This window comes from Bacillus sp. AR8-1 (assembly GCF_008042345.1).
Classification (GTDB): domain Bacteria; phylum Bacillota; class Bacilli; order Bacillales; family Bacillaceae_G; genus Bacillus_A; species Bacillus_A cereus.
Genome location: NZ_QNUB01000016.1, coordinates 1 through 57671 on the forward strand (window position 1 = coordinate 1; position 57671 = coordinate 57671).

Genomic DNA, 57671 nt, shown 5'->3' on the forward strand with positions numbered 1-57671 from the left:
TCCTGTCTTCCCGATATTCCAAAAAACATGGGGCCTTAGCTCAGCTGGGAGAGCGCCTGCCTTGCACGCAGGAGGTCAGCGGTTCGATCCCGCTAGGCTCCACTTTATTTAATATATGTCTCGGAGGTATACCCAAGTTCGGCTGAAGGGATCGGTCTTGAAAACCGACAGGCGGTGAGAATCGCGCGGGGGTTCGAATCCCTCTACCTCCTCCATTTTTAAAAATGGTTTAGACATATAATAATAAATATTTATTTTTTTCCTTCATGGAGGTATACCCAAGTTCGGCTGAAGGGATCGGTCTTGAAAACCGACAGGCGGCGAGAGTCGCGCGGGGGTTCGAATCCCTCTACCTCCTCCATTTTTTAATTTAATATTGTCGCGGGGTGGAGCAGCACGGTAGCTCGTCGGGCTCATAACCCGAAGGTCGCAGGTTCAAATCCTGTCCCCGCAACCAAATGGTCCCGTGGTGTAGTGGTTAACATGCCTGCCTGTCACGCAGGAGATCGCCGGTTCGACCCCGGTCGGGACCGCCATTTATGTTGGCTCGGTAGCTCAGTCGGTAGAGCAGAGGACTGAAAATCCTCGTGTCGGCGGTTCGATTCCGTCCCGAGCCACCATTTTTTTATGCCGGCTTAGCTCAATTGGTAGAGCAACTGACTTGTAATCAGTAGGTTGGGGGTTCAAGTCCTCTAGCCGGCATCATTTAGGGGCATAGTTTAAAGGTAGAACTGAGGTCTCCAAAACCTCCAGTGTGGGTTCGATTCCTACTGCCCCTGTAAAGTATATGGGCCTATAGCTCAGCTGGTTAGAGCGCACGCCTGATAAGCGTGAGGTCGATGGTTCGAGTCCATTTAGGCCCACCATATATTATTCCGCAGTAGCTCAGTGGTAGAGCTATCGGCTGTTAACCGATCGGTCGTAGGTTCGAGTCCTACCTGCGGAGCCATGGCCCGTTGGTCAAGTGGTTAAGACACCGCCCTTTCACGGCGGTAACACGGGTTCGAATCCCGTACGGGTCATACAAAAAAGAGTCAGCATTATGCTGGCTCTTTTTTATTTTGTTGATCCTTTTTATCATGTTACTTTCCAGAAATAAATAAAGGAATTTTGGAAAAGCTATGGTATGTATAAAAAGGAGGAAATAAATAATGACACGAGTTAGAGACTTAATGAGTACCCATATTGTACATTGTACACCGCTAGACAATGTATATGAGGCAGCTGTAAAAATGAAGGAAGAATCGGTTGGGTTAATTCCTGTTGTTGAAAATGAGCAAGTTATTGGGCTTGTTACTGATCGAGATTTAGTTGTTCGAGGGATTGCTGAAAAACATCCTGGATCTAATAAAATTACAAATGTAATGACAACAAATATTATCTCAGTTTCTCCAAATGATTCTATTGAAAAAGCTACAGAGCTAATGGCACAGTATCAAATTAGACGGTTACCAGTAGTTGATAGTGGTCAGCTTATTGGCATGTTAGCACTAGGGGATTTAGCTATAAGGGAATCGGCAGATGATCAAGCTGGATTTGCCTTGAGCGAAATCTCAGAGCGTACAGAGTAAATTGAAACTTTAATTAACCGAGAGTTTAATGGTCAATCATAAAGAGCTAAATTATATATAAAGTTCAGATACATTATTCTAGTATATATGGATTAAACTAATATGTTAGCGTGATGTATCTGAGACATTATATAATAAGGATATGGTTAATAATTTCCACAGTTTTTTTAAATTTGTTATTCTTCATTTTTAATAAGAGAAAAGATGATATACTGATAGATATAAGTATTATGAGAGATTTTGAATATAACAATATTAATTTTTAGTGGTACGATAATAAATTAATATTTCCTACATAGATGAAAAGGGAAGGGGAATTATATGAAGGCTGTACAGGGCGATCCAAATTGGAATTTGGTTACAGATACATATATAGAACCAAATAATTTTGCTGAATTATTTTCTTTGCTTGTACCTTGTCACCCAAAAGGTGAGGGGAAAGAACGAACTATATTAGTATGGAAAGAGAAAGAATTTTATAAAGAAGAAAATTTAGCGGCATTTATCGTATATGGCATGAATAAAGTAAAGAATTTACCGCAGTTTCATAAAGATGAAATTCCAACTTTAGTGCGTATTCTTCGCTTATGCCAAGAGATTGGTTGGTATGAAGAGGCAAATGCTTTTATGATAGCACAAGGATTAGCTGAGTTTGTTCATACTTCATTGGAATATGAAACATGGGATCTTTTGACGCAATCAGTTGCTTTAAACTATTTAATTATTAAATATCGTATAGGTGAATTGACAGATAGGGATATTGAAATTTGGGATAGAGTTAAATTTAATGAGAAATGTATAACCGATTGTAAACATTTATTATCTCATAAAGAAGTATTGGAATTTACATTCTTTTATATGTGCAAGAGAGCGAAATCATTATCAAAAGAGCAATTAAATAGTGATATGATGAGTTTAGCAATGTATTGTAATACTTTCGTATATGATTTATATACACATGATTTATTACGGAAATATCGTAAGTGTACAGATTTCCTATCATATTATGGACCTAGTCAGGCAGTTTTAGCATGTCAAAGAGCTGTATTATCTCAAATTTCCGATCGCTTAGACCCATTAAAGACAACACATGTAGATGATTATTTATATGTAATGAAAGAAATGATGGAGCATATGACGATAGGAGTAATGGATCGATACGGTCATTTTATTGGAAAGCTACTATCTTATGTGCCATTTTTCGAGATGATACAAGTTCCACAGCATGCATATTATTGTGAAGAATTACTGTATATTTGTAAGGGCATTGAATATAAAGAAGAAACACTACGCAATTATATATTTATACAATTACATGATTGTTTACCATCATTCTTTAGGCTATTTCTTAAAAATAAGCGTTACGCAACGATTCATGATATTCTTTTCTATTGGTGCGATGACGAACAACGAATGAGCTTAGAGAAAAAATATAATCTGAGCTTTATTTATGAAAAATATGCTTGTGGATAAACAATATTTTCGATATGAAAAATTAATATAAATTAAAAAGGATCTCCAGTTTATGTGAGATCCTTTTTTGTTAGTAAAACAAGGAGAAAGTGATTAAAACAAGAAACAACATTCCATATAGAAGAAGTTGTGCAGTATAACTTCCTTGTATACCAAAAAAAGTATTGGCTTTCTTATACAAATGCAATATGTATTTTATTGGAGTATCTTTGAAAGATTGGTACACAGTGTCTCCTCTTTCTAAGCTTCTTGTTCTTGTTTTTGTTTTTGGTTATAAGGGACATTAATATATCTAGCTACAAATAATAAAACAGCCATAAAGAATACTGGAAATACAGTAGATAAATAAAAGCCATTACTAATTATATTTGTTATGAGAGCACTCAAAAGAAATATAGCGTTATAAATATGGGCAATTTTTTGTTTTAGTTGCACTTGAAATGATTCCATCATAATTTCTAATGCAACAAAAGCAATAATAATAGATAAAAATACAATGTTTGTATTGTAAATGATTAAACAACAGATTAAACCTAAAAAGGCTGCGTATTCAATTATAAGAGGTATATTGCGTGGCATACAATTTACCTAACTAAATATGGCAGTGGATTTACTGCATTTGTTTTTTCAAAATTCCATTCTCCATTATGTAATTCAAAATGAAGATGTTGCCCGTATGAATGACCTGTGTTGCCCATATGACCTACTAATTGTCCAGCTTGTACTTGATCACCAGTTTGTACAGTGCGATCCTTCATATGAGCATAAACAGTTGTATATAATTTCCCATTGATTTGATGCGCAATGAACACAACATTGCCATAGCTAGCTGAATAATAAGATTTCACAACTTTACCTGCAGCAGCAGCTTGGATAGAGACGTTCCCTGGAGCAGCAATATCTATACCATAATGCATTTGTTCCCAGCGTATATCAAAGGTTGAGCTAATTCTTCCTTGAGCAGGGAATTTGAAAGCAGCTGGAATAGATGAAGGCTGATCTGTTTTAGCCTGTGGTTGATTTTGTACTACATAGTGTTTTGCTACATATCCGTATCCTGTGCCAAAACGAATTTTATACCAAGTTCCTACAGTTTCTACTACTTGTACTTGTGTACCGTTTTGTAATGAACCGAGTAGAGCGCTACTTGTACTAGTGTTGCTACGTACATTCAGATTAGGTGTTGCAACAGTATATTTTGTATTATTTTGAACGGTGATTCCTTTTACTAAGGGTTGTGAACCATTAGAGATGAATGCTTTTTGTACGTAACCCGTTTGGCCATTATGTGATATTTTATACCATTCGCCTTGATCTTCTTGAACGGTAATAAACTTGCCATTTGGTAATACATCTAAAATGGAAGATTCTAAATTAGGTTCAGAGCGAACGTTTAATGCATTAGCATTGACGATGTATTGATCATTAGATTGAAGTTTGTTTTTTAGTAAAATAGCATCTTTTTGTACATAACCTACTTTATTATGAACAGATACTTTATACCAACCATTAGTTGTTTCAAGGATGTTCACTTTTGTATTAAAGCGAATTGTATCAATTGATGTGCTTTTTACGTTATCTTCTGTATGTAATGCTACTTGATCGACTTTGACATACCCAGTTTTAACATTAGATAATTGTTCAGCGTTTGCTTTTTGTACATTTGTTTCACCCATAGAAGGAAGTAAAGAAGCAATCGCTACAGTAGTTGCTGTTAAAGCCGTAGCTTTCATATTCATGGAATAGAGACCTCCTCTAGTTGTATAGTTGTAATTTTATTATAGTATAAAGATATAATATAGTGGGTGTATTCACATAAATGTAATATGAAATCAATATAAAAATAAATTTTTTGAGGATAATGATTCCTTTTTATACAATTAATTTGGGTTTTATTTTCTAAAATAGAATGTATGTATTGTATAACTTCAATATTTTGTTGATAATTAAGAAAATTAAAACAGTTGATGATGTCTTATTAGGGTGTTATACTGACAGTGATAATTTTATAGTTTGCTAGGAGAGCTGGTGTTGCCAGCTGAGAGTAGGCCGTAAGCCTTTGATCCTTTTTATTACCTGATCTAGATTATGCTAGCGTAGGGAAGCAATTCGGACACTAACAATGAGTCCCCGTTTCTTTGCGTATAGAAACGGGGCTTTTTTATTTGAAAATTTCATATTGAAACCACTAGGGGTGCTTGATTTGCTGAGAGAGGAATAATCCTTAACCCTTATAACACCTGATCTAGGTAATACTAGCGAAGGGAAGTGGAACATCGAATAAATGTATAATTTTATTTGCTGTAACCACTTCTTATATATAGAAGTGGTTTTTTATTTAGATACATATATTGAAAGGGGATAGAGAAATGAAATTTTGCGATAGATTATTAGAAACTGTGCAACCGGTTTGGGAGATGAGTCATAATCATCCGTTTGTAGTGGGTATGGGAGATGGCACGTTAGAAAAAGATAAATTCCAGTATTATATTATTCAAGATTATTTATATCTGCTAGATTATGCAAAGTTATATGCGATTGGTGTTGTAAAAGCAACGAATCCACAAGTAATGGGAAAGTTCGCTGAACAAATTGATGGGATATTAAATGGCGAAATGACAATCCATAAACAATATGCAAAAAGACTTGGAATTTCTATAGAGGATATAGAGTCTGCGAAACCATCTGCTAAAAATTTAGCTTATACAAATTACATGATGTCTGTATCTCAAAATGGCACACTTGCAGAATTAATAGCAGCGCTTCTTCCATGTATGTGGAGCTACTGGGAAATTGGAAAGCGTTTAAATGATATTCCTGGAGCAAGAGATCATGAGTTTTTTGGTGAGTGGATTCAAGGATATAGTTCGGAAGAATACGGTAATCTTTGTATTTGGTTAATAGATTTATTAAATGAAATGGCAGTTGGAAAGTCTGAGAAAGAACTAGATAGATTAGAGGAGATTTTCTTATATTCCAGTCGATTTGAATATTTATTCTGGGATATGTCCTATCGTAAGGAGATGTGGGGATTTGAGGAGCAAGAACATACTACAGTTTCATAATGTTTCTTTTCATTACGATGAGAAACCAATCATCCATGAATTAAATGCTTCTATACATGAGAAAGAGTTTGTCAGTATTATCGGACCGAGTGGATGTGGGAAAAGTACTTTATTTCGCCTTATTACAGGCCTAGAGAAGGTAAGTATTGGAAAGATAGAACTGACAGAAACAAAGCACCATCCTGTAGGATATATGCCGCAAAAAGATATGCTTTTGCCGTGGAGAACAATTATTGAGAATGCTGCTCTGCCGCTAGAGTGCCAAGGTGTACAGAAGAAAGAAGCACAAGTAAAGGCAAAGGAACTGTTATATAAATTTGGTTTACAAGGATATGAGACAAAACATCCGAAAGATTTATCTGGTGGTATGAGGCAACGCGTATCTTTTATCCGAACTTTGTTAACGGGCGGGGAGATATTGTTATTAGATGAACCGTTTAGCGCGTTAGATGCTTTAACGAAGGCCTCTTTGCAAGAATGGCTGTTTGAACAATGGCAAGAGTGGGAAAAAACAATTTTATTCATTACTCATGATGTTGAAGAAGCGTTATTTCTTTCGAACCGAGTTTTAGTAGTGGAACAGCAGCCGATAACGACTTTGACTGAGCGGATTGTACCACTTGATCATAACAGAACACGAAAAGATTTATATAAACCGGAAGTATTAGCGCTGAAAGATGAGCTTCTTAGTATGTTACAAAGGCAGGTACTTGTGTGATGAACCGATTGAAAGAATTAGTTCCTGCTATTACACTTTCTAGTATTTTACTAGCTGTGTGGGAAATAGGAGCAAGAATTGTAGATGAGATGTACATTTTACCGTCACCGTCTGCGATTGTAATGAAGATATGGAAACTAAAAGACATATTATTTACGGTTCATTTACCTGCAACGTTATACGTCGTTTTAATAGGTGTTGTTATTTCTATCGTATTAGGTGTAGGGCTAGCGATGTTAATGAATGCGAGTACATGGATGGAAAGAGCATTTTATCCATTATTAGTTGCTTCACAAACGATTCCGATTACTGCGCTTGCTCCGCTATTTGTTTTATGGTTTGGATACACAATTTGGAGTAAGGTTGTTGTCACAGTTTTAATTACGTTTTTCCCGATTGCGGTCAATACGTATGATGGACTGCGTAGTACAAAAAAAGAATGGGAGGAGCTCTTAGTTACATATGGAGCAACGAAAAGAGATATTTTTCTTAAATTAAAGTTGCCGTCTGCTCTTCCTTATTTTTTCTCAGCTTTAAAAATTGCAGTTCCGCTTAGTGTTATCGGAGCAGCAATTGGAGAATGGCTCGGTGCACAAGCTGGACTTGGATATTTCAGTAAGAGAATGATGACGCAGTTAGATGGAGCTGGCGTATTTGCACCCATTGTATTGTTATCATTATTAGCTATTTTCTTCGTCGTACTTATTTCCATATTAGAAAAGAAATTCATTAGTTGGAGGAAGCATTCATGAAATTTTTAAAGCGCATCTTTGTGTTTACATTATTAATTGCAATGATTACAGGATGTTCGAGTAATTCAGCATCAGAAAAAAGTAAAAAAGAGAAAGAAATAACAGTCATGTTAGATTGGTATCCAAATGCGGTACATAGCTTTATTTATGCAGCAATTGAAAAAGGATACTTTAAAGAAGAAGGTGTAAAGGTAAATATTAAATTCCCTTCTAATCCGACTGATCCATTAACATTGGCAGCAGCAGGGAAGGTGACAGTTGGCTTGTATTATCAGCCAGATGTTGTTATGGCAAGAGCAAATGAGCAAATTCCAGTGAAATCAATTGGGGCTGTCGTACGTTCACCATTAAATCATGTCGTATCGCTGAAATCAGCGGGTATTCAATCACCGAAAGATTTAGAAGGAAAAACAGTAGGATATTCTGGAACACCTTTAAGTGAGATGTATTTAAAAACGATGGTAAAAGAAGCTGGTGGTAATCCTGATACAGTGAAAGTAGTTGATGTTGGATTTGATTTAGTACCAGCCTTAATTACGAAAAAAGTGGATGCGGTAACAGGGGCATACATTAATCATGAAGTACCGGTTATGCGTCATGAAGGCCATGAACCAGCTTACTTTAATCCAGCTGATTACGGAGTACCGAACTATCATGAACTTGTGTTTGTAACAGGTGATAAAACGTTGAAAAAAGATAAAGAAGCGTTGCAAGCTTTCTTACGTGGTACGAAAAAAGGCTATGATTTCATGAAGAAAAACCCAGATGAAGCATTGAATATTTTATTAAATCATCAAGAAAAAGAAAACTTCCCACTTGTGCCAGAAGTTGAAAAGGAAAGTATGAAAATTTTATTAGAGAAGATGGAAACGAAAGATGAGCCATTTTTATCAGATTCAAAAGAATCTTGGGAGAAACAAAATAAATGGCTGAAGGACAAAGGAATGACGAAAGAAACCGTTCCAGCCGATGAACTATTCGAAAATATTTTAAAGTAGGCGAATGAATATGAAAAATGAGCTCCACGTAATCTCAAATGGCCATATGCCATTCGAAGAGTTAGTGAATGTAGCGATGCAAATTGAGAGTGAGATTGATTATTTGCATATTCGTGAGCGTGAGAAGAGTACGAAGGAGTTATATGAAGGTGTGGAAAGTCTTTTAATGGAAGGCTTTCCGGCTTCTAAAATTGTCATAAATGATCGAATTGATATTGCAATTTTATTAAATATTCCTCGTGTTCAACTAGGGTATCGAAGCACAGATGTAAAGTCAGTGAAAGAAAAGTTTTCGTATTTGCATGTCGGTTATTCTGTGCATTCGCTAGATGAAGCGATAGTAGCATTTAAAAATGGAGCAGATTCACTCGTTTATGGTCATGTATTTCCGACAGATTGTAAAAAAGGTGTGCCAGCGAGAGGGCTTGAAGAAATTTCTGACATTGCAAGGTGTTTATCTATACCGATTACAGCAATTGGAGGAATTACTCCAGAAAACGCAGTGGATGTCCTTACTAACGGTGTAAGCGGTATAGCAGTTATGTCCGGAATTGTAAGTAGTAGTGACCCGTATAGCAAAGCGAAATCTTATAAGGAATCAATAAGAAAGTGGGCGGAAAAACATGTGTGAGAAGTATGATGTAGCGATTATTGGTGGTGGTGTAATTGGTAGTTCAGTTGCACATTTTCTAGCAGAAAGAGGACATAAAGTAGCGATTGTAGAGAAGCAAAGAATTGCATCGGAAGCTTCAAAAGCAGCTGCTGGTCTACTTGGTGTTCAGGCAGAATGGGATGCGTATGATCCGCTATTTGAACTTGCTAGAGAAAGCCGAGCTATATTTCCACAACTTGCAGCAGTTTTACGTGAAAAGACGGGTATTGATATTGGATATGAAGAAAAAGGAATTTATCGTATTGCTCAAAATGAAGATGAGAAGGAAAGAATTCTTCACATTATGGATTGGCAGCAAAAAACAGGTGAAGATTCCTATTTTCTAACGGGAGACCATGTGCGGGAAAAAGAGCCGTATCTATCCGAATCTATTATAGGAGCAGTATATTATCCGAAAGACGGTCATGTTATTGCACCAGAGCTTACGAAAGCATTCGCACATTCTGCGGCAATGTCAGGTGCTGATATATATGAACAGACAGAAGTGTTTGATATTCGTATTGAAAATAATAAAGTGACCGGAATTTTTACGAGCGAAGGTATTGTCACATGTGAGAAAGTCGTTATTGCAGGAGGTTCATGGAGCACGAAGTTACTCAGTTATTTTCACCGCGATTGGGGTACATATCCAGTTAAAGGAGAAGTGGTTGCGGTAAGAAGTAGAAAACAACTTTTAAAAGCACCTATTTTTCAAGAAAGATTTTACATTGCTCCAAAGCGCGGTGGACGTTACGTAATTGGGGCAACAATGAAGCCACATACGTTCAATAAAACTGTGCAGCCAGAAAGTATAACTTCTATATTGGAGCGTGCCTATACAATATTGCCAGCTTTAAAAGAAGCAGAATGGGAAAGCGCATGGGCAGGATTAAGACCACAATCGAATCATGAAGCTCCTTATATGGGAGAGCATGAAGAAATAAAAGGTTTATATGCTTGCACGGGCCATTATCGGAACGGTATTTTATTAAGTCCTATTTCTGGCCAATATATGGCTGATTTAATAGAAGGAGAGCAAGAGAATCATTTGCTAGATTCATTGCTTTCTAGAAGAGTTTAGAGAGGGGATGGAAGTTTGAGATTAAAAATTAATGGTAACCAAATTGAAGTGCCAGCGAGTGTAAAAACAGTAGCTGAGTTACTTACACATTTAGAGTTAGATAACAGAATTGTTGTAGTAGAGCGTAATAAAGATATTTTACAAAAAGATGATCATACAGATACATCTGTTTTTGATGGAGATCAAATTGAGATTGTAACTTTCGTAGGAGGCGGTTGATTATGTTGAACATTGGACCATTTTCATTTCATTCTAGACTTTTATTAGGTACAGGTAAATTCCCTGATTTTGACGTACAGCAAAAGGCAATTGACGTTTCTGAAGCTGAAATTTTAACGTTTGCAGTACGTCGTATGGATATCTTTGATGCAAAGCAACCTAATTTATTAGAGAAACTTGATGTGAAAAAATATACGTTATTACCAAATACAGCAGGGGCAAAAAATGCTGAAGAGGCTGTTCGCATTGCAAAATTAGCAAAAGCGTCTGGGCTTTGTGACATGATAAAGGTAGAAGTTATTGGTGATGATAGAACGTTATTACCGGATCCGGTAGAAACGTTAAAGGCATCTGAAATGTTACTGGAAGAAGGATTTATCGTACTTCCATACACATCTGATGATGTTGTATTAGCACGTAAATTACAAGAGCTTGGCGTGCATGCGATTATGCCAGGAGCATCTCCAATCGGATCAGGACTTGGTATTGTAAATCCATTAAATTTGGGCTTCATTATTGAACAAGCGACAGTACCAGTTATCGTTGATGCTGGTATTGGTAGCCCAGCTGATGCGGCATTTGCAATGGAATTAGGAGCAGATGGCGTGTTATTAAATACAGCTGTATCAGGAGCAAAAGATCCTATTAAAATGGCGCAGGCAATGAAACTAAGTATTGAAGCAGGCCGTTTAGGATTTGAAGCAGGTCGTATTGCACGTAAGCGCTGTGCAACTGCAAGTAGTCCTTTAGAAGGAATGAGCGTAGTTGAATAATCGATATTCTCGCCAAGAACTATTTTCTCCAATTGGAGCAGAAGGGCAGCAAAAGATAAGAGAAAAGCATGTACTTATTATCGGTGCAGGTGCATTAGGTAGTGCAAATGCAGAGATGTTTGTAAGAGCGGGTGTTGGCAAGATAACAATTGTTGACCGTGATTATGTAGATTGGAGTAATTTACAAAGACAACAATTGTATGCAGAGAGCGACGTAAAGAATAATCTCCCAAAAGCTATAGCGGCTAAAAAACGTTTAGAAGAGATTAATAGCGATGTAACAATAAAAGCTCTCATTCAAGATGTAACAGCTGAAGAGCTAGAAGAACTTGTTACAAACGTTGATGTAATTATTGATGCGACTGATAATTTCGAAACACGCTTTATTGTGAATGATATAGCACAAAAATATTCTATTCCATGGATTTACGGTGCATGTGTAGGTAGTTACGGTCTTTCTTACACAATCATTCCTAGTAAAACACCATGTTTATCATGTTTATTGCAGTCGATTCCGCTTGGCGGGGCAACATGTGATACAGCGGGTATTATATCACCTGCTGTATCTCTTGTCGTTTCTCATCAAGTAACAGAAGCTCTTAAACTGTTAGTAGAAGATTACGAATCACTTCGAGATGGGCTTGTATCGTTTGATATGTGGAAGAATGAGTATTCATGTATGAATGTGCAAAAGCTTCGCCAGCATAATTGTTCTTCATGCGGAGAGAATGCATTATATCCGTATTTAAATAAAGAGAACACATCAAAAACAGCAGTTTTATGCGGGCGAAATACAGTTCAAATTAGACCACCTCATAAAGAGGAAATGAATTTTGAACAATATAAAGAGTTGCTGGAAGGTCGCGTGAATGATTTAAATGTAAATCCATATTTACTATCATTTTCTGTTGAAGACAAGAGGTTAGTCGCCTTTAAAGATGGCCGTGTGCTCGTACATGGAACGAAAGATATAAGCGAAGCAAAAACGATTTATCATCGCTATTTTGGATAGAAAAGGATGAGTGGGATGAAAGTGAATAAAGCTTTAACAATTGCAGGGTCTGATAGCGGCGGCGGTGCTGGAATTCAGGCAGATTTAAAAACATTCCAAGAGCTTGGTGTATACGGAATGACGGCTATTACGGCAATTACTGCTCAAAACACGCTTGGCGTTCAAGGGGTATATCCTGTTCCGTTAGAAGGTATTACAGAACAGCTGAATTCAATTGGTACGGATTTAACACCAGATGCAGTGAAACTAGGAATGTTATTTAGTAGTGAAATAATTCAAATTGTTGCAGAACAAATTAAAAAATTTGGCTGGAATAATATTGTGCTAGATCCCGTTATGATTGCAAAAGGCGGTGCATCATTATTACAGCAAGAAGCAGTTCAAGCATTAAAAGAATATTTATTACCAGTAGCAACTGTTATAACACCGAATGTCCCAGAAGCAGAAGTGTTAACTGGGATGGAGATTCATAATGTTGAAGATAGTAAGGAAGCTGCAAAAGTATTGCACGAATTAGGTGCTAAATATGTGCTTATGAAGGGCGGACATGCAGAATATCAAGGAAATGAAGTAATTGATTTCCTCTTTGATGGAGAAAAATTTATTGAGTTTAGAAGCGAGCGAATTCCTTCAAAGCAAACGCACGGAAGTGGGTGTACATTTGCTTCAGCGGTTACAGCAGGACTTGCGAAAGGATACTCAATTGAAGATGCTGTTCAAGAAGCAAAACGATTTATTAGTATAGCAATTGAAGAGCCATTGAATATTGGTAGTGGTCATGGACCGACGAATCATTTTGCGTATAAAGTGAATAGAACGCGTGTATAGATAAGTGAAAAGCCAGTTTTATAACTGGCTTTTTTTCTGTTTACTTTTTCAAAATACAGGAGTAATATATCAGCCAGAATATATTTTTTTGTAAACGCTGAGTCCAATTATATGGAGCGGAGGAACCAATTTGTGCAGTGTCACTAGGGGTGAATCTTTCAAATTTGAAAGTAGGGCTACTCTCAAAGCCCGAATCCGACAGCTAACTTCGTAAGCGTCTTGAGAGAGGACGGTGCCATGATGGATACATCACTTCATCGATCTGATTAGTATAGGGGAATATCAATCTATGTTTGATTTCTTTTATACTAAGGAGGATGAGGTACATGGAACTAACACTTATTTGTGTTGGAGAAGAAAGTAAGGTAAATAGTTTAAGAGATCTAGTTGCATTTCAACATGAGTTAGTTATTTTTACAGCAAATGAAGAGGTAGCGGCTGAAGTTAGGAATTGTGGGTTTGATTGGACTTATAGTTATAGTAAGGAGCAGGATTTTACTAGTATTTGTGAGTGTATTAAGAAGGTCATTTTACTAGGGGATGAGCTTCCAATCGTTAGTTTCTTCACAGAACACATTCGTTTTTCTTTTCAAGCACCTATTACTGTTGTTACAAGGAATAAACGATATCCAGCGAGGCTCTATGAAACAATTGGAGCTAAGTTTGTCGTGTTTACAAATTGTGATAATATTTCTTTTTTATTTTTTGAATAGGGCGGGGGAAGAAATGATGAAGGTACTATTACTTGGAGATATAGCAAATCGTTGGGCAGTATCGGTAGAGCGAGTTCAAGAATTGGTTCAGATTGATCCTCTTTTTCCCGGGCCATATATTATATTACCGTCAAAAGATGCTTTGTATTTAGAGATGGATATTACCGAGTATGAGCAGCTACATGCAGAATTGACACAAGTTTATATTCGTGGGAGAAATTTACGTGCATTTTTAAGAGGAGAATAAAGGTTGAATAAAAAAGAGCGAATGCTGAGTGCAACAGGCTATGCACTTCATGTCATTCGCTCTTTTTATTTCATATTTAAAAGGTCATTTTTAAGAAAAGAAAAGAGAAATAAAGAAAATAGATGAAATAATAGTAATAATCTTCAATGTAAGCGTTTAAATGAATGTAAATATTATTATTTTCAGCAATTTACCCCTTTACAAGTGAAATATAGAGGAGTATATTTACTCTCATAAATCATTCATAAAATTTCCAAAAAAACCTAAAATCGCTGAGTTCCAGAAATGGAGCGGGGGAACCAATTTTGTGCATCGTCACTTGGGGTGAATCTTTCAGTTTTGAAAGTAGGGCTACTCTTTAGGCCCGAATCCGACAGCTAACCTCGTAAGCGTTTAGAGAGGAGGTTTACTTTTTGTTGTTCATTTTTTGAACACTGAGTAGAGCTCAGTGTTCTTTTTTAATATTCAAATGGTAAATTTTAACAAAAAGAGAGGGATAGTTATGTTAGATGTTGTAATGGTCGGGATTTTTATTTTATTAGTTGCATCGATGGCAAGTCTTGCAAGTTGGTCAGATAAAGTTGTGAAAGAAGGAAAGCAATCATGATGATTGTCTTATCGGTTATTGTCGCAGCAATTACAGTGTATTTAGTGTATGCATTATTAAATCCAGAGAAGTTTTAATTAGGGGGAATCATTGATTATGATTTGGGTTGCAGTCATTATTACAATGCTCTTGTTTATTTTAGTAGCAAAGCCAACGGGGATTTATTTAGAAAAAGCTTTTCAAGGTAGCAAAACGTTAGATAAAGTATTCGGGCCTTTTGAAAAACTTATTTTTAAAATTACGGGTGTAAAAGCATACAATCAAACGTGGAAACAGTACGCATTATCATTAGTTTTATTAAATGGATTTATGATCGTTGTCGTATACTTCATTTTCAGATTACAAGGTGTGCTGCCACTAAATCCAGCGCATATTGAAGGGATGGAGCCTACGCTCGCTTTTAATACAGCAATTAGTTTTATGGCTGATACAAACTTACAGCATTATAGCGGTGAAAATGGTTTATCTTATTTATCACAATTAATCGGAATTACATTTTTAATGTTTGCGGCACCAGCAACGACATTAGCGCTCGTTATGGCTTTTATAAGAGGACTTGCTGGAAAAGAACTTGGTAACTTTTTCGTTGATTTTACGAGAGCGTTAACGAGAGTGTTTCTTCCTATCGCATTTATTGCGGCACTAGTTTTTGTCGCACTTGGTGTACCACAAACGTTAGATGGGGCGGTTACAGCACAAACGATTGAAGGTGCAAAGCAAAGTATTTTACGTGGACCTGTTGCATCATTCGTTTCCATTAAGGAACTTGGAAATAACGGCGGTGGATTTTTCGGAGCAAACTCTACGCATCCTTTCGAAAATCCAGGACAAATGAGTAATATTTTGCAAATGATGCTTATGATGTTATTACCAACAGCACTTCCATTTACGTACGGACGAATGGTCGGAAATAAAAAACAAGGCCGCATCCTTTTCGTGTCACTTTTTATGGTGTTTTTACTAGGATTTATAACGATTACGACATCTGAACTAAACGGGAATCCGGCATTAAATGGAATGGGTATCGAACATGTACAAGGAAGTACAGAAGGGAAAGAAGTACGATTTGGAACAGTATTTTCTTCACTATACGCAACAGTAACGACAGCTGCTGAAACTGGTGCTGTTAATACAATGCATGATACGTTAACACCAATTGGCGGTCTAGTTCCACTTGTAAATATGATGTTAAATACAGTGTATGGCGGCGTTGGAGCAGGCTTTGTAAATATTATTATGTATGCAATTATCGCGGTGTTTATATCTGGGTTAATGGTTGGACGGACACCAGAGTTTTTAGGTAAAAAGATTGAAGGTAAGGAAATGAAATTAATCGCGGTCACGATTTTATTTCATCCATTGCTCATTTTAGGATTTTCGGCATTAGCTCTTTCAACAAATTTAGGGACGGATGCTATTTCTCATTCTGGTTTCCACGGTTTAACGCAAGTTGTATATGAGTATACATCGTCAGCTGCGAATAACGGATCTGGATTTGAAGGATTAGGAGATAATACACCGTTTTGGAATATTACGACTGGTTTAGTTATGTTTTTAGGACGCTACTTTAGTTTAATTACGATGCTAGCTGTGGCAGCTTCGCTGAAAGAAAAAACGGTAGTGCCAGAAACAGTCGGAACGTTCCGCACAGATAATAGTTTATTTGGTGGTATCTTCATCGGAACAATTGTAATTGTCGGTGCATTAACATTCTTCCCGATGTTAGTACTCGGACCAATTGCAGAATTTCTTACATTGAAGTAATGGAGGGTAAATGATGAGACCGGTAGTAGTAAAAGAAAAACAATTAAATAAGTCACAAATACATGCTGTAGAAGATGAAGTTAGACAAGCGAAAACGATGGATCGTGATATCGTAACACATGCGATGAAACAATCCGTTGCGAAATTGAATCCGAAAGTCATGATAAAGAATCCGATTATGTTCGTTGTGGAAATTGGGTTTATCATTACGTTCATTTTATCTTTTCTTCCAAGCAGTTCTAGTAGTATACCAGGATGGTTTAATATAACAGTTTCTCTTATTCTATTATTTACAGTTTTATTTGCGAATTTTGCAGAAGCATTAGCAGAGGGTCGTGGTAAAGCGCAAGCCGATTCTTTAAAGCAGTCGAAGAAAGATGTGTTTGCAAATGTTGTAAAAGAAAATGGAGACATTGTCCAAGTTTCAGCAACTGATCTTAGAAAAGGTGACGTTGTTATCGTAAAACAGGGAGAAATGATTCCGAATGATGGCGAAGTAATCAAAGGATTAGCATCTGTAGATGAATCTGCAATTACAGGGGAATCAGCTCCTGTTATAAAAGAAGCAGGCGGTGATTTTTGTTCCGTAACAGGTGGAACGATGGTCGTAAGTGATGAAATTACAATTGTCATTACGAGTAATCCTGGTGAATCATTTATCGACAAAATGATTTCTTTAGTAGAAGGAGCTGCTCGTCAAAAAACGCCAAATGAAATTGCTTTAAATACAGTATTAACGAGCTTAACTCTTATTTTCTTGATCGTCGTTGTGACGTTGCCGATTTTTACAAATTATTTAGGTTTTCAAATTGATACAGCTGTACTCGTAGCATTGTTAGTATGTTTAATTCCAACGACAATTGGTGGTTTGCTATCAGCGATTGGTATTGCGGGGATGGACCGGGTGACAAAATTTAACGTGCTAGCGATGTCAGGGAAAGCAGTAGAAGCTGCGGGCGATATTAATACAATTATTTTAGATAAAACAGGTACGATTACTTTTGGAAACCGGATGGCTCATACATTATTGCCTGTAGGAAATGAAACGATTGAGCAAGTTGGAAAGTGGGCTGCTATTAGTTCTGTTTTAGATGAAACGCCAGAAGGTCGATCTGTTATCGAGTATGTGCAGGGAAAATCTATATCATATAATAGAGAACTTGCAGAACAAGGGGAGTTTGTTCCGTTTAAAGCAGAAACGAGAATGAGTGGTGTTGATTTACAAGACGGAACGAAAGTGAGAAAAGGTGCTGTCGGTGCCGTTATTGAATGGGTTGGGTCACAAGGTGGAACAATTCCGAAAGATGTAAATCAAAAAGCAGACTTAATTTCAAAAGAGGGCGGAACACCACTTGTAGTTGCAGTAGATAATCGCATTTACGGTTTAATTTATTTAAAGGATACAGTAAAACCGGGTATGCGTGAGCGTTTTGAACAGTTGCGCCAAATGGGGATTAAAACGGTTATGTGTACAGGTGATAATCCGTTAACAGCAGCAACGATTGCAAAAGAAGCAGGAGTAGATGAATTCGTTGCCGAGTGTAAACCAGAAGATAAAATTGCGGTTATTAAAGCAGAGCAAGATAAAGGGAAACTTGTAGCGATGACAGGTGATGGTACAAATGATGCTCCGGCATTAGCACAGGCTGACGTTGGATTAGCGATGAATAGTGGTACGACAGCTGCGAAAGAAGCAGCGAATATGATTGATTTAGACTCGAATCCAACGAAAATTATTGAGGTTGTAGGAATTGGTAAGCAATTGTTAATGACACGTGGTGCGTTAACGACGTTTAGTATTGCAAATGATATAGCGAAATACTTTGCGATTATTCCAGCGATGTTTACACTTGCAATTCCGCAAATGGAAGCATTGAACATTATGAAATTAACATCACCACTGTCAGCGATTTTATCAGCATTAATATTTAACGCTGTTATTATTCCATTACTCATTCCGTTAGCGATGAAAGGTATCGCATATAAACCGATGAGTTCTAATGCATTGCTTAGCCGAAACTTACTTATTTATGGGCTTGGTGGAGTTATCGTTCCGTTCATTGGAATTAAAGTAATTGATATAATTGTCGGCTTGTTCATATAAGGAAGAGGGGAAAAAGATGGAGAAGAAACAAAGTATACTATCACCAATTATCCGTATTACTTTTACATTTCTAGTGTTGTGCGGACTTGTATACCCGCTTATTGTTACTGGTATTGCACAAGCCGTGATGAAGGATAATGCGGATGGAAGTCTAATATATAATGATAAAAATGAAGTGATTGGTTCTAAATTAATCGGGCAAAACTTCACGGATCCACGTTATTTTCAAGGGCGTGTTTCTAGTATTGAATATAAGGCTGAAGCATCTGGTTCAAATAACTATGCACCATCTAATCCAGATTTAGAGAAACGAGTAGAGAAAAGTATTGAAGAGTGGAAGAAACAAAATCCGAGAGTTCCAGTAACAGAAGTACCGATAGATTTAGTGACAAATTCAGGTTCAGGGCTTGATCCTGATATTAGTCCAAAGGCGGCCTCGGTGCAGGTGGATCGCATTTCGAAATTAACGAATATTCCGAAAGAAACGCTAGATCAATTGATTAAAGATCAAACAGAAGGTGCTGCACTTGGTTTATTTGGAGAAGATCGAGTGAATGTCTTAAAGCTAAATTTAGCATTACAAAAATTAATGAAATAGTAACAGTGCTACCTCAATCTAATGGATTGAGGTAGCGTTGTTTCGAATGAAAGGCAGTGTTTATTTTGTATGCGGATGATTATGAACCGAAGTTTCAAAGGCGAACGCCAGAGGAATATTTAGAATATATTCGGCAACAAAATCGGGGAAAGTTAAAGTTATATGTAGGAGCAGCTCCAGGCGTAGGAAAAAGTTATAAAATGCTCTTTGATGCAAGGGAAATGAAAAAAGATGGAATTGATATTGTAATTGGTTTAATTGAAACGCATGGAAGAAAAGAGACGGAAGAAGCAATTGCTGATTTAGAAAAAGTTCCTTTGAAAGAAATACAGTATAAAGGAAAGGTATTTTATGAGCTTGATGTGGAAGGAATAAAAAAACGCGCGCCTCAAGTAGTCGTAGTGGATGAACTTGCGCATAGTAATGTTCCTGGTTCTAAATATAAGAAACGTTATATGGATGTGCAGGAATTGTTAGAGGCTGGTATATCGGTATTATCAGCTTTTAATATTCAACATTTAGAAAGTGTTCATGATATTGTAGCTCAAATTACGAATGTAAAAGTAAGAGAACGAATTCCAGATTTTATTTTACAAAAAGCAAATGAAATTCAGCTCGTTGATGCAACACCGGAAGTACTTCGGAAGAGGTTAATAGACGGAAAGATATATAAAGAAGAAAAAATTCAGCAAAGCTTACAAAATTTCTTTACGCTTAATAATTTAGGAGCACTCAGGGAATTATCGCTTCGTGAAGTCGCTGACGATATGGACGAAAAGATTAGTCAAACAGTGATAGAACCAATCGGAGTGAAAGAAAAAATTCTCGTTTGTGTACAATACAGTTCAACAGCGGAGAAATTAATAAGACGGGGATGGCGCATGGCTGATCGGTTAAATGCTGAATTGTATGTATTAAATGTTGAAAGAGAAAATATAGACTCTCTTTCAGCTGGTAAAAAACAAACAATTGAAGAGTGGAAGACGCTCACGAATCAATTTGATGCAAGTTTTGTATTAGAAGAAGCAAGAGGGAGAAAGCCAGCGGATGTTATTATTGAGGTTGCGAAAAGATTACAAGTAACGCAAATTTTACTTGGGCAATCGGCAAGAACTCGTTGGGAAGAAATACGAAAAGGTTCGATTGTAAATGAGATTATGAGGCAAACGAGGTATATTGATATTCATATTGTTGCGGATCAAAGAGGATAAATAGAGCCGACCTTTTTGGGGGCTCTATTTTGCTTTTTGTACAGAATGAAAACTTAGCATTTTCATTGCATATAAGATTACAAGTAAAAACATAATTGCGCCTAGGAAGAAAATCCAAAAGTAATTTTGGTTAAATAAAAGAAATCCACCTACAAGTGGCCCTGTGCTCATACCAAGATAGCGGATGAAGTTGTACATACCGATAGCTGTTGCACGTTCTTGCACGAATTCTTCTGTTAATAAAGTAGTGTGAGTTGGCATAGAAAGTCCCATACTAAAACCGTACAAAGATGTAACGATAATGATGAATGGGATATTGATGCTATATGTGAAAGAGAATAAAACGACACATATAATATTGAAGAAACTCGTAATAAATAAAGTTTGCTTTGTTGTGAGGCGTTTTTGCAAAAACTTGTAGCAAAAACTTCCTAGCATGATAGAAAGAGACATTGGTACAAACATAAGACCAATTTCATTTGCAGCTTGATGAAATGAATTTGCTAAAATGCTCGGTAAAAAAACGAGAAAGCAAAAGTAAATACAAAATTGAATGAAGCCAATAAGAGTAATAGAAAATCCAGTTTTATTTTTTAAGATAAGAGAGTAATTCTTTTGTGCTTTAGACTGCTTAATTACATTTGGCTTTGTTTCTGGAAGTAGTGAAATGTTTATAATTAATAAGATAATGCCAAGTGTAGATAAAAAGAGAAATACAGATAAGTGACCATTTATACTGCCAAGAAATCCACCTATGAGAGGAGCCATTGCAGGTGCGAGGGCAAGTAACATTTGGTATAGGCTCATCGCTTCTCCGCGTTCTTTTCCTTCAAATAAATCGCCGATAATCGTTGCTGAAACTACAGGTATAGCCGCTATTCCTATAGCTTGAACAGCTCTAAAAAAGAGAAATAAATAAATGTTTGCCGAAAAAGCACATCCGATTGAACCAATTGTACTAATGACTAAACTAGGGATAAGGACAGATTTTCTCCCTTTTGTATCAATTAAAGGTCCATATACGAGCTGCATAATTGCAAGAACGAATGTGAAAAGTGAAACTGTTACATTTACAAGATAAAGAGAAGTGTGAAAAGAATTTTGAATCATCGGTAAGATAGGTGTGTAAATATTTTGAGCGAAGGAACCGAGTAAGGCACTAATACAGACAACATATAAAATGAAAGTTAGTTTAGATTTTTTCATCTTGTTAACCCCCTTGTATTTTAGTTTCCTCGGAAACTAAATTTATTTTAACATGATTTTCTCACTTGTAAAGATGAAAAAATAATTTTAAAATGGTATATAGTTAAATTGTTTCTTTGGAAACTTAGGAGGCGAACGGATTGAAGCATACAACGAAGCAAATGGAAATACTGTCGGACATTCGTACACTTTTGCATAAAAAAGAAGAACATTTAAAACGACAAAATGAGAAGTTTCTTCGTGAGACAGGTGTAAGTAGTATGTCTTTATCTGAGTTACATGTAATCGAATGTATTGGAAAAAATGGTTTGATGAATGTAACGGCAATTACGACAGAAATGGGCATGACGAAGGGAGCAATCTCTAAAATTTGTACGAAGTTGTTTCAAAAGCAATTCGTTGAGAAGATGCAAATGTTAGATAATCAAAAAGAAATCTTCTTCAGCTTAACGGAAAGCGGAAATGAAATATATAAAGCTCATGAAAAATTGCATAAGCAAGCTGAAGAAAAGTGGTTGTTACTTTTAGATGGATATAGGAAAGAAGAGCAAGACTTTATTCAAAGGTTTATAAAGGATGTCTCCGATCATTTGGAAATATAATTGGAAGAAAAAACTCCTTTTTCTCAAGTCTTTTAAATATAATTTCTGAAAGAACTCATATATAATAGAAAAAGATAATTAACATGGTGAATAATTAAAGAGTCAATATATATAGAGGAGAGAGTAACATGCTTGAAAATACGGGGTTAGTATTAGAAGGCGGCGGTATGCGTGGTGTATATACGGGTGGGATATTAGAATACTTTATGGAACAAGATTTATATTTTCCATATGTAATCGGTGTATCAGCTGGTGCTTGTCATGCAGCGTCGTATCTTTCCAGACAAAGAAATAGAAATAAAACGGTCAATATTGATTATGCATCACATCCGAAATATTTATCGTATAAAAACTTATGGAGAAAACGTCAACTATTTGATATGGATTTCATTTTTCATGAAATCCCAGAAAAGCATGTTCCGTTTGATTTTGAAACATACTTTAATAGCCCAGAACGTTTCCTTGTAGGAACGACGGATTGTGAAACTGGGCAATCTGTTTATTTTGAAAAAGAAGGAACGAATGATGATGCGCTAAATTTATTACAAGCGTCTAGTTCATTGCCTTTCATTGCACCAGTAGTAAATTACCGTGGTAAGCAGTTATTAGATGGCGGGATTTCTGATCCCATTCCAGTTCGTAAAGCACAGGAAGATGGATTTAAAAAATCAGTCGTTATTTTAACGAGAAATCATGGTTACGCGAAGAAAAAATCAAAATTCGGATGGATTGCAGGAAAAGCTTATAAAAAATATCCGAATCTTGTTAACACGATGTTGAATCGTTATGAAGTGTATAATGAAACACTTCACTATATTGAAAAAGAAGAGCAAGCTGGTAATTTATTTGTTATTCGCCCAGAAGTGCCGCTTCAAGTAGATCGTATGGAAAAAGATACAGCAAAACTACAAAATTTATACGAGCAAGGCTATGAAGATGCAAAGAGACAATTTGCAGATTTGCAGGCGTTTTTGCAAAAATAATAATTAGGCTGTGGAGAAGAATTTCTCTGCAGCCTTTTTATATTGCTACTTATACGTTACTTTTTAAAAATGTATGAATGTTTAAGTGTTTAAAGAGTTTGTAAAACATCGGGGTTTCTTGTTGAGGAGAATTTATTTGAAGGATATTATGATGATGTAGCGCTACTAAAATATTAAATTTATGAGGTGATTGTTAATGAAAGGAAAAGTTTTTTCAATTACGACTTTAGTATTATTAGCAACATCAATCTCAACAAGTGCATTCTATCCAACTCTAAGCGGTCACAAAAGCGGTAACCTACTATCTTATAGAGCTCAAACTACTACGAATCAAAATGCATCTCGTTGTTCAGTAGCAATTTCTTTTATTAAATCAAATGGAAATAATTCATATATTGAAAGCGCTTCAGACAAATTAGGGTCCCATGAATCTGGAAGAGCATTAAACGCAACTGTGAGTAATGGTGCATATAACGCCTTTGGTGCAAAAGGACTATACTCGGAGCATTATGCAAATGAGAATAATGACTATCAAGAAGATACACACAAAGGTACTTTTGATAGTAACGGTAACTTACGATTACAGTGGTAAAAAGCATTAAACAGTTGTCTTTATAAATATTTGGATAAGGAGAAGGGGATGTTCATCATCTCCTTCTTATTTAAAAGGAGCACAGACATGTACCTAGCTTTTAAAAATATAAAAAGCAATAAACTGTTTTTCTTAATTCTCCTTATGTCATTTTTTATTTCTTTTCTTTCTATATCAATAGCCGCACTTTTAACAGAATCTAAACGAAACTTTATATCTGCTTTTCAAATCGGTTTTCCAGAGAAGAATCAAATTTTAACTGTTCCGATAGCGAATGCAACTGAATTGGAAGAGATAATTCCTTTCATACAAGATATTTTTGTTAAAAGTGATATTTATGTAGAGCATTTAAAAGCATTAAATAGTTCAGGGGCAACAAAGATTATAGCTGTGAACTTAAAAGATGATTATTATTGGAAGCCATATATTTCTGAAGGACAATATTTTCATCGTGAAAATGTAAACGATATGGTTGTTGGCGATCAAACGAATGTAGAGGAGTTATATGAATTTGATGATACATATAAAAAAATAGGAACTATATCAAGAAAAGACAGTGACGTCGGTGTAGCAGGTATATACGTTCCACTTCAAAACTTACCTACTATATCTAAAAAAGGTATTATCGCGAGTAAACAATTACAATTAACAGTTGTTAATCCTACATCATCTATTCATAACGAAATAAAAAAGTTTATGGATAGGAGTAAAGAAGTACTTTCGGGAGATGTTCAAATACTGAATGAACGAGATCTTCAGGAACTACATGTGACACATATAGATCCAGCAAATAAGTATTATTATAAATTTATTCTTGTTGCAATTGTTTCTGGCATTTCTGCGGTTTTATTTTGGATTTATAAAAAAGAAAGAGAGATTTCATTAAAAAAAGCAGTAGGTGCTTCTAATATATCTATTTACTGCGAACTATATATTCAAATTTTGTTTATTTCTCTAGTGGCGATGCTGTTGGTTTTTCTGGTGTTAGAAATGTTTTCTGGAACAATTCATACGTATTTTCAGACATACTTATTAAAACCGTTAACACCATATGTATTGGTATGTAATATTGTTTTTATAATTTTTCTTACAATGTTTGTTACTGTAATTCCAATCAAGCACATTATAAATATATATCCCGGAAAACATTTAAGAATGTAGGAGGTCTTCATGTTTTTTATATTTGATTCTATACGGTCTGTGAAAAAACGGTTGTTACCAAGTTTGATTATAGTAATTTCTTTAATTATTGCATTTTCTTCAGCAATAGAATTTGTTAGTAATCTTTCGGGATATCGAAAAATGATGACGGTAGCAAATAATTTATCGACTCATAAAAATTTCTATGAACTTTATGCGACGCAAGATATAACATTGTTTAGCGAAGAAAAAGCAAAAAGTGATTATCAACATTTCATGCAAGGGTTATCTAATACGATACCAATAACAAATAAAACAAATTATTTGTTCCGTAACTATTCACTTAGTTTAAAAAAAGAAAATGGAACGATAAAGACTCTTATTGTTGATAAAGATATTAATAAGTACTTTCATATACGAATTTCACAAGGAAGATATTTTGAGGAATCGGAATTTCATAAATCAGTATTTGATATTAGACCTGTTATATTAGGGGCTAATTATATAGAAAAGGTATCTATTGGTGATGTTATACCATCTGGAAAAATGAAGCTAAAAGTAATTGGCTTTTTAGAAAAAAATTCACCATTTACATATCCTCGAAGTGGTGAAATATCGGATAATCGTATTACATTATTAGATGACATGGCGATTTTACCAATTGGAACAGAAGAAATAGAGTTCTATAGTGTAGAACTTTTATACAATGGGTTAATTATAGAAACAAAGGAGAAGATAAATATAAATGAATTTCAAAAGAAAGTATTAAAGGTAACGGAAGGTAAGGGTTATTCGTATTATGTTACAAATCCGAATAAATTGTTAGAAAATGAAAAACAAGGTATTGATAATATGTCATACCCCTTATTATTAAGCGGTACAGTCTTATTTTTTTCATTTCTATCTATTGTATTGACATCAATGGCAGCACTTTATATGGAGCGTAAAAATATTTCTATTAAATCAGCGTTAGGTGCAAGCACTTTTCAAATATGTCTTCCATTTATTATTGAGTATATGTTGCTATTCGTTTTAGCGATATGTATAGGAATAATGTATTTTCAATGGGAGAATAGCGGAGTAATTGAAATTCAGAAAGGGCTAGAAAATAGTATAGTATCTTTCTTTGGAACGTTAAAAGTCTCTATAGAATCATTGGTTGTTATAGGTGCTTTATCACTTGTAATGATCCTCGTTATATATGCAATCATTTATTTCAATGTACTAAAAATAAAAAATACATATATGAAAGAGGTGTTATAGATGATTCAGCTCGCAAATGTGGCTAAGGGCTTTGGAAAGAATAATTTTAGTGCTTTAAAAGATATTAATCTTACAATAGAAAAAGGCGAAATGATAGCCATTATGGGCCCCTCTGGTTCGGGGAAGTCTACTCTCCTTAACATTATTGGCTTAATCGATAGCCCCTCTGCTGGAAAGTATTTTTTAGATGGAATGGATACGAGTACATTAAAGCAAAACTATCATAAGTATAGAAACACGGAAGTTGGATTTGTGTTTCAGAACTTTTCGCTACTCGATGATTATACGATTATTGAAAATGTAATGCTTCCACTTATATATAGAAGAATTTCTCATAAGAAACGTATGCAAATATCAAAAGAAATGCTGAAAATGGTAGGGCTTGAGAGGCATATTAACAAATATCCTTACGAGTTATCAGGAGGAGAACAGCAAAGAACAGCAATAGCAAGGGCTTTAGCACAAGATACAAAAATTATACTTGCTGATGAACCGACTGGTGCTCTTGATCAAGAAAATGGGGAAAAAATTATGAGTATTTTACAAGAGATTAATAAAGAAGGAAAAACAGTGCTAGTTGTTACACATGATCAAAAGGTAGCTGCATATTGTCAGAGGACGATACGGTTACTTGATGGTTGTATGGTATAATATGGATAATGTTGTGCGAAGAGGTGATACATATGGAAAATGTATATAAAGGACTTAGGCATACCGGATTTACTGCTATGCTTATTTTTGGAGGGGTATTTCTACTTCGCTGGCTCATACATGATGAGATGCTACTGGATCAGCTTATTGGATTTAGTGTAGGAATGGTAATGGTTGTTTCGTCAGTTTTCATTCAAAAGTATAGTAAAGAATTACAGGTAGAAGAGAAGTATTAAAAGGTTATAAGCTCCTTCATATTTTGGAGGTGCCTTTATAGTTTGAATGATTGTTATAAAAGAAAAGTAGAGCATCGGATTTCGATGCTCTACTTTTTTAATGTGGTAAGAATATCAATTGATAAGCAAACAAAATTCCAAATACATATACAAGTGGGTGAACAGCACGGAATTTACCTTTTGCCACTTTCATAAGTGGGTATGAAATAAATCCAAGTGCGATACCTGTTGCGATACTTGATGTAAGTGGCATGCTTAAGATTACTAAAAATGCTGGGAATGCTTCATCAAATGCGTCCCAATCGATGTGGCGAACTGAACCCATCATAAGACTACCAACGATAATTAATGATGGTGCAGTAATAGCTGATACACCAGAAACAGCACTTACTAATGGGCCGAAGAATGCTGTTAGTGCGAATAGAACAGCTACTGTAACAGTTGTTAAACCAGTACGACCACCAGCTGCAACACCAGCAGATGATTCAATGTAAGCTGTTGATGGTGTTGTTCCGAACATAGAACCAATTGTTGCTGAGAATGAGTCAGATAGAAGAGCTCGTCCAGCTTTTGGAAGTTTTCCGTCTTTCATAAATCCACCTTGTTGAGCTACACCAAGTAATGTACCTGTTGTATCGAATAATGTAACAAGGAAGAATGAAAATACAACGCCGTATAATCCGTAGTTAATTACGTCAGATACAGCAGTAATTGGATTTGAAACGATAATTCCTTCTGGTAATCCAGGCATTGATGTAACACCGTTTGAGAATGTTAATTGTCCTGTGAAGAAAGCGATAATACCAGTTAATAGCATACCAATAAATAGTGCGCCATTTACATTTAAAGACATAAGGATAATAGTAATTCCAAGTCCAGCTAATGCTAGTAGAACTGGAGCAGAGTGAAGATCACCAAGTCCAACTAAGTTTGCATCATTTTTTGTAACGATACCTGTTAAACGTAAACCGATAAAGGCGATAAATAGCCCAATACCAGCAGTAATTGCATGTTTTAAGTTTTCAGGAATTGCTTCCATTAATTTTGTACGGAAAGATGTAAATGATAGCAAAATTAAAATCATACCTGCTACGAATACAGCAGAGAATGCAATTGCGAAAGTCATGCCTTCATGAGCTTTTACAACAGAGTAAGAGAAGTAAGCATTTAATCCCATACCTGGCGCGATTGCGATTGGTAAGTTTGTAAAGATTGCCATAAATAATGTTCCGACAACAGCAGCGATAATTGTTGCTGTAAATGCTTGTTCAAATGGAACACCTGCATCCCCAAGGATAACAGGATTTACGACAATGATATATGCCATTGTTAAGAAGGTAATAATACCTGCCATAATTTCAGTTTTAATAGAAGTTTTATGTTTTGAAAGGTTAAACATATAAACATCCTTTCTGTTTACGAATAATTTTCACAACAGTTATATATAATATTCGTTTTTAAACTATTTTGCAATAGTTTTGCATAAAAAGTTTATAACAATTCATATTTTGTGTCTTAAATTCGAATATTAATCGTAACTTGATGTGTGAATTTCAGTTTTTATTATGCACATTATAAGGAAAAGGAGTTGAAAGAAGCTATGCCACAGCAAAAAAACTTTGTAACAATGCCAGCGCAACATCAAAATAAACAGCCGGGGATTGAATCATTAATGAATCCACTTCCGCAGTTTGAAGATCCAAATTATAAAGGAAGTGAAAAGTTAAAAGGAAAGAATGTGTTAATTACGGGAGGAGATAGCGGAATTGGACGCGCAGTTTCCATCGCTTTTGCAAAAGAGGGAGCAAATGTTGCGATTGCTTATTTAGATGAGGAAGAAGATGCTAATGAGACGAAGCAATATGTTGAGAAAGAAGGTGTAAAGTGTGTATTGTTGCCGGGTGATTTAAGTGATGAACAGCATTGTAAAGATGTTGTTCAAGAGACCGTCCAGCAGCTAGGTAGTTTACAGGTTTTAGTAAATAATGTCGCGCAGCAATATCCGCAGCAAGGGCTAGAGTATATTACAGCAGAACAGCTAGAAAAAACATTTCGTATTAATATTTTTTCTTATTTTCACGTTACGAAAGCAGCCCTTTCTCATTTGAAGAAAGGGGATGTCATTATAAATACAGCATCTATCGTTGCATATGAAGGAAATGAAACGTTAATTGATTATTCCGCAACGAAAGGAGCAATCGTAGCTTTTACAAGATCACTTTCTCAATCGTTAGTGCAAAAAGGGATTCGGGTAAATGGTGTTGCACCAGGACCGATTTGGACACCGCTTATTCCATCGAGCTTTGATGAGAAGAAAGTCTCTCAGTTTGGGAGCAATGTCCCAATGCAAAGGCCTGGTCAACCATATGAGTTAGCGCCGGCATACGTATATTTAGCGTCTGGTGATTCTTCTTATGTTACTGGACAAATGATACACGTAAATGGGGGCGTTATTGTAAATGGATAGTTTTCATTTATAAGAGCAAAGTAATGTTAATTCCACTTATTATAGTGAGCGCTAGGGGGGATATAGCTGAAAAAGTTATGTTTCGTCATACTATTATTTTTCATCCTACCGGTTAGTGCTTTTGCTAATACAGATCATTTAATATTAGTGAATCTTACGACAAATCAGTTGTCTTTTTTTGAGAATGGAAATTATACAAAAACATTTCCAGTAACGACTGGAAGAGATCGTACACCTACGCCTGAAGGTAACTTTTGTATTATAACTAAATTTAAAAATAAAGAATACCATCGAAAAAAAATACCTGGGGGTGCACCGAATAATCCTCTCGGTACGAGGTGGCTGGGACTAGATAAGAATGAATATGCGATTCACGGGACGAACCGGGAATGGACGATTGGAAGTAGGGAATCAAATGGTTGTATTCGCATGCATGACAGGGATATACAATGGTTATATGACAGAGTACAATTACAAACAAAAGTAATCATTTCTCGTTTTCATACGAGCCCCGAATATGAAGCGAATAAGCTTGGTTATCGCGTTGTGAGCTGGAATGGTCGAAAAATAGAAAAAGAACAAATTGGAGTACTTACGTTAGTAGACCGCGCGGATATATATTGGCAAGAACCAAATGGACAGTTAACGAAGGTAAAAACTGTATTGCCAAATGAAAGATATCCGGTGTACTCAAAACGAAAAGATGGAATATATTATATAGGAAACAATTCGTATATTATAGATGAAACAGGAGAGAAAATTCGTTACGAGCAAATTCCTTCTTCGATTTTAAGTAATATATATAAACGGAAATACAATGTTCCGTAATGGCTACCGTATTATAGACGGTAGCTTATTTATACTTGGAGTTTAACTGCAACTATTGTATTTTGCTGAATATAATACAGTACAGATAGGGGGCGGTTATATTATGAAAAGTGAATTTGCGTTTAAAGTTTTCTTAGTAACGACCTGTTTATTTATCGTGTATTTATATGCGTTTCTCGTCTTTTCTTTTTATGTTCCATATGTTGATTTAATATTATTCTTCGGATTTATTTGGGCGTTTGTGAAAGCGAGGGAAGGAGAGAAGAGTATATATCGGCGCATTACCCTATGCGGGACGGCCGTTCTCGTTATTTTGTACTTTTTTATTATGCATGATTTTTGGAGAGGGATGTAAAAAAGCATACGATGAATCGTATGCTTTTTATGTTTAATATTTAGGCTTAAATGTATGACAACAAGTCTCTACACTCGTTGCTACAGAACTTTCTAGCGTCTCGTTTGTTAAAACAGCAGCTGTATATGAATCATTTTCAGTTTGACCAGTTTCATCTGCATCAGGCTGAACGATGATCGCACTTGCTTGACAAAAGTTACCTTGTCCCCAAAAAGAACAGTTGGAAACAGAACATCTTACTTCTGGCATAAAACCCCCTCCTTATACATTAGTGTGGGATTTTACGCCTATTTCATGTGTAGAAGGAGTTTCCTTTTCTTATTACTTTTTCGTTTGTTCAAGCCATTCTTTTAATTTGTCTTTCGGCTGTTCACCGCTAATACGGCTCACTTCTTTGCCATCTTTAAAATGAATGATTGTTGGTGTACCTTGAATTTTATATTCATCCCAAGGAGCATCTAATTTTTCAATATCCATAACTTTCATATCAACGTTCAAGTCTTTAGCCATTGGCACTACGACAGGAGATAATTTTTGGCAATGAACGCAAGATGTTTGATAAAAGTATACTGTTTCTTCTTTTTTCTCTTGTAAATTCTTTTGAAGATCTGAAAGAGAGATTTTATTTGTGTAGTAGTCAGGACCATCTGTTTGACTACCAGTAGCACTTCCTCCTTCCATTTTTTGGCTGGTAGTAGTTTTTTCTTCCATTTGTGTTACAGCGAAAATTGCCGCAAACAAGGCGATAATAATACCACCAAATATGAGCATTTTTTTCATTCTTTCATCTCCTTATTTGTTTTTGATGACAATAAAGCTACAAACAGCGATTGTAATAAAGCCGATAAGTGCTAAAAACGGGATTGTCACAAAGCCGAACCAGTTTATGTATTCTCCCGTACATGGTACACGTCCACAAGCTGCCCCAGCAGCTGAAAATGCTGCGACTTTTTGAATTGCATAGTGATATAAAGAAATACAAGCACCAATAGTTGCGATTGGTAAAGAATAATTTGCGATGCGATAGTCTTTCTTTGCCACAGCGATACCGAGCCATAAAACGAATGGATACATAAAAATACGTTGATACCAACAAAGAACACAAGGCTCAAATTTCATGATTTCGGAAAAGTACAGACTTCCTAGTGTAGCGATAAAAGAAGCTCCCCATGCGGTAAGTAAAGCATATTCTTGCTTTTTTTCTCGTCCCATATTTTATACCTCTCTTATAATAGTTACATACTAAATTATAGTATGAAGTGGTATGGAAAAGAAAGAAAAAATATGTTTATCAATAAAAGTTTTATAAGGAGAAACTTTTATTGATATAAATATTTTAAAAAAGCGCCATTCTCCGGAAGAGAATAGCGCTATAGTTTACATTTGAATTTGTTCTACTTCTTCTACATGAGACTTTTGGGATGCGTGGTCAATATATTGAAATAGGAGCTGCAATTGTTTATCAACTTCTGGGAGTTCTTTACTGTATTGATAAGCGTGTAAAAAATGCTCAATACGCTTAGAAAATAATTGATCGTTCGTTTGAACCATGAGAACGAGTAATTTATCCCAATTACAGCAATACGTGTAATAGAGAGCTTTATCATAGTCGTTATATGTTTGCACTGTGTACCCTCCTTACCGAGAGTTATATATAGTGTGTGATAAGTAAGGAGAAATACACTTGAAAGAATTTGTTAAGAAAAAAAGTGAATGAAAAGAAAAAACGAGGAGTTTCCTCGTTTTTTAAGCTTTTGGCATTGGCGTAGGTGTTGGTTTACCATAGCCTTCTTTGTATTTATTATCGATATAGTTACGAATTTCAAGCGTTGATTTTCCTTTTTGTTTCATGGAAGCAGATTCAACTGCGATTTCTAGGCAATTGACGCAAGTCGTTGCATGGGAGTCCCAAACAACTTCACCATTCTTTTTAATTTCACGAATAAAGCAGTTTTTATTATTTTTATGTCCTACACTTTCACCGCAACCACAATAGCATGGAATCCAATCTAATAGCTCTGCATTTTGTCCAGCGACGGTGTAGATATCTTTCATTTGTGGATCAAGCTTATCTAGGAAGGTAGGAAGTGTGTCGACTCCTTTTGTTTTCTCTTGAATGTCAGCTTGCTGAGTGTGCGATGCGTGGTCATGTTCTTCTTTTTTTGATTCAGAAGATTTTTGGTCATTTGTACCAGTACTTCCGCATCCAGCAAGAATTAAGCTTAGTACTGCAAGTAAAGAAAATACATACTTTTTCATTCGCTTGTCCCCTTTACAAATGTATTAATCAAATTGTATCAGAGATTACGGTGTATCGGTTGAAGATTTTTTTGACTGATTTTTGAAGCGCCATCTTAGCGAATGGAATAGAAATAAAATTGGGATATAAGCGTATACAATATATAAACCCGCTTGAGATAGTACGGTATTTAATGTGTTGATACTTTCACGGTTTGTGAAAAGTAGAGAAGCTGAAAATATGATGAAAATAAAAAACGGTAATGTAAATTTAAATGAAATATGAAAGGAACGCTTCATCGTTTGACATGATGACCAAATGGTTAAGCAAAGGTTTGGTAAAATAATTAAAAACCAAACGAAAATAATAATATATTCAAAGCGCTGAATAAAAGGAACTTTAATTATTTTTAACATCGTTAAAGTAGGCCAAATAGTACGGTTTAATTGTCCCTCGCTGTAATACATAAAAGATACGATAGCTAAAACTACATAAATTAAGGTGCTAAAAGCAATTCCAGCATGGGCCCATCGCTTTAAAGATTTTCCTTTTTCAATAAAGGGATAAAAGATAAGAATTGTTTCAAACCCTAGAAATTCCAATGCAGAGTGTTTTGCAGATATAAGCATGTCAAAAGGTGAATGTGTAAAAATAGGTAAAATATTACGAAAATGTGCATACTTCATCGGATAGACTAAAAAGAATACAACGAACATAGGAAGAACAATACCCCAAAAACATATCCCTGTCACAGAACGGAAGCCACCTTTTATAATGTAGTAAGTGACTAATAAAAACATAAGCGTAAGTTTCCATAACTTAATGGTAGGGAAAATCCAAACTTGTATCACTTCTATATATGTACGAAGAACAGTAAGGCAAAATAATAAGCAATAAAGAGTGAAAATTACAGAAAATATAGAGCCAACCCATTTTCCAAAGGTTGTTGTATGAATACTAATTAAATCTCCGTCTTTTTCAAGCATTTTTAACATACAAAACAGTACAATATGAGTTGCAATACCTGTAATAATAAGAGAAATCCAAGCATCATAACCTGCATTTTTTAAAATTACACGTTGATATCCGAGAATTCCTATACCAACCTGGAGAGAATGCAATAAAATAAATGCAAAATATGGAGATACGGTCTTTGTTTTATTCATTGTATTCATTGCTTATTTCACCTCACTATTCTCCGATTCCAGATTGTACAATATTAAGATCTAAATTTATATCTACCGCTATATTTTTATACATATTTCGAATTTGTTTTATATTCCATTTTCTCGTATGGCTTCTAATTTCATCTCGTATTCCTAAAGGATCAATTTCTTTTTCTTGAAATTGTTTTATTAAATCTTCACAGTCTTTTTCGACATTTCGTTCAATTTGTTTTTTTATATAGTTGATATTTGTTTTTTTTCTTAGATCAATCCAATTAGGAGAGTTTTTAATTAATCCATTTAGTTTTAAATGGATTTTTACTTTTGGTATGTCGCCAGTTTGATCTATATCATACTTATTTTCCCCAGCTAAGTTTTGTATAACAACCATACCTTTATATTTATCCTTTTTTATTGCTGCTTCGTAACGTCCATTTTTCGTAGGATTAATAAGTAATTTTGCTAAAACAGAATGTCTTTTATCCGTATACATGACGACTTTATCGCCTTTTAAAAAGGCAAGTCCTTTGACAGCGACAGAATGATTATCGTCCATTTTAATATAAGGAACATAGGCATCACATACAGAAGAGTAATAATTATATAAAAAAATGTTTAATTCAGTTTGTGGAATGTTCTCATTTCTTATATTTTGCTCGAGTAAATCAGCAATATATAAAGACCCATTTTTTTTTCCGTAATTTAAAAGCTCTTCAGCCGATCCATCTACAATTGCTAGTTGTACATCACGCCCGATATTTGGGTCACGTTGTAAGTTAGTAATAATCTCTCCCATTCCGCGTTCCCCTAGAGCCTTTCCAAATAGGACGACACGCATTTGACCTACAACAACATTGTGAGGAGATTTCGCATTTAATCGTGAAGCAATTGTTTCAAGTGAACGGGCAGATGTTGTTTGCGTCTCTGGTTTAGACTTTACACCATGTGTGTACTCTGGGAATAGAATAGTTCCTTGGAATTTTTTGTTTTTTGTGATGTCAAATCCAGCAATATGAATAATACGCTGTGCATCCACTATATACGTTTGTGTACAGCCAGTTTGTAAAACGAAGAAGATAATGATAAGGTGCAATAAAATTTTTTTCATTCATTCTCACCATCACGTTTTTGCTTCGATTTGTTTGGATTGTAGCGCCATTTTGATTTTGGTCTAAGAAAAGAAGGTCTTTGTGCCGTTTGACTAAATGGTAATCGAAGAAAACCTTCTGCTGTACCTAAACCACGAAATGGATATAAAGGTAATAAATAAGGTGATCCAAGTGATTTTAATTTAATTAAATGAGCTAAAATAAATACAAATCCGACAATAAGGCCTAATCCTCCGAATGCACCGGCTAAAAGAATAAGCGGAAAGCGTAACAACCGGATAGTAGAAGACATCTTTACAGTCGGTGTTGTGAAAGATGCAAGGGCGGATAAAGCAACTGCAATTAATAAAATTGTACTTGTTAAAGCTGCTTCAACAGATGCTTGTCCAATTACAATCCCCCCAACAATCCCAATCGTTTGTCCGACTTTTGTCGGTAAACGTGCTCCTGCTTCACGAAGCAATTCAATTGTAATTTCTAAAAAGAGTGCTTCTAGAATAGGAGGGAAAGGTACGTTAGCTCTCGAGAAAATAATAGGACCTAGTAAATCGGCAGGAATCATTTGATAATGATATGTTAAAGCCGCTGTATAAATAGCGGAGGAAAACAGAGAAAATATAGCTCCGAAAAAACGAATAATACGAAAGAACGATCCAATCATCCACGGTAAATAATAATCTTCTGGTGAAATGAAAAAATCCAGTAACGTTGTTGGTCCTGATAAAGCATATGGAGAGCCATCTGTTAAAATTAAAACTTCCCCGTTAATTAACGCAAATACAGCTCGATCTAATCGCTCTGTAGGTAATAGAACAGGAAAAGGTGAATTGCTATTATCACTAATAAATTGCTCAATCATAGTTGAATCAAATGGGACATCAAAGTCAATGTCTTCTAGCCGTTGAAGTGCGGTGTTGACAAATTGTTCATTTGTAATTCCTTCTATATAAGCAACTGCTACTTTCGTTTTTGATATAGATCCGACGGTAACTTCTTTAAAAATGAGTTGCTCCGTTACGATATTTCGGCGTAATAAGTGGATATTTGTATCAAGGTTTTCAACGAAACCGATTTTAGGCCCGATTACGCTATACTCATTTTCTGTATCGTTATATAATCGTTTTCCTAAAACAGTACTTTCGGCACGAATTAAAGCATATTGATCAGGATTCGAATTGTTTTTTAATCGTATTAAAATATATCCACCTAATAATTTTTCACGAATATCATCAATAGAAGGGGAGGTAATAATGTCTTCAATAGAGATGATATTACATAAATCAGAGATGTTTTGGATTTGTTCCGATTCCTTTTTTATAGGAGTTAAAATGAATTGTTTAATAATAAGTGCTTCCACGACAGATTTATAATAAAACAAGCACAACGTTTCATCTTTAAGTATGTTATAAGAGACAAAATCGCTTGATTCTTTCATGGTTTGTATAAATTCTGGGATAGAACAAAGTGTTTTTGTATTAGTCTTTTTTGATTTCTTAGATGATAAACCGAACATTTTCTCACCCCTAACTTACATCATTTACTTGTGTTAGTTTTTGGGAAAGACGGGAATTTATACTTGAAAATTGAAAGTTCATAAAGAAAAGGAAGAGTGGTGAATGGCTCTTCCTTTTTAGCATTTTAATTTGTTTTTTGTTCTTTAATAGACTTCACTAATTTCATCATTTCCGCTCGTATATCTTCTCTTTTTACATTTAATTTTTCGGCAATTTGTTTAATGTCCATTCCATCTTTTTTCATTTTTAATACATCATCAAGAGGGGTATTGCTTTTTTGAGAGATGATTGTTAACACAGTAAGGTGACGCAATTTGATGTTATATTCTTTCATTTTTTGCTTTAGCTGATCCGGTGTGGATTTTTGCATAGTTGCTAACTGTTGTAGCAGTGCTTGCTTTGTTTCTTTATTCATATGATGCTTTTTCAGCTTACTTGGATCTACACCGAAATGCTCGGCTGTTTTCTCCCAAGATTTATTTTGCTTATAGTAAGCTAAAACATCTTTTATTTCTTTATTACTAATTCTTGCAATATGAGCAGCTTTCCAAATTTCATGTTTGTTATAGCCGAGTTTTTCTAGCGATTGCATTTCTTCTTCTGAAATTGGTTTATGGTGATGCATTGTTACTTCTTTTGGCGTGGCAGCGGAAGCGGGGAAGGTAGATATCCCGCATAATAATGCTGTCATAGTCATACAAACAGCGATTTTTTTGTACATGTAAACTCCTCCTAGATGGATAATGTAGAAAACTGTACACATATCATTTCCATAAAATGTGAAATACTTGTGAACAAGTTAAGTTTTTTTATTCACAGCATGGAATGACGTTTTTAGAAGTTTTCCAACATAAAACATTGATTAATAGTAAAAAACTAAGGTATAATCGAAATTGAAAATCAATATCAATAATGAAGATAAAATTATACATATAGATAAAAATAAGGGAGAGATAAATATGACTACATATACTTCCATCGCTAATGTGATTAAAGAAAGGCGCTCTGTTCGTACATTTACAGACAAAGCAGTAGAAAAAGATCTATTAATTGAACTATTAAACGATGCAACATGGGCACCAAATCATAAGCACCGTGAACCATGGAATTGTAAACTATACATCGGAGAAGGCCGCAAGAAATTAGTAGATGCAGTATTAAACTCTTTCACAGAAGAAGAAAGAGCGAAACGCGGTAAAATTTTATCAGATCGTTTCTTAAACACGCCTGCACAAATCGTTGTATATATAAATGAAGATCCGCGTCAAATTCAACGTGATGAAGATTACGCTGCAACATGTGCATTTATGCAAAACTTCCAACTTCTTGCTTGGGAACGCGGATTAGGTTGCGTTTGGAAATCAGGCGGATTAAACTACAATCCATTATTTATAGAAGGAATCGGTTTAACAAGAGGCCAACGTATCGTTGGAATTCTTCATATCGGCTATTTCGATAAAGCGCCAGAAGGAAAAGCTCGTACTCCGATTACGGAGAAGATGGAGATTATTGAAGGTTAATAGATGAGACATTCTCGTTTTTGCGGGGGTGTCTTTTTATTATGCAATCAATCCTCATGAAAGCTTGTTTTTCATCATACACTTTCTTAAGGGAAAGTGTAAGGAGGGAAAATAATGAGAGCAAGTGACGATAAAGCACTGCAATATGCGATTGCGGAAATTACGGAAATTGCGACTGGATTTGGGCTTGATTTTTATCCGATGCGTTATGAAATATGTCCAGCGGAAATTATTTATACATTTGGTGCATATGGGATGCCGACAAGGTTTTCACATTGGAGTTTTGGAAAACAATTTTTCAGAATGAAATTACAATACGATTTGGGACTTAGTAAAATATACGAACTCGTTATTAACTCTGATCCATGTTACGCCTTTTTATTAGATACGAACTCTTTAATTCAAAACAAATTAATTGTAGCGCACGTTTTAGCACACTGTGATTTCTTCAAAAATAATATTCGTTTTTCAAATACGAAGCGAGATATGGTAGAGAGTATGGCCGCAACAGCGGACCGTGTGAAAGCGTATGAGCATAAGTACGGAAAGTCAGAAGTAGAAACATTTTTAGATGCGGTGCTCGCTATTCAAGAACATATTGATCCGTCACTTATGCGTCCGAAACTTGCGTGGAGTATCGATGATTTAGAAGAGGAAGAAGTAGAAAAGAAAAAGGTATCACAATACGATGACTTATGGAATTTAGATAACCGAAATAAAAAACAAGAACGCTCTAATATACGTAAAAAGAAGAAAATCCCGCCGCAACCAGAGAAAGATTTACTCCTCTTTATTGAAGAATATAGCCGTGAGCTAGAAGATTGGCAGCGTGATATATTAACGATGATGCGTGAGGAAATGTTATATTTTTGGCCGCAGCTTGAAACGAAAATCATGAACGAAGGCTGGGCGTCCTACTGGCATCAACGCATACTTCGTGAAATGGACTTAACATCTGATGAAGCAATTGAATTTGCAAAATTAAATGCGGGTGTTGTACAGCCATCAAAAACAAGCATTAATCCATACTACCTCGGTATTAAAATGTTTGAAGATATTGAAGAACGGTACAACAATCCAACAGAAGAAATGAAACGACGAGGCGTAAAACCAGGATCTGGCCGTGATAAAATGTTTGAAGTACGCGAAATTGAATGGGACGTATCGTTCCTAAGAAACTACTTAAATAAAGATCTTGTTATGCGAGAAGATATGTACTTATTCCAGCGCCAAGGAAAAGAATATAAAGTAATAGATAAAGAATGGGAGAATGTGCGTGATCAACTCGTAAATATGCGGACAAATGGTGGGTTCCCGTACTTAGTAGTAGAAGATGGAGACTACTTAAAGAACGGAGAATTATACATTAAACATAGTTACGAAGGAATCGAGCTCGATTTAAAATACTTAGAAAAAGTATTACCATATCTTCATCAGCTATGGGGAAGAACGGTGCATATGGAGTCCATTGTGGAGAGTAAGGGCGTTGTGTTTTCTTATGATGGGAAGATGGTCCATCGGAAGTATGTGTGAGGGGAAGAACGGACATAGGATACTGTGTCCGTTCTTTTTTATTTGGAACAAGGTCAAATATGCTATTCTTGAAAAAAGGGAGTTACATAGAGAAATGGAGTGATCCAAATGAGCAAAATAGGGGTATGTAAGGTTGATATTACGCCGCCTGTAGGTATTGATTTTGTCGGATATCATAGAGAGACAGGCATAAATAATGTTGAAGAACGTATTTACGGGACAGTTTTTGTATTTGAAAAAGATGAAATGAAGACTGTGTTTATAAGTATTGATAATATTGGGATGCTAGTAGAAGATACGAATATGATTCGTGAGCGAGTAGCAAGTAGGCTTCATGTGCCATTTGAGCGAATAACTGTTGTTTATACACATACACACTCTGGGCCGGAAACAGTCGGTGATCATCCTTTAGTAAAGTCGTATAAAACTATTTTAGTAAATAATGTAGTGCATGGTGCTGTTACTGCTAATAAAAACTTGAAGCGATGTGAAGTTGGCTGGAGTGTTACGACAGGTGATATTGGGGTCAATCGAAGAGAGAGAACATCTGATGGAAAAGCGAAGATGGGAACAAATATAGATGGTGTTGTAGATAAACGAATTGGTATGTTAGCAATAAGAGATGCTGAAACGAAGGAGTTATCTGGGGTTTTAGTATTTTGTACTGCGCATCCGAATGTTTTAAAAGGTGATAGTGATGAATTATCAGCGGATTATCCTGGAATGACGAGAGAGATTCTAGAGCAGATAGTGAACTGCCCTGTTATTATCGTTCAAGGTGCCGCTGGAAATGTGAATGCGAAATATCGCGGTTCAAGGGAAGCGTTAAAACAAATGGCCTATTTACTTAGTGGACATGTATTAACGATGTTGCCAACAGTTACATATAGCCCAATTGTAAATTTAAGAACAGTTTCGAGTATGATGCAAATGAAGTTGAATGATATTCCTGAATTTGATGAGATACGAAGCATGGCTCGATTAGCCGAGAAGCAGTGGGGCGTGAATACGGACGAATGGCTTACTATCGTATTAGAGAAATATAGGCAAGGTATTCGGCGGTTAAGTATTGATTTAGAAGTGCAACTGTTTCAAGTTAATGATGGGATTTTCTCTGGCATACCGATGGAACCATTTTCAGAAACTGCCCTAGAAATGAAAGAAATCCTTCAAAATGAATTAGTTTTCTTTGGTGGATATATGAACGGATATCTTGGTTATTTACCCACAAAAGACGAATATGCATATGGCGGATATGAAGTAGAATTAAGTCCTATTGTGTATGGAACAGTTACAAATTTGTTAATGCCACCGGGAGAGAATACTGCGGAGCTGATTGTGAAGAAGGTTACGGGTTTATGTAATAAAGTGAACCTTTAATGAGACAGATTTTTGAACGCAGAGTAAAGAATATGACTAAGTGTGTGATTTTGTTAAGTCAACGTAATTAATAATGATTATCATTATTAATTACGTTGACTTCTAAAAAAAGAAAAACTAGAATCTATAAAGGGATCTTCAATTGTTTGCTATCACTTGTATAGGAGGTAAGTTATGTTGTATAGCTTTATTTCTATAAGATGCAGGTTGGTTCTTTATAGTCTTGGTGTTCTTTTTATCTTTTTTTGTATAGTATTTTTGGTGAATCAAAAGGTGTATGCAGAAGATGTATCGTGGACATCAGTTTCAAATGAGGGAGAACGTGTACTTTTTCAAGAACAATCTTTGTATAGTAATGATCGAAGGGGAGAAGATCTTGTTTCGCCTTCATTTGAAGGGCGTAAACATGGTGGGGAAGATTGGGGAGCCTTCTTAGAAAATACGAAGTTAAATTATTCACCTAACATTCTTACCTATTCTGTTATAGGAATAGATGATCGAATACGGGTTAATGATACAACTTCATATCCGTATAGTGCCGTAGTCCATATAGCAACTCAGTATAATAGTGGAGAAATTTATGGATGTACAGGAGCACTAATTAGTAAAGATACAGTGCTGACAGCTGGACATTGTATTTACAATAAAGAAATTGGTGGATGGGAAACAAATGTTATTGTAACTCCAGGACGTAATGGAGGACAAGCACCGTATTTACCTTATAAAGGAACAAAACTTTACTCGGTAAGTGGATGGACTGATAACGAAAATTCAAATTATGATTATGGAACGATTAAATTAAATGGGTCTCCAGGAGATTATACAGGTTGGTTTGGATATAGAACTACCTATGTAGAATCACCAAAAGGTTTACTTGCGGTGATTCCTGGATATCCAGCTGATAAAATAGGAAATGAACGTTACACAATGTGGAGAGATTATGGTCCAATTGAAGATGTTAATCCTAGCAGACTAACATACAAGATTGATACTTATGAAGGGCAAAGTGGATCACCTGTATATCATTATTTTGATACAGGTATCAAAATAATAGCCATTCATACAAGAGGGAATAAAAATATGAATTTTGGAAATCGGATAACAGACAATGTGTTTAATAATATTAAAAGATGGTCTGAATAAATATAGTAAATCCATTTGGATTCATTTTCTTAGACTTTGGTATTTAAGAAATTTAAGCGAAATATATTTAACTTCAAGTGAAACTATTGAGTTTGGAAATTTAAATGTAGGTGTAGTTCAGTTATCTAAAACAAGTATGCCCTCATACTACACCATCTTTAGGTATTGATGTAATAGTAAAGAAAGTTATAGAACAGAGCTATATGAAAAAGAACTTGGAAATATCTAAGTTCTTTTTTTGTTTCAAATTTGTGAAAGAAAGACATATTGATTGAAATTAAATTTTTTATACTCTATCATATACCCATACAGGTATAGGTTTTGTGTTACATGAGAAAATTAAATAATATGGAGGTTTAAAATATGTCCAGAAAAATAGTTGTAGTAGGCGGAGTTGCCGGCGGGGCATCAGTAGCTGCAAGGCTTCGTCGTTTAAGTGAGGAAGATGAAATTATTATGTTTGAACGCGGTGAATACATTTCATTTGCAAACTGTGGATTGCCATATTATATTGGCGGTGTCATTACAGAAAGACAAAAATTATTAGTACAAACTGTTGAAAGGATGTCAAAGCGTTTTAATTTAGATATACGTGTATTGAGTGAAGTGGTAAAGATTAATAAAGAAGAGAAAACAATTACTATAAAGAATGTAACTACAGGTAAAACATATAACGAGGAATATGATGTTTTGATTCTTTCACCAGGGGCGAAACCAATTGTTCCACCTATTCCGGGCATTGAAGAAGCAAAGGCGTTGTTTACGTTACGAAATGTACCTGATACAGATCGTATAAAAGCGTATATTGATGAGAAGAAACCACGTCATGCGACGGTTATTGGTGGTGGATTTATTGGAGTGGAAATGGTTGAGAATTTAAGAGAACGTGGGATTGAAGTTACTCTTGTAGAGATGGCGAATCAAGTGATGCCACCAATCGATTATGAAATGGCAGTATATGTACATGAGCATATGAAGGTGCACAATGTTGGGCTTGTTTTTGAAGATGGTGTAGATGCGTTAGAAGAGAATGGGACTGTTGTACGTTTAAAAAGTGGCTCACTTATAAAAACAGATATGATTATTTTAGCAATTGGTGTACAACCAGAGAGTAGTTTAGCGAAAGATGCAGGATTAGCATTAGGAGTTAGAGGAACGATAAAGGTAAATGAGAAATTTCAAACATCTGACCCATATGTATATGCAATTGGTGATGCGATTGAAGTGAAAGATTTTGTTACAGAAACAGAAACGATGATTCCTTTAGCGTGGCCAGCTAATCGTCAAGGTCGCATGTTAGCAGATATTATTCATGGTCATACGGAGTCTTTATATAAAGGTACGATGGGAACTTCTGTGGCTAAAGTTTTTGATTTAACAGTTGCTTCGACTGGAGTAAATGAGAAAATATTAAAACGATTAAATATACCCTATGAGGTAGTACATGTACAGGCGAATTCGCATGCTGGATACTATCCGAATGCTACGCCAGTGCTAATAAAATTAATCTTTAATAAAGAAAGCGGAAAAATTTACGGAGCACAGGCTTTAGGGCGTGATGGAGTAGATAAGCGTATCGATGTTATTGCAACGGCAATGAAGGCAAATTTAACTGTAATCGATTTACCAGATTTAGAATTATCATATGCCCCGCCGTATTCTTCTGCAAAAGATCCAGTAAACATGGTGGGGTATGCTGCAAGTAATATAGTAGATGGTTTTGTGGACACAGTGCAATGGCATGAAATAGATCACATTGTTGAAAATGGTGGGTACCTTATTGATGTTCGAGAACCTAATGAACTAAAACAGGGAATGATTAAAGGCTCTATTAATATTCCATTAGATGAATTACGTGATCGATTGGATGAAGTACCAATGGACAAAGAAATATATATCACTTGCCAACTTGGTATGAGAGGGTATGTTGCAGCGCGTATGTTAATGGAAAAGGGATATAAGGTAAAGAATGTAGATGGTGGTTTTAAGTTGTATGGGACAGTATTGCCAGAACGTGTTGTATATTGATATTTTTCATCTTCTACTTAAAAATTTAGTGGAAGATGAAAATCTATAGATTAAGGTTTTATTTTTTGGTTTGCGAACATATAAGACAAAAATTAAAAATAGGGGTTTACAAAATACCCTATAGGGTATAATATATTGTCATAGGTTATAAATGGTGACATAATGGTAATGAGGTGATTATAGAATGGAATATAATCAAGATATGAAAAATAGATTGAAACGTATTGAAGGTCAAGTTCGTGGTGTGCTTCGTATGATGGAAGAAGGAAAAGATTGCCGAGAAGTTATTACACAGTTAACAGCATCTCGTTCTGCACTTGATCGTACAATTGGACTCGTTGTTGGAACGAATTTAGAGCAGTGTTTGCGTGAACAGTTTGAAAGTGGTAATGGTTCAAATGAAGAGTTAATTAAAGAAGCTGTTCAATTACTTGTAAAAAGCCGATAATCTGTCAAACGTAAGTGTTGACAGATTTTCAAAAACGTTTTAATATACCCCTACAGGTATATGTATATAAATTGTGGAGGAATCGATTATGAGTATAAAAGTGGATATGAGTTTAGATTGTAAAGGTTTGGCTTGTCCGATGCCTATTGTGAAAACTAAGAAGGCAATAGAAGGGTTAACACCAGGGCAGGTGATTGAAGTTAAGGCAACAGATAAAGGATCTACGGTAGATATAAAAAGTTGGGCGGGTAAAGTAGGACATCAATATATCGGGACGAAACACGAGGGTGATGTATTGGTGCATTATGTTAGGAAAGCAAACGAGCATGAAGTGAATGAAATTGTGAAATATCCTCATACAATTATGAATGCAGAATTACAGTCTATATTGTCTAATGGAGAAGAGAACATTGTATTAGATGTTCGCGAAGCAGCGGAATTTGCTTTTGGCCATATTCCATCCGCCATTTCGGTACCATTAGGTGAATTAGACAGCGCAGTATTAGATAAGACGAAGCAAATTTATGTTATTTGTCGAACTGGTAACCGTAGTGATGTAGCTTGCCAAATGTTGAATGAGAAAGGTTATTTAAATGTGAAAAATGTCATTCCAGGTATGGTAGAGTGGCAAGGGAATATAGAGAAGTAAATTTTTTTGAATAAAAATATACCTATGGGGGTAATGAAATGAATGTTAAACCGTTACAAGCAAAAGATGTGGCAGAGAAAATTTTATTCGGAGAGTTATTCATTTTAGATGTTCGTAATGAGACGGATTATGAAGATTGGAAAATTGAAGGGAAACAAGTTTCTTCTATTAATAGACCTTACTTTGACTTATTAGATGGTGTAGATCATATTGTAAGTGAATTACCTAAAGATAAAGATGTTTTAGTAGTATGTGCAAAAGAAGGGTCTTCTATATTTGTGGCAGAGCAATTAACAGAGGCGGGATTACAAAATATTTATTATTTAGCTGGTGGCATGAAAGCTTGGAGTGAATATGTGAAGCCGTTAAAAGTAGGGGATGTACAGGGCGGAGGAAGTATATATCAATTTAATCGCCTTGGAAAAGGCTGTTTATCTTATATGGTTGTTTCTAACGATGAAGCAGCAGTTATTGATGCAGTAAGAACGGTTGAAGCATATGAGGAGTTTGCGAAAGAGCATGGTGTTACGATTACGAATGTAATGGATACACATTTACATGCAGACCATATTTCTGGTGGGCGTAAGTTAGCAGAAAAGGTAGGTGGTACGTATTGGTTACCGCCAAAAGATGCCGAGGAAGTCGTTTTCTCATATGAACCACTTGTAGAAGGATCTGTTATTACGGTGGGGGGTACAAAGATTGAAATTGACGCGTTATACTCACCAGGGCATACGATTGGAAGTACGTCATTTATTGTAGATGATTCTTATTTATTATCAGGCGATATTTTATTTGTAGATTCAATTGGACGTCCTGATCTTGCTGGTAAGGCTGAAGATTGGGTGAGTGATTTAAGAAATACGTTATATACACTTTATAAGGAACTGTCTCAAGATTTAATTGTTTTACCAGCTCATTATTCAAAAATAAGTGAAATGGATGAAAGTGGTATTGTGAGTGCGAGCTTACAAGATCTATTTAAAGAGAATGTAGGGTTAAATATTGCTGATGAAATAGAGTTTCGTAAAACTGTGACAGAGAACTTACCGCCACAACCAAATGCATACGAAGAAATTCGTCAAACGAATATGGGGAAAATTCATCCGAGTGTGGAAGAAGAGCGTGAAATGGAGATTGGCCCAAATCGTTGTGCAGTGCATGAGTCATTATAAAAATAACAAATTGGAGGAATTGATGATGAATATAAAACAAGTATTAGATGCGAAAGGTTTAGCATGTCCAATGCCGATTGTAAGAACGAAGAAAGCGATGGATACTTTGCAAACTGGAGAAGTGTTAGAAGTACATGTAACGGATAAAGGATCAGTTAAGGATATTCCAGCGTGGGCAAATAAAGGTGGTCATGACATCGTAAAGCATGTAGAAGAAGCTGATGTGCTGAAATTTTGGATTAAGAAGGCGTAGGAAAAAATATTGTTATAAATGCAGAGAGGGTGGTTATATGAAAACAATAGTAAGTACGCTTTTCATTGTACTTGCTACATGGTTTGTTATTTCACGATTTTTACCAGTGAAAGGTGTGCAAAATATCAGTGGAAAAGAATTAAAGAATATAGTGGAAAAAAAGGGGAAACAACTTATCGATGTTCGTACAGTAGGTGAATATAGAGGAAATCATATGAAAGGATTTCAGAATATCCCGTTAAATGAGTTAGCTAGTAGAGCAAGTCAGTTAGATAAAAATAAGGAAGTAATCGTTATTTGCCAAAGTGGAATGAGAAGTAAGCAAGCTGCAAAGATGTTGAAAAAACTAGGGTTTCAGCAAGTAATAAACGTTTCAGGTGGTATGAATGCTTTGTGAGGAGGGACTTTAAAATGAAAGAAATGACAGCAAAAGAATTAGAAGAAAAATTGTTACGTAAAGAAGCAGTAAATATCGTAGATGTCCGTGAAGTAGAAGAAGTAGCAGAAGGAAGAATTCCAGAAGCATGTAATATTCCGCTAAGGCTATTAGAGTTTCGAATGCATGAGTTGGATAAAAAGAAAGAGTATATTATCGTTTGTCGCTCTGGCGGAAGAAGTGGAAGAGCAGTTCAGTTTCTAGAGAGCTACGGTTTTCAAGCAATCAATATGATAGGTGGTATGTTAGCGTGGGAAGGTAAAGTCATATAGTGAAGTAAGTGATTTGGGCCTTTTTATAAACAGATAAATACCCCTATAGGTAATTGGAGGGAGAACAATATGGAACAACAGAAGAAAACGACAATCGTGTTATTTAGCGGAGATTACGATAAAGCAATGGCTGCTTATATTATTGCAAATGGTGCAGCGGCGTATGACCAAGAGGTAACTATTTTTCATACTTTCTGGGGATTAAATGCTTTAAGGAAAGATGAACATGTGAATGTAAAGAAAACATTTATAGAAAAAGTATTTGGAAAAATGATGCCACGCGGTGCCGATAAGATGGGATTATCCAAAATGAATTTTGCTGGCATGGGGCCAAAGATGATTAAAGGCATTATGAAAAAACATAACGCAATGCCTTTGCCAGATTTAATTGATTTGGCGAAAGAACAAGGAATTAAACTTGTAGCTTGTCAAATGACAGTAGATTTATTAGGGTTAAAAGAGGAAGAGATTATGGAAGGGGTAGAGTTTGCAGGCGTAGGGGCATATTTAGCAGATGCTTCGGATGGGAATGTAAACTTATTCATTTAAATCACCTTCTTTTTAGAAGGCGGGGGATGTAAGATGAGCTTAGTCGTATTACTTTTTATAATTGGGTTTATAGGATCGTTTATATCAGGAATGGTTGGGATTGGTGGCGCGATTATTAATTATCCAATGATCTTATACATTCCAGTATTGCTAGGATTTACTGGCTATACGTCACATGAAGTGAGCGGTATTACAGCGGTACAAGTATTCTTTGCAACTTTTGCAGGCGCGTGGGCATACCGGAAAAGTAATGACATGAATAAAACATTAGTTATGTATATGGGAGCTAGTATATTAATAGGAAGCTTCATAGGGAGTTTCGGTGCTAACATATTAGAGGAACATACAGTTAATGTTGTTTATGCAGCATTAGCTACAATTGCAGCTATTATGATGTTTGTACCGAAACAAAATAATAGTGGAGATGTGAAGTATAATAAATGGTTAGCAAGCTTGTTAGCGTTCGTTGTAGGGGGAGCTTCAGGCATTATAGGAGCTGGAGGTTCGTTCCTTTTAGTTCCCATTATGCTAGTTATTTTAAAATTACCACTGCGCATGACGATCGCAACATCTATCGCTATTACGTTTATTTCCTCAATAGGGATTACTACAGGAAAAGTGATTACTGGGCAAGTAGTTATCATTCCAGCTCTAATTATTGCGGTTGCCAGTATATTTGCTGCGCCACTTGGAGCACGAGTCGGGAAGAGGCTAAATCAAAAAGTACTGCAATATGTATTGTCCACTTTAATTGTAGGCACTGCTGTTAAAATGTGGATCGATATGATATCAAAATAAAAGGATGGTGCTGCTTACAGCCCATCCTTTTATTTATTGCCCGTAAACCTAACGGATTATAGTTTTACTTTATGCCCAAATAACTTTCATTAAGTTTTTATATTCGTCATTTGCTAATTTATATAGCATTCTCGTATGTTCAAAGACAAGTGCTGGATTAAAGTTTGGTTCTGAGAATGCAAGAGATGCTGAAATATCAATTGCATTTTGCTTGTTTAATGTGAATTTTGCAAAGCGATAAGATGTGTTTAATTCATTAATAACATGTAAAATATCATTTGTTGATGTTGCATCAGGCACGTGAGCAACATTGAAGCAGTATATATCTACCGTAGGATGTTCGTTTTGGAAAGCAGCGATAAGTTGAATTTTTGCGCCAGCTTCTGTCTCTAATCCTACTGAAAAATGAACAGAGCCATCATTTTCATCTATATTTTCTTCCATGTATATATCGTTGGATTTTAAGTAGTCTTTAAAATCTGAGATGTTATGTTTTACTGCAGCTTTCATATGTATGAGCCCCCTGATAATTGGAATAGATTGCTACTATTTATTATAATTTAAAAATATTAAAAAAGATAGTTAGAAAGTTCTGATTTTTGATTCTGAAGAAATAAAAAGAAGCAGTACTCTACCTCCATAGAGTACTGCTTCTTTACTATTCATTGTCGCTAGACGATGTTTCTGTATCTTCACTGCTATTTTTGTTTTTATTTTTCACTTCATTGTTACTTGATTCGCGTTCACTTGAATTTTCAGACTTAGATTCTTTTGTCTTTTTCGAATCAGAGTCTGAGTAAGACTTTGTATATGCAGGTAGCCCAAGATGAGTACGAAGTTCATTTGTAACATTAGCTAATTCTTTTTTATCTGGATTGTAGTAGTAAGTTCGACCACCACCAGCAGATTTGCTACATGTATCGTCACCTTTTGCCATATAGCAATCATCACCTTGGATTTGTAATTTCTCAATTTCCGAATCCGATCCATATTTATAGAATGAAAGCATATCATCAAATGTTAAGTTTGTAACGAATTGTCCGTTAATATCATCAATGATGTTGCCAACTTTTGTTACAGAACCAACACTTGTTAGTTTCTTTAAAATAGCCTCGATAACGAGTTGTTGACGTTGTCCACGCATTGCATCACTATCGATGTGTCTTGTTCTAGCAAGAGCAAGAGCTTCTTCGCCATTTAACTTTTGAACACCTTTTTCTAGGTGAATTGCCTCAGCATTATCATTGCTATCTTGCTCAGTAAATTCAACTGGTACATCAACTTCAACACCGCCCAAGTCATCGACGATTTTTATAAATGATTTAAAGTTAAATTTCACAAAATAATCGACAGGAACATTCATTAATTTTTCAACTGCATCAATGCTTGCTTGTGGTCCGCCATTTTTTCCGTTTTTAGCAGAACCGAATGCATGAGCGTGTGTAATTTTATCTTTTTTCTTTTCTATTGGAATATAAGTATATGTGTCACGTGGGATACTCAATAGTTTAACAGTTTTGCTATCTTTATTAAATGTTGCAAGTAAAAGCGCATCTGTTCTTATAGCTTCACCATATTCTTTTCCTCGGACATCGCTTTCATCAACACCCATTATTAAAACAGAGACGTTATTTGTAATAGGTTTTACAGCTTTATCTCGTAAATCAGATTTATCACCGCGTGCTAAATCGTGTGCGGCATTTCGAACAGCAGAAGATGCTTTATTTACTAAAAACCAAGTATAACCGCCGCCTATTAATAAAACGAATAGTATAGCGCTTATAATAATTTTTATTTTTTTCTTATTTTTTTTCGGTTTACTGCGTGTATTTTCTTGCAAAGATGGGTTTTGCTCCATTTCTTGTACTCCTTCATTTGGATTGAAATACGACACTCATATCCACTTATTATAATGAAATTTAGCGAAAAAAAACATTACAAATCATTTACATTTCGTAAAAATTCAATTTATTTATAAAAAGTCAGATTTTCTATATATTATTTGTCAGATGTAGAATAAGTATAAGGGCTTTTAGTAGAAATGAAAATATATATTATGAGAAAATGATAGGGAAGTAAGATTTGTTGAAATATATCCAAGAAGAAATGAGTAAGCTTACCTATTTCTTCTATATAATAAAGAAGAATTTGACGGATAAAGGAGAGAGCATAATGAATCATACATCATTCCGAGCAATCGTTGTGAACGAAACGGAAAATCATCAGTTTGTAAGAAAAGTTGTTGAGAGAGAAGTAAGTAGTTTACCTGAGGGAGACGTATTCATACAAGTTCATTATTCTTCATTAAATTATAAAGATGCCCTTTCAGCTACTGGTAATAAAGGGGTTACGAGAACATATCCTCATACGCCGGGAATTGATGCTGCAGGAGAAGTTGTGAGTAGTGAAGATAACTCTTTTAAGGTAGGAGATCAAGTTATTGTAACGGGATATGACTTAGGGATGAATACTTCTGGTGGTTTCGGAGAATATATTCGCGTGCCATCATCTTGGGTCGTGCCTTTACCAGAAGGATTGTCATTAAAGGAAAGTATGATGTATGGGACAGCAGGTTTTACTGCGGCTTTGTCGGTATATAAGCTTATTGGAGCAGGAATCAAGCCTAGTATGGGAGATGTTTTAGTAACGGGTGCTACAGGCGGCGTAGGGAGTGTAGCTGTTAGTATATTAAGTAAGTTAGGGTTTAACGTAGTAGGAGCGACAGGGAAAATGGAAGAGGAACAGATGCTACTACGTCTAGGCGCGAAAAAAGTGATTCATCGCGCGGAATTGAATGATGAATCAGGAAGACCGATGTTAAAAGGGATATACGCCGGAGTTATCGATACTGTAGGTGGACATATGTTAGAAACAGCTTTAAAAACAGTAAAGTATGGTGGTTGTGTAACGACATGCGGTAATGTGGCAGGCCAGGAACTACAAACAACAGTATATCCATTTATTTTACGAGGCATAAGCCTTTTAGGGGTAGATTCCGTGCAATGTCCAGTGGATGTGAGAAGAGATGTGTGGATGCTTTTAGCGAAAGAATGGGGAAATAAAGAATTACTATCTTATACAGAAGAATGTACATTAGAAGAATTAGAGAAGAAGTTTACACTTATATTGCAAGGAAAGTTAAAAGGAAGAACAGTTGTTAAAATATAATGAAAAAAGAGACGCTTAAGTTAGCGTCTCTTTTTTCATTATAATGATTGTTTTAAATTGATTTTTCCTTGTTCGCCTAAAACACCGTCAGCGATATTTACAGCGTGATCGCCAATGCGCTCTAAGTTACTTACCATATCGACGAAGATGATACTTGCATCACCTGAACAGCTGCGTTCGTTTAGACGTAATACGTGACGTTTACGAAGAACACGTTCCATTTGGTCGATTTTGCGTTCTTTTGCAATAACAGTTTGAGCTAGTTCAGTATCGAAGTTTGTTAAAGCTTCAACTGAGTCTTGCAGTGTTGAAATCGTTAATTCTAGCATTTCGTTTAATTCAGCTAATGCTTCGTCTGATAGTGAAACACGGTTTGAAATTTGGAAATCTACAAGTTCTACAAGGTTTTCTACATGATCACCGACACGTTCAATATCTCCAACAACACCTGCTAAAACAGAATGTTTTTCAGAATCCGTAGGTGAAAGTGGCTTTTCTGACAGTAAAACTAAATACTCGGTAATTTTTTTATCTAAATTGTTAATAGCTCCTTCTAATTGAGTAGCCATGTTTGCGTGTTTTTTGTCTTGTGTATTTAAAAATTGATTTGCTTCTTTTAATCCATGTAATGAGAACTCAGCCATACGGATAATCTCTTTTTGAGCTTCAGTTAAAGCGATGGCTGGAGATTGTTCAATAAAGATTGGATTTAAATGTTGCGGTTTGAAATTAATAGCAGAATCTTCGCCGCGGATAATTTTTGTTACAATCCATGCTAATACTGCAATGAATGGGAACTGAATGATTGTATTTGTTACGTTAAATGTTCCGTGTGCAAATGCAATAGTCATTTCTGGATTCAAGTTTAATGATGTTTGGAAATATTGAATTAAACTTGTAAATGGTACTAATAAAATTGTAAAGATAATTGTACCGATAATATTAAAGATAACGTGAACTAATGCTGCACGTCTTGCTGCAATTGAAGTACCGATAGCTGCTAATACTGCTGTAATTGTCGTACCGATGTTATCACCGAATAATACAGGAAGAGATGCTTGTAAATCGATTGCACCTTGACCGAATAGTTCTTGTAAAATACCGATTGTTGCACTTGAGCTCTGTACAATTAAAGTGAAGACTGTACCGACAACAATTCCTAAAATTGGATTATCACTCATGCTAATCATTAAATCTTGGAATGACTCTAAAGAACGAAGAGGTTTCATACCTGCGCTCATTAATTCTAAACCGAAGAATAGCATACCAAAACCGAATACAACTTGACCTACAGAATGTACTTTTTTATTTTTAAAGAAGAATAGTAAGATTGCTCCAACTGCCATAACTGGGAGAGCATATTCTCCGATTTTAATTCCGATAATAAATGCAGTAACTGTCGTACCGATGTTTGCACCCATAATAACACCGATTGCTTGTCTTAATGTCATAAATCCAGCACTTACAAGTCCGACTGTTAAAGCGGTTGTTCCTGAACTTGATTGGATTAATACAGTAACTAACATACCTGCTAGTACACCCATAAGTGGGTTTGTTGTAAAACGATCTAGAATATCTCGAAGACGATCTCCAGCTGCTTGTTGCAGTCCATCGCCCATGTATTTAATCCCGAATAAGAAAATACCTAATCCACCAATGAACTGGAAGATCATATCTTGAACATTATATTCCACGCATTCCACTCCTTAAATTTCATGTACGATGTAATTATTAACTGAACCTTGAGGCACTGTAAACGGTTTGCTAGTAAAATTTACACTAATTTTACAAAGAGAAGAAAAGTTTACAATCCCTTAAAGAAACAGCTGTATTTTATTGGTTTTCATCTTGTGAAAATCTTAATTTTGTAAAGAAATCACACTTTTTAGAATAATAATGTTCAGTTGAATATCAAGGAAAGCGTCTGCGAGTTCATCGTATATTTTTTGATGAAAGTTAAAAAAATATGTAGGAAAATGCATGTAGTTTTATAACAGCAAAATGAGGGAAAATAATTTTTTAACACGATAAAAAAGCTACTGATTTATCCAGCAGCTTTTTCCGTGTTTTTATCGCTATGCTTTTGTTTTCTTATGCTTGTAATGTAAATGAAGAGAAAAGCAATAAGTAACAGAGAGGAGTAACGATATACAGTTGCATAGTTTGTAAAATGAGCAATAAATCCAAATATAATAGCTCCAGCGCCGATACCAAGGTCAAATGCGGAGAAGAATGTAGCCGTTGCTACGCCACGTCGATGCGGCGCTACGCGGTCAATCATCCATGCTTGTAGTGCAGGTTGGATCGCCCCAAAACCACTTCCGTAACATGCTGCAGCAATAATTAAGCTCGGAATTGTCGTCGTATACGACAATAAAATAATACCTGTAAACGTTATAATAACTCCCGGAATGATGACGAAAGTATGGCCTTTCGCATCATATAGCTTTCCAGAGAATGGACGAGTCACAGCAATTGCTAGTGCATTACATAAAAAGAAAAGGCTAATATCAGCTATGCCGACTTCTGTAGCAAATAGTGTTATAAAACTTCCGATTCCTCCGTACATTAATGTAATACATAATATTAATAATGAAGGAAGTAAAGCTTTACGCTCAATAAATCCATCGAGAAAAGAACTAGATGATTGTTGTGGAGGCTGTTTCGTTTTTTGGATTTGAAGTAGTTTCGTTAATATTAATGAAACAATTGTGCACGATAATGCACATAAAAAAAGAATTGTGAAGTTATATGTTTGCATAAGCCATAGTCCGATAAGTGGACCGAGGGCCATTGCGATTGTTCCAGAAAGACCAAAATATCCCATGCCTTCTCCGCGGCGAGCTGAGGGAATTAAATCAGAAACGACAGTTCCATATGTAGTCGTTGTAATACCGAAACCAGCTCCGTGTAAAATACGAACAGCAAGCAAGAGAAAGATTGTTGAGGCGAAAAGGTAACTGCCCATAGCGAGTAAACAAATAGCAGTACCGATCATTAAGATGATTTTTTTATTAAATTTTTGCAAGGCGTTCCCAGTTAGCGGTCTAACAAAAAGTGCCGCAACGGTAAACATGCCGACAACCAATCCGATATTGGAACTTGTGCCACCAATTTCTTTCACATAAACAGGTAAGGTTGGAATTAACATTTGAAACCCTAAAAACATACATAAGTTTGCAAAAATTAAAGCAACAAACTCTTTTGTCCATAACGGTTCTCGTTTTACGAGTATTGCTTCTCCCATATATTCATCCCCTATATAAAATTTTCTCTTTTCTTTCGAGTATATGTATTGGCCAATGAAACAGTCAAGGAAGGTGTCTTGAAAACGGATAACAATTTTTAAGATGAAAAACTGACAAATTTGTGTAAAAGCTACACAACTATGACAAAAAGATGTAAAGTATAGATGTATAGACTTGTAGGTGTTAAGAATGATAGAAATTGTTTTTTCTTTAAAGAAAGCGGATTCAAAAGGGTAGTGAACAAGAAGGGGATATATACTTTTTCACTACATATATTTGAAAAGGTTTACAATATGATGAAGAAAGAGGCGTTTACATATGAGACGATTAGGTATTTCTATTTATCCAGAACATTCAACAGTAGAGAAAGATAAGGAGTATTTAACATTAGCAAGTAAATATGGATTTACACGTGTGTTCACATGTTTATTATCTGTGGATGGAGAAAAAGAGAAAATTATAGAAGAATTTAAAGAAACGATCTCTCATGCGAATGCATTAGGGTTCCAAGTATTAGTTGATATTAGTCCATCTGTTTTTGAACAATTAGGTATTTCGTATAATGATTTATCATTCTTCCATGAATTAGGTGCGTACGGTATTCGTTTAGATGTTGGTTTCTCAGGATTAGAAGAATCAATTATGACTTATAATCCGTATGGTTTGAAAATTGAGATTAATATGAGTAATGGTACGAAGTATGTAGATAACATTATGAGTCATAGACCAAATCGTGAAAATTTAATTGGTTGTCATAATTTTTATCCGCATCGTTATTCAGGGTTATCATACGATCATTTCATTAAATGCTCGAAACAATTTAAAGATTACGGTATGAGAACGGCTGCTTTTATTTCATCATTTGATGCAACATACGGACCTTGGCCAGTAACAGAAGGGTTATGTACATTAGAGCAGCATCGTGAATTACCGATGACAACACAGGCGAAGCATTTATTCGCGACGGAATTAATTGATGATGTTATTATTGCAAACGCATATGCGTCAGAAGAAGAATTACAAGCACTAGGTGCATTAAATAAAGAGAAACAAACATTTGATATAGAACTATATGATACAACGACAGAACTAGAAAGAATTATCGTATTAGACGAACCACATTTTTATCGCGGAGATGTATCTGAATATATGATTCGTTCTACACAAAGTCGTGTGAAATATAAAAAAGAAGAGTTTAAACCTCATAATACGCGTGAGATTAAGCGTGGAGATTTATTAATTGATAATGAACAATATGGCCAGTATAAAGGCGAATTACAAATTGCATTAAAAGATATGGTGAATACAGGAAAAACAAATGTAGTTGGTCGAATTGTAGAAGAAGAGATTTTCTTACTAGACTATTTACAAGCATGGGATAAATTCGGATTCACATTAAAGAAATAGAGAGAATATAAAGGGGAAAAACTACTGATTTCAGCAGCTTTTCCCCCTTTATATATAAAGAGCGAGAGGAAGAGCTATGACAAAGGTGCATCAGCGATTAATTTCTATTTTAGAGGAGTTTTTAGAAGAGAAATCGATGTTAAATCGAGCTTTTTTAGCGGGCCGTTTACATGTATCGACGAAGACGATTCAAAAGGATATAAAATTATTAAATGATATATTGGAAGAAAACGGAGCGAAAATCGAATCGCAAAGAGGGACTGGGTACGAATTAGAAATTATACAAATGAAGAAATTTGAAGAATTTTGTGTGAGTCTATTTCAAAAACAGACGGAAAAGATTCCAACTTCTTATGAAGAAAGAATAGCGTACATTCTGCAGCGTGTTTTAACGACAGAGGGATATGTGAAGCTTTCAGAATTAGCGGAAGAGATTTATGTGAGCAAATCAACGGTCAATTTAATTATGAAAGATGTTACAGATATATGTAGTCGCTATAAATTACAAATTGAGAAGAGACCGTATTATGGTATACGTATTGTTGGAAAGGAATTTAATATTCGTTCTTGTTTATCACAATATGGTTTACCGCGTTATGACCATACTCCGTTTCATGAGCAATTTGAGCAGACGGAGACGTATTTATCGCTACCTCATATATCACTCATTCGTTCAATTATATTAAAGTATATTGAAGGCGGAACAATATATTTATCTGATATAGAAATTGATAATTTAGTCATTCATATTGCAATCGCATTAAAGCGTTGTCAAAGTCAACATTATATGAAAGGACTGCATGTGGAGCAATCAGAACTTATAATAAAGAAAGAATATACAATTGCGAAGCAGATTTTAGGAGATTTAGAGAAAGAGTTAAAATTTTCATTTCCAGAAGAAGAAGTATTATATGTGACGATGCATTT

The 57671-nt window shown here is 35.4% G+C and carries 64 protein-coding genes, 11 tRNA genes and 4 riboswitches (1 of these 79 running past the window's edge); of the genes, 58 read left to right on the forward strand and 17 right to left on the reverse strand.

What is annotated here, in order from left to right; translation table 11 throughout:
* Positions 1-29: 29 nt before the first annotated feature.
* The 13 genes from DN400_RS09375 (at position 30) to DN400_RS09435 (ending at position 3044) form a co-directional block, all read left to right on the forward strand.
* Positions 30-102, forward strand: a tRNA-Ala gene (locus tag DN400_RS09375).
* 20 nt (positions 103-122) lie between these two features.
* Positions 123-215: transfer RNA gene (locus DN400_RS09380), tRNA-Ser, on the forward strand.
* Between the two features lie 53 nt (positions 216-268).
* Positions 269-361, forward strand: a tRNA-Ser gene (locus tag DN400_RS09385).
* A gap of 19 nt (positions 362-380) precedes the next feature.
* Positions 381-457 (forward strand) — tRNA-Met (locus tag DN400_RS09390).
* 3 nt (positions 458-460) lie between these two features.
* A tRNA-Asp gene (locus DN400_RS09395) sits at positions 461-536 on the forward strand.
* An 8-nt stretch (positions 537-544) separates the two neighbouring features.
* Positions 545-620, forward strand: a tRNA-Phe gene (locus DN400_RS09400).
* Positions 621-629: 9 nt separating this feature from the next.
* Positions 630-702 (forward strand) — tRNA-Thr (locus DN400_RS09405).
* 6 nt (positions 703-708) lie between these two features.
* Positions 709-779: transfer RNA gene (locus tag DN400_RS09410), tRNA-Trp, on the forward strand.
* A 10-nt stretch (positions 780-789) separates the two neighbouring features.
* Positions 790-866: transfer RNA gene (locus DN400_RS09415), tRNA-Ile, on the forward strand.
* Between the two features lie 8 nt (positions 867-874).
* Positions 875-949, forward strand: a tRNA-Asn gene (locus tag DN400_RS09420).
* Position 950: 1 nt separating this feature from the next.
* A tRNA-Glu gene (locus tag DN400_RS09425) sits at positions 951-1022 on the forward strand.
* 129 nt (positions 1023-1151) lie between these two features.
* The gene (locus tag DN400_RS09430; RefSeq protein ID WP_016513712.1) at positions 1152-1571 is read left to right on the forward strand and encodes a CBS domain-containing protein; all 420 of its coding nucleotides are present in this window, start codon (positions 1152-1154) and stop codon (positions 1569-1571) included.
* Between the two features lie 321 nt (positions 1572-1892).
* Positions 1893-3044, forward strand: coding sequence for a DUF3965 domain-containing protein (locus tag DN400_RS09435; RefSeq protein WP_000648915.1), 1152 nt, complete (start codon positions 1893-1895; stop codon positions 3042-3044).
* A 240-nt stretch (positions 3045-3284) separates the two neighbouring features.
* Here DN400_RS09435 and DN400_RS09440 read toward each other — a convergent pair whose 3' ends face one another.
* Positions 3285-3623, reverse strand: a complete 339-nt coding sequence (locus DN400_RS09440; RefSeq protein ID WP_001137818.1) for a hypothetical protein — start codon at positions 3621-3623, stop codon at positions 3285-3287.
* A 5-nt stretch (positions 3624-3628) separates the two neighbouring features.
* Positions 3629-4783, reverse strand: a complete 1155-nt coding sequence (locus DN400_RS09445; protein WP_001056045.1) for an SH3 domain-containing protein — start codon at positions 4781-4783, stop codon at positions 3629-3631.
* 269 nt (positions 4784-5052) lie between these two features.
* Positions 5053-5164: riboswitch (TPP riboswitch) on the forward strand.
* Between the two features lie 60 nt (positions 5165-5224).
* A riboswitch (TPP riboswitch) is annotated at positions 5225-5328 on the forward strand.
* A gap of 85 nt (positions 5329-5413) precedes the next feature.
* Here DN400_RS09445 and tenA point away from each other — a divergent pair.
* The 19 genes from tenA (at position 5414) to kdpDN (ending at position 20386) form a co-directional block, all read left to right on the forward strand.
* Complete coding sequence (gene tenA / locus DN400_RS09450; protein WP_000666820.1) at positions 5414-6109, forward strand: thiaminase II; 696 nt, start codon at positions 5414-5416, stop codon at positions 6107-6109.
* Positions 6078-6827, forward strand: a complete 750-nt coding sequence (locus DN400_RS09455) for an ABC transporter ATP-binding protein (RefSeq protein WP_001256788.1) — start codon at positions 6078-6080, stop codon at positions 6825-6827. The genes tenA and DN400_RS09455 overlap by 32 nt, the downstream gene beginning before the upstream one ends.
* Positions 6827-7579, forward strand: coding sequence for an ABC transporter permease (locus DN400_RS09460; RefSeq protein WP_001080857.1), 753 nt, complete (start codon positions 6827-6829; stop codon positions 7577-7579). Before DN400_RS09455 ends, DN400_RS09460 begins: the two co-directional genes overlap by 1 nt.
* A complete protein-coding gene (locus DN400_RS09465) occupies positions 7576-8577 on the forward strand; it encodes an ABC transporter substrate-binding protein (RefSeq protein WP_000670422.1) in 1002 nt (333 codons plus the stop codon). The genes DN400_RS09460 and DN400_RS09465 overlap by 4 nt, the downstream gene beginning before the upstream one ends.
* 10 nt (positions 8578-8587) lie before the next feature.
* Positions 8588-9208, forward strand: a complete 621-nt coding sequence (tenI, locus tag DN400_RS09470) for a thiazole tautomerase TenI (protein ID WP_000787167.1) — start codon at positions 8588-8590, stop codon at positions 9206-9208.
* Positions 9201-10310 (forward strand): glycine oxidase ThiO, encoded by a 1110-nt coding sequence (gene thiO / locus DN400_RS09475; protein ID WP_090978433.1) that lies wholly within the window; start codon positions 9201-9203, stop codon positions 10308-10310. Before tenI ends, thiO begins: the two co-directional genes overlap by 8 nt.
* A 15-nt stretch (positions 10311-10325) precedes the next feature.
* The gene (thiS, locus tag DN400_RS09480) at positions 10326-10529 is read left to right on the forward strand and encodes a sulfur carrier protein ThiS (protein ID WP_088022297.1); all 204 of its coding nucleotides are present in this window, start codon (positions 10326-10328) and stop codon (positions 10527-10529) included.
* Positions 10530-10531: 2 nt separating this feature from the next.
* The gene (thiG, locus tag DN400_RS09485; RefSeq protein ID WP_000931980.1) at positions 10532-11302 is read left to right on the forward strand and encodes a thiazole synthase; all 771 of its coding nucleotides are present in this window, start codon (positions 10532-10534) and stop codon (positions 11300-11302) included.
* The gene (gene thiF, locus DN400_RS09490) at positions 11295-12314 is read left to right on the forward strand and encodes a thiazole biosynthesis adenylyltransferase ThiF (RefSeq protein ID WP_065228317.1); all 1020 of its coding nucleotides are present in this window, start codon (positions 11295-11297) and stop codon (positions 12312-12314) included. The genes thiG and thiF overlap by 8 nt, the downstream gene beginning before the upstream one ends.
* Positions 12315-12329: 15 nt before the next feature.
* Complete coding sequence (gene thiD, locus DN400_RS09495) at positions 12330-13142, forward strand: bifunctional hydroxymethylpyrimidine kinase/phosphomethylpyrimidine kinase (protein ID WP_065228318.1); 813 nt, start codon at positions 12330-12332, stop codon at positions 13140-13142.
* An 85-nt stretch (positions 13143-13227) separates the two neighbouring features.
* A riboswitch (cyclic di-AMP (ydaO/yuaA leader) is annotated at positions 13228-13375 on the forward strand.
* Positions 13376-13468: 93 nt separating this feature from the next.
* The gene (locus tag DN400_RS09500) at positions 13469-13855 is read left to right on the forward strand and encodes a hypothetical protein (protein WP_147801647.1); all 387 of its coding nucleotides are present in this window, start codon (positions 13469-13471) and stop codon (positions 13853-13855) included.
* Between the two features lie 13 nt (positions 13856-13868).
* Entirely contained in the window at positions 13869-14102 is a 234-nt protein-coding gene (locus tag DN400_RS09505; protein ID WP_002025339.1) for a hypothetical protein, read from the forward strand.
* Positions 14103-14105: 3 nt separating this feature from the next.
* Positions 14106-14228, forward strand: a complete 123-nt coding sequence (locus DN400_RS29825; RefSeq protein ID WP_001034419.1) for a hypothetical protein — start codon at positions 14106-14108, stop codon at positions 14226-14228.
* A gap of 134 nt (positions 14229-14362) precedes the next feature.
* Positions 14363-14508: riboswitch (cyclic di-AMP (ydaO/yuaA leader) on the forward strand.
* Positions 14509-14604: 96 nt separating this feature from the next.
* Positions 14605-14709, forward strand: coding sequence for a SipW-dependent-type signal peptide-containing protein (locus tag DN400_RS09510; RefSeq protein ID WP_000887894.1), 105 nt, complete (start codon positions 14605-14607; stop codon positions 14707-14709).
* Positions 14709-14786 carry a K(+)-transporting ATPase subunit F gene (gene kdpF, locus DN400_RS09515; protein ID WP_223153441.1) on the forward strand — a complete coding sequence of 26 codons (78 nt, stop codon included), beginning with the start codon at positions 14709-14711 and terminating at the stop codon, positions 14784-14786. Before DN400_RS09510 ends, kdpF begins: the two co-directional genes overlap by 1 nt.
* 19 nt (positions 14787-14805) lie before the next feature.
* Complete coding sequence (gene kdpA, locus DN400_RS09520; protein ID WP_000638330.1) at positions 14806-16473, forward strand: potassium-transporting ATPase subunit KdpA; 1668 nt, start codon at positions 14806-14808, stop codon at positions 16471-16473.
* A 13-nt stretch (positions 16474-16486) separates the two neighbouring features.
* Positions 16487-18577 (forward strand): potassium-transporting ATPase subunit KdpB, encoded by a 2091-nt coding sequence (gene kdpB, locus DN400_RS09525; protein WP_029441657.1) that lies wholly within the window; start codon positions 16487-16489, stop codon positions 18575-18577.
* Between the two features lie 16 nt (positions 18578-18593).
* The gene (kdpC, locus tag DN400_RS09530) at positions 18594-19175 is read left to right on the forward strand and encodes a K(+)-transporting ATPase subunit C (protein ID WP_065228319.1); all 582 of its coding nucleotides are present in this window, start codon (positions 18594-18596) and stop codon (positions 19173-19175) included.
* A gap of 56 nt (positions 19176-19231) precedes the next feature.
* Positions 19232-20386 (forward strand): KdpD-like non-kinase potassium sensor, encoded by a 1155-nt coding sequence (gene kdpDN / locus DN400_RS09535; protein ID WP_072939968.1) that lies wholly within the window; start codon positions 19232-19234, stop codon positions 20384-20386.
* Positions 20387-20410: 24 nt separating this feature from the next.
* Here kdpDN and DN400_RS09540 read toward each other — a convergent pair whose 3' ends face one another.
* On the reverse strand, positions 20411-21592 hold the full coding sequence (locus DN400_RS09540; protein WP_000748721.1) for an MFS transporter: 1182 nt from the start codon (positions 21590-21592) through the stop codon (positions 20411-20413).
* Positions 21593-21732: 140 nt separating this feature from the next.
* On the opposite strand from DN400_RS09540, the gene DN400_RS09545 reads away from it, so the two are divergent.
* The 7 genes from DN400_RS09545 to DN400_RS09575 all read left to right on the forward strand — a co-directional run bounded on the left by DN400_RS09545 (position 21733) and on the right by DN400_RS09575 (position 27059).
* Complete coding sequence (locus DN400_RS09545) at positions 21733-22194, forward strand: MarR family transcriptional regulator (protein WP_065228320.1); 462 nt, start codon at positions 21733-21735, stop codon at positions 22192-22194.
* A 128-nt stretch (positions 22195-22322) separates the two neighbouring features.
* On the forward strand, positions 22323-23177 hold the full coding sequence (locus tag DN400_RS09550) for a patatin-like phospholipase family protein (RefSeq protein WP_000892676.1): 855 nt from the start codon (positions 22323-22325) through the stop codon (positions 23175-23177).
* A gap of 196 nt (positions 23178-23373) precedes the next feature.
* Complete coding sequence (locus tag DN400_RS09555; protein WP_000676983.1) at positions 23374-23769, forward strand: hypothetical protein; 396 nt, start codon at positions 23374-23376, stop codon at positions 23767-23769.
* A gap of 87 nt (positions 23770-23856) precedes the next feature.
* Entirely contained in the window at positions 23857-24930 is a 1074-nt protein-coding gene (locus DN400_RS09560) for an ABC transporter permease (RefSeq protein ID WP_065228321.1), read from the forward strand.
* Positions 24931-24939: 9 nt separating this feature from the next.
* Complete coding sequence (locus DN400_RS09565) at positions 24940-26172, forward strand: ABC transporter permease (RefSeq protein WP_065228322.1); 1233 nt, start codon at positions 24940-24942, stop codon at positions 26170-26172.
* A complete protein-coding gene (locus DN400_RS09570) occupies positions 26173-26823 on the forward strand; it encodes an ABC transporter ATP-binding protein (protein ID WP_000615279.1) in 651 nt (216 codons plus the stop codon).
* Positions 26824-26831: 8 nt separating this feature from the next.
* Positions 26832-27059: a hypothetical protein gene (locus DN400_RS09575; protein ID WP_141505400.1), complete on the forward strand. Its 228-nt coding sequence runs from the start codon at positions 26832-26834 to the stop codon at positions 27057-27059.
* 97 nt (positions 27060-27156) lie between these two features.
* Here the strand turns inward: DN400_RS09575 and DN400_RS09580 are convergent, their stop codons facing one another.
* Positions 27157-28458 (reverse strand): NCS2 family permease, encoded by a 1302-nt coding sequence (locus DN400_RS09580; protein WP_044783317.1) that lies wholly within the window; start codon positions 28456-28458, stop codon positions 27157-27159.
* A 201-nt stretch (positions 28459-28659) separates the two neighbouring features.
* On the opposite strand from DN400_RS09580, the gene DN400_RS09585 reads away from it, so the two are divergent.
* The 3 genes from DN400_RS09585 (at position 28660) to DN400_RS09595 (ending at position 30709) form a co-directional block, all read left to right on the forward strand.
* Positions 28660-29526, forward strand: a complete 867-nt coding sequence (locus tag DN400_RS09585; protein WP_065228324.1) for an SDR family oxidoreductase — start codon at positions 28660-28662, stop codon at positions 29524-29526.
* A gap of 66 nt (positions 29527-29592) precedes the next feature.
* A complete protein-coding gene (locus DN400_RS09590; protein ID WP_065228325.1) occupies positions 29593-30354 on the forward strand; it encodes a L,D-transpeptidase in 762 nt (253 codons plus the stop codon).
* 103 nt (positions 30355-30457) lie between these two features.
* The gene (locus DN400_RS09595; RefSeq protein ID WP_000834195.1) at positions 30458-30709 is read left to right on the forward strand and encodes a hypothetical protein; all 252 of its coding nucleotides are present in this window, start codon (positions 30458-30460) and stop codon (positions 30707-30709) included.
* 33 nt (positions 30710-30742) lie between these two features.
* On the opposite strand, the gene DN400_RS09600 is transcribed toward DN400_RS09595, so the two are convergent.
* The 9 genes from DN400_RS09600 to DN400_RS09640 all read right to left on the reverse strand — a co-directional run bounded on the left by DN400_RS09600 (position 30743) and on the right by DN400_RS09640 (position 37458).
* Positions 30743-30958 carry a DUF1540 domain-containing protein gene (locus DN400_RS09600; protein ID WP_001115481.1) on the reverse strand — a complete coding sequence of 72 codons (216 nt, stop codon included), beginning with the start codon at positions 30956-30958 and terminating at the stop codon, positions 30743-30745.
* A 72-nt stretch (positions 30959-31030) separates the two neighbouring features.
* Positions 31031-31489 carry a thioredoxin family protein gene (locus tag DN400_RS09605; protein WP_065228326.1) on the reverse strand — a complete coding sequence of 153 codons (459 nt, stop codon included), beginning with the start codon at positions 31487-31489 and terminating at the stop codon, positions 31031-31033.
* 12 nt (positions 31490-31501) lie between these two features.
* Positions 31502-31921, reverse strand: coding sequence for a disulfide formation protein C (locus tag DN400_RS09610; RefSeq protein WP_000532261.1), 420 nt, complete (start codon positions 31919-31921; stop codon positions 31502-31504).
* Positions 31922-32086: 165 nt separating this feature from the next.
* The gene (locus DN400_RS09615) at positions 32087-32335 is read right to left on the reverse strand and encodes a YhdB family protein (protein ID WP_001195459.1); all 249 of its coding nucleotides are present in this window, start codon (positions 32333-32335) and stop codon (positions 32087-32089) included.
* A 120-nt stretch (positions 32336-32455) separates the two neighbouring features.
* On the reverse strand, positions 32456-32968 hold the full coding sequence (locus tag DN400_RS09620) for a PCYCGC domain-containing protein (RefSeq protein WP_000761026.1): 513 nt from the start codon (positions 32966-32968) through the stop codon (positions 32456-32458).
* A gap of 45 nt (positions 32969-33013) precedes the next feature.
* Entirely contained in the window at positions 33014-34123 is a 1110-nt protein-coding gene (locus DN400_RS09625) for a GerAB/ArcD/ProY family transporter (RefSeq protein ID WP_001095046.1), read from the reverse strand.
* A 16-nt stretch (positions 34124-34139) separates the two neighbouring features.
* A complete protein-coding gene (locus DN400_RS09630; protein WP_147801648.1) occupies positions 34140-35222 on the reverse strand; it encodes a Ger(x)C family spore germination protein in 1083 nt (360 codons plus the stop codon).
* Entirely contained in the window at positions 35219-36736 is a 1518-nt protein-coding gene (locus DN400_RS09635) for a spore germination protein (protein WP_000467494.1), read from the reverse strand. The genes DN400_RS09630 and DN400_RS09635 overlap by 4 nt, the downstream gene beginning before the upstream one ends.
* Before the next feature lie 125 nt (positions 36737-36861).
* Positions 36862-37458: a hypothetical protein gene (locus DN400_RS09640; protein ID WP_141533065.1), complete on the reverse strand. Its 597-nt coding sequence runs from the start codon at positions 37456-37458 to the stop codon at positions 36862-36864.
* Between the two features lie 238 nt (positions 37459-37696).
* Between DN400_RS09640 and DN400_RS09645 the strand changes: the two genes are divergently transcribed.
* From DN400_RS09645 to DN400_RS09710, 13 genes are all read left to right on the forward strand, one after another.
* Positions 37697-38257 carry a nitroreductase family protein gene (locus DN400_RS09645; protein ID WP_065228328.1) on the forward strand — a complete coding sequence of 187 codons (561 nt, stop codon included), beginning with the start codon at positions 37697-37699 and terminating at the stop codon, positions 38255-38257.
* A gap of 114 nt (positions 38258-38371) precedes the next feature.
* Positions 38372-39790 carry a stage V sporulation protein SpoVR gene (gene spoVR, locus DN400_RS09650; RefSeq protein ID WP_147801649.1) on the forward strand — a complete coding sequence of 473 codons (1419 nt, stop codon included), beginning with the start codon at positions 38372-38374 and terminating at the stop codon, positions 39788-39790.
* Positions 39791-39898: 108 nt separating this feature from the next.
* Positions 39899-41170 (forward strand): neutral/alkaline non-lysosomal ceramidase N-terminal domain-containing protein, encoded by a 1272-nt coding sequence (locus tag DN400_RS09655; RefSeq protein WP_147801650.1) that lies wholly within the window; start codon positions 39899-39901, stop codon positions 41168-41170.
* 174 nt (positions 41171-41344) lie between these two features.
* A complete protein-coding gene (locus DN400_RS09660; protein WP_147801651.1) occupies positions 41345-42313 on the forward strand; it encodes a trypsin-like serine peptidase in 969 nt (322 codons plus the stop codon).
* A gap of 363 nt (positions 42314-42676) precedes the next feature.
* Positions 42677-44341: a CoA-disulfide reductase gene (cdr, locus tag DN400_RS09670; RefSeq protein ID WP_147801652.1), complete on the forward strand. Its 1665-nt coding sequence runs from the start codon at positions 42677-42679 to the stop codon at positions 44339-44341.
* A gap of 184 nt (positions 44342-44525) precedes the next feature.
* Positions 44526-44789, forward strand: a complete 264-nt coding sequence (locus DN400_RS09675) for a metal-sensitive transcriptional regulator (protein WP_000456206.1) — start codon at positions 44526-44528, stop codon at positions 44787-44789.
* An 88-nt stretch (positions 44790-44877) separates the two neighbouring features.
* Positions 44878-45438, forward strand: a complete 561-nt coding sequence (locus DN400_RS09680) for a sulfurtransferase TusA family protein (RefSeq protein WP_016513701.1) — start codon at positions 44878-44880, stop codon at positions 45436-45438.
* A gap of 38 nt (positions 45439-45476) precedes the next feature.
* Positions 45477-46613, forward strand: a complete 1137-nt coding sequence (locus DN400_RS09685; RefSeq protein WP_016513700.1) for an MBL fold metallo-hydrolase — start codon at positions 45477-45479, stop codon at positions 46611-46613.
* A 22-nt stretch (positions 46614-46635) separates the two neighbouring features.
* Positions 46636-46866: a sulfurtransferase TusA family protein gene (locus DN400_RS09690; protein WP_016513699.1), complete on the forward strand. Its 231-nt coding sequence runs from the start codon at positions 46636-46638 to the stop codon at positions 46864-46866.
* Between the two features lie 37 nt (positions 46867-46903).
* Positions 46904-47263: a rhodanese-like domain-containing protein gene (locus DN400_RS09695; RefSeq protein ID WP_147801653.1), complete on the forward strand. Its 360-nt coding sequence runs from the start codon at positions 46904-46906 to the stop codon at positions 47261-47263.
* 14 nt (positions 47264-47277) lie between these two features.
* On the forward strand, positions 47278-47574 hold the full coding sequence (locus DN400_RS09700) for a rhodanese-like domain-containing protein (protein WP_044783308.1): 297 nt from the start codon (positions 47278-47280) through the stop codon (positions 47572-47574).
* Between the two features lie 69 nt (positions 47575-47643).
* Complete coding sequence (locus DN400_RS09705; protein WP_000437741.1) at positions 47644-48123, forward strand: DsrE/DsrF/DrsH-like family protein; 480 nt, start codon at positions 47644-47646, stop codon at positions 48121-48123.
* A gap of 33 nt (positions 48124-48156) precedes the next feature.
* A complete protein-coding gene (locus tag DN400_RS09710; protein WP_000060742.1) occupies positions 48157-48921 on the forward strand; it encodes a sulfite exporter TauE/SafE family protein in 765 nt (254 codons plus the stop codon).
* Positions 48922-48990: 69 nt separating this feature from the next.
* Here DN400_RS09710 and DN400_RS09715 read toward each other — a convergent pair whose 3' ends face one another.
* Positions 48991-49431: a hypothetical protein gene (locus tag DN400_RS09715; protein WP_000642361.1), complete on the reverse strand. Its 441-nt coding sequence runs from the start codon at positions 49429-49431 to the stop codon at positions 48991-48993.
* A 148-nt stretch (positions 49432-49579) separates the two neighbouring features.
* Positions 49580-50779, reverse strand: coding sequence for an LCP family protein (locus DN400_RS09720; protein ID WP_065228334.1), 1200 nt, complete (start codon positions 50777-50779; stop codon positions 49580-49582).
* Between the two features lie 314 nt (positions 50780-51093).
* Here DN400_RS09720 and DN400_RS09725 point away from each other — a divergent pair, with 314 nt between their 5' ends.
* Positions 51094-52089 (forward strand): YhdH/YhfP family quinone oxidoreductase, encoded by a 996-nt coding sequence (locus DN400_RS09725; RefSeq protein WP_065228335.1) that lies wholly within the window; start codon positions 51094-51096, stop codon positions 52087-52089.
* Between the two features lie 38 nt (positions 52090-52127).
* On the opposite strand, the gene DN400_RS09730 is transcribed toward DN400_RS09725, so the two are convergent.
* Together DN400_RS09730 and DN400_RS09735 are read right to left on the reverse strand one after the other, a co-directional pair.
* A complete protein-coding gene (locus tag DN400_RS09730) occupies positions 52128-53783 on the reverse strand; it encodes a Na/Pi cotransporter family protein (RefSeq protein ID WP_000456276.1) in 1656 nt (551 codons plus the stop codon).
* Positions 53784-54133: 350 nt separating this feature from the next.
* Positions 54134-55336, reverse strand: a complete 1203-nt coding sequence (locus tag DN400_RS09735; RefSeq protein ID WP_000503253.1) for an MFS transporter — start codon at positions 55334-55336, stop codon at positions 54134-54136.
* A 319-nt stretch (positions 55337-55655) separates the two neighbouring features.
* Here DN400_RS09735 and DN400_RS09745 point away from each other — a divergent pair, with 319 nt between their 5' ends.
* Positions 55656-56744: a DUF871 domain-containing protein gene (locus tag DN400_RS09745; protein WP_001253351.1), complete on the forward strand. Its 1089-nt coding sequence runs from the start codon at positions 55656-55658 to the stop codon at positions 56742-56744.
* Between the two features lie 76 nt (positions 56745-56820).
* Positions 56821-57671 carry the start of a BglG family transcription antiterminator gene (locus DN400_RS09750; RefSeq protein WP_065228337.1) on the forward strand. It continues 1090 nt past the right edge of the window, so only the first 851 of its 1941 coding nucleotides appear in the window; its start codon is at positions 56821-56823; its stop codon lies beyond the right edge, outside the window.

Excerpts from the sequence above, each read along its gene's own strand:
- DN400_RS09430 (WP_016513712.1), top strand. The coding sequence starts at position 1,152 with ATGACACGAGTTAGAGACTTAATGAGTACCCATATTGTACATTGTACA.
- DN400_RS09435 (WP_000648915.1), top strand. The coding sequence starts at position 1,893 with ATGAAGGCTGTACAGGGCGATCCAAATTGGAATTTGGTTACAGATACA.
- DN400_RS09440 (WP_001137818.1), bottom strand. The coding sequence starts at position 3,623 with ATGCCACGCAATATACCTCTTATAATTGAATACGCAGCCTTTTTAGGT.
- DN400_RS09445 (WP_001056045.1), bottom strand. The coding sequence starts at position 4,783 with ATGAATATGAAAGCTACGGCTTTAACAGCAACTACTGTAGCGATTGCT.
- tenA (WP_000666820.1), top strand. The coding sequence starts at position 5,414 with ATGAAATTTTGCGATAGATTATTAGAAACTGTGCAACCGGTTTGGGAG.
- DN400_RS09460 (WP_001080857.1), top strand. The coding sequence starts at position 6,827 with ATGAACCGATTGAAAGAATTAGTTCCTGCTATTACACTTTCTAGTATT.
- DN400_RS09465 (WP_000670422.1), top strand. The coding sequence starts at position 7,576 with ATGAAATTTTTAAAGCGCATCTTTGTGTTTACATTATTAATTGCAATG.
- tenI (WP_000787167.1), top strand. The coding sequence starts at position 8,588 with ATGAAAAATGAGCTCCACGTAATCTCAAATGGCCATATGCCATTCGAA.
- thiO (WP_090978433.1), top strand. The coding sequence starts at position 9,201 with ATGTGTGAGAAGTATGATGTAGCGATTATTGGTGGTGGTGTAATTGGT.
- thiG (WP_000931980.1), top strand. The coding sequence starts at position 10,532 with ATGTTGAACATTGGACCATTTTCATTTCATTCTAGACTTTTATTAGGT.
- thiD (WP_065228318.1), top strand. The coding sequence starts at position 12,330 with ATGAAAGTGAATAAAGCTTTAACAATTGCAGGGTCTGATAGCGGCGGC.
- DN400_RS09500 (WP_147801647.1), top strand. The coding sequence starts at position 13,469 with ATGGAACTAACACTTATTTGTGTTGGAGAAGAAAGTAAGGTAAATAGT.
- DN400_RS09505 (WP_002025339.1), top strand. The coding sequence starts at position 13,869 with ATGATGAAGGTACTATTACTTGGAGATATAGCAAATCGTTGGGCAGTA.
- DN400_RS09510 (WP_000887894.1), top strand. The coding sequence starts at position 14,605 with ATGTTAGATGTTGTAATGGTCGGGATTTTTATTTTATTAGTTGCATCG.
- kdpF (WP_223153441.1), top strand. The coding sequence starts at position 14,709 with ATGATTGTCTTATCGGTTATTGTCGCAGCAATTACAGTGTATTTAGTG.
- kdpA (WP_000638330.1), top strand. The coding sequence starts at position 14,806 with ATGATTTGGGTTGCAGTCATTATTACAATGCTCTTGTTTATTTTAGTA.
- kdpB (WP_029441657.1), top strand. The coding sequence starts at position 16,487 with ATGAGACCGGTAGTAGTAAAAGAAAAACAATTAAATAAGTCACAAATA.
- kdpC (WP_065228319.1), top strand. The coding sequence starts at position 18,594 with ATGGAGAAGAAACAAAGTATACTATCACCAATTATCCGTATTACTTTT.
- DN400_RS09540 (WP_000748721.1), bottom strand. The coding sequence starts at position 21,592 with ATGAAAAAATCTAAACTAACTTTCATTTTATATGTTGTCTGTATTAGT.
- DN400_RS09550 (WP_000892676.1), top strand. The coding sequence starts at position 22,323 with ATGCTTGAAAATACGGGGTTAGTATTAGAAGGCGGCGGTATGCGTGGT.
- DN400_RS09555 (WP_000676983.1), top strand. The coding sequence starts at position 23,374 with ATGAAAGGAAAAGTTTTTTCAATTACGACTTTAGTATTATTAGCAACA.
- DN400_RS09560 (WP_065228321.1), top strand. The coding sequence starts at position 23,857 with ATGTACCTAGCTTTTAAAAATATAAAAAGCAATAAACTGTTTTTCTTA.
- DN400_RS09565 (WP_065228322.1), top strand. The coding sequence starts at position 24,940 with ATGTTTTTTATATTTGATTCTATACGGTCTGTGAAAAAACGGTTGTTA.
- DN400_RS09570 (WP_000615279.1), top strand. The coding sequence starts at position 26,173 with ATGATTCAGCTCGCAAATGTGGCTAAGGGCTTTGGAAAGAATAATTTT.
- DN400_RS09575 (WP_141505400.1), top strand. The coding sequence starts at position 26,832 with ATGTTGTGCGAAGAGGTGATACATATGGAAAATGTATATAAAGGACTT.
- DN400_RS09580 (WP_044783317.1), bottom strand. The coding sequence starts at position 28,458 with ATGTTTAACCTTTCAAAACATAAAACTTCTATTAAAACTGAAATTATG.
- DN400_RS09585 (WP_065228324.1), top strand. The coding sequence starts at position 28,660 with ATGCCACAGCAAAAAAACTTTGTAACAATGCCAGCGCAACATCAAAAT.
- DN400_RS09595 (WP_000834195.1), top strand. The coding sequence starts at position 30,458 with ATGAAAAGTGAATTTGCGTTTAAAGTTTTCTTAGTAACGACCTGTTTA.
- DN400_RS09600 (WP_001115481.1), bottom strand. The coding sequence starts at position 30,958 with ATGCCAGAAGTAAGATGTTCTGTTTCCAACTGTTCTTTTTGGGGACAA.
- DN400_RS09605 (WP_065228326.1), bottom strand. The coding sequence starts at position 31,489 with ATGAAAAAAATGCTCATATTTGGTGGTATTATTATCGCCTTGTTTGCG.
- DN400_RS09610 (WP_000532261.1), bottom strand. The coding sequence starts at position 31,921 with ATGGGACGAGAAAAAAAGCAAGAATATGCTTTACTTACCGCATGGGGA.
- DN400_RS09620 (WP_000761026.1), bottom strand. The coding sequence starts at position 32,968 with ATGAAAAAGTATGTATTTTCTTTACTTGCAGTACTAAGCTTAATTCTT.
- DN400_RS09625 (WP_001095046.1), bottom strand. The coding sequence starts at position 34,123 with ATGAATACAATGAATAAAACAAAGACCGTATCTCCATATTTTGCATTT.
- DN400_RS09630 (WP_147801648.1), bottom strand. The coding sequence starts at position 35,222 with ATGAAAAAAATTTTATTGCACCTTATCATTATCTTCTTCGTTTTACAA.
- DN400_RS09635 (WP_000467494.1), bottom strand. The coding sequence starts at position 36,736 with ATGTTCGGTTTATCATCTAAGAAATCAAAAAAGACTAATACAAAAACA.
- DN400_RS09640 (WP_141533065.1), bottom strand. The coding sequence starts at position 37,458 with ATGTACAAAAAAATCGCTGTTTGTATGACTATGACAGCATTATTATGC.
- DN400_RS09645 (WP_065228328.1), top strand. The coding sequence starts at position 37,697 with ATGACTACATATACTTCCATCGCTAATGTGATTAAAGAAAGGCGCTCT.
- spoVR (WP_147801649.1), top strand. The coding sequence starts at position 38,372 with ATGAGAGCAAGTGACGATAAAGCACTGCAATATGCGATTGCGGAAATT.
- DN400_RS09655 (WP_147801650.1), top strand. The coding sequence starts at position 39,899 with ATGAGCAAAATAGGGGTATGTAAGGTTGATATTACGCCGCCTGTAGGT.
- DN400_RS09660 (WP_147801651.1), top strand. The coding sequence starts at position 41,345 with ATGTTGTATAGCTTTATTTCTATAAGATGCAGGTTGGTTCTTTATAGT.
- cdr (WP_147801652.1), top strand. The coding sequence starts at position 42,677 with ATGTCCAGAAAAATAGTTGTAGTAGGCGGAGTTGCCGGCGGGGCATCA.
- DN400_RS09675 (WP_000456206.1), top strand. The coding sequence starts at position 44,526 with ATGGAATATAATCAAGATATGAAAAATAGATTGAAACGTATTGAAGGT.
- DN400_RS09680 (WP_016513701.1), top strand. The coding sequence starts at position 44,878 with ATGAGTATAAAAGTGGATATGAGTTTAGATTGTAAAGGTTTGGCTTGT.
- DN400_RS09685 (WP_016513700.1), top strand. The coding sequence starts at position 45,477 with ATGAATGTTAAACCGTTACAAGCAAAAGATGTGGCAGAGAAAATTTTA.
- DN400_RS09690 (WP_016513699.1), top strand. The coding sequence starts at position 46,636 with ATGATGAATATAAAACAAGTATTAGATGCGAAAGGTTTAGCATGTCCA.
- DN400_RS09695 (WP_147801653.1), top strand. The coding sequence starts at position 46,904 with ATGAAAACAATAGTAAGTACGCTTTTCATTGTACTTGCTACATGGTTT.
- DN400_RS09700 (WP_044783308.1), top strand. The coding sequence starts at position 47,278 with ATGAAAGAAATGACAGCAAAAGAATTAGAAGAAAAATTGTTACGTAAA.
- DN400_RS09705 (WP_000437741.1), top strand. The coding sequence starts at position 47,644 with ATGGAACAACAGAAGAAAACGACAATCGTGTTATTTAGCGGAGATTAC.
- DN400_RS09710 (WP_000060742.1), top strand. The coding sequence starts at position 48,157 with ATGAGCTTAGTCGTATTACTTTTTATAATTGGGTTTATAGGATCGTTT.
- DN400_RS09715 (WP_000642361.1), bottom strand. The coding sequence starts at position 49,431 with ATGAAAGCTGCAGTAAAACATAACATCTCAGATTTTAAAGACTACTTA.
- DN400_RS09720 (WP_065228334.1), bottom strand. The coding sequence starts at position 50,779 with ATGGAGCAAAACCCATCTTTGCAAGAAAATACACGCAGTAAACCGAAA.
- DN400_RS09725 (WP_065228335.1), top strand. The coding sequence starts at position 51,094 with ATGAATCATACATCATTCCGAGCAATCGTTGTGAACGAAACGGAAAAT.
- DN400_RS09735 (WP_000503253.1), bottom strand. The coding sequence starts at position 55,336 with ATGGGAGAAGCAATACTCGTAAAACGAGAACCGTTATGGACAAAAGAG.
- DN400_RS09745 (WP_001253351.1), top strand. The coding sequence starts at position 55,656 with ATGAGACGATTAGGTATTTCTATTTATCCAGAACATTCAACAGTAGAG.